Consider the following 55,261-nt stretch of genomic DNA (forward strand, 5'->3'; position numbering starts at 1 on the left):
ATGGCATTTGCCATCGCTTCACCTCCACCGATCAGCTCATGCCAGGCTGTATCGCAGGCGAACCTCGCGATGGCGAGGTGGGGGCCTCATGCCGGTTACGCTGCAAGCACTCGTCGAGGGCGAGCGTCCACGCAGGCTCGCAAGAGCGATCTCTCCTTTTGAACCCGGACGGGCTCGAATGGCGCGCTACTCATCGGTTGATAGGAAGATTGATACAAATCGCGCTCCCAAAGACGGCATGGGTAGTTCGATCACGTCCCAGAATACGCCGGCAGCAACACGGGCAAAGCTCTAACTGACGCGGGCGTCGGCGGCGTCGAGGAGCCAAAAACGGAGATGGGATAGACGATCGGAATATCGGCTGAGTGAGGATGGGTACCCAACTGGCGACGTCGCTCCGGCTCAGCACCTCCATTAACTTCCTGGAAGAGTGCGGCACCTGTGAAGACATGGACGACGTCTTGGCCGAATTGGAGGCAAGCGAAACTTGGTTGTCGCCAGATCAGAGCCCGACATTTGCGCGGTACCGGCATTCATAATGAGGATCCGCGGCATCAGCGACCTCGGGGCAACGTTATTCGACGGAAAGGCGCCGACAATGATCAACTCGCAGCTGCCGTGTTCGCATAGACGCGGTGACCCGTGGGGTTTCGCGGCCCTCAGCGGCCACGCCTGCGGGGTAAAGGAAATGCCACACCCGATCGAAATCTTCAGTCGCCGTCGTTGTGCTGGCTTGATCGTGTAAGCCCCTTCAGCGCGAAATGCTGGATCTTGCCCAGCGCCGTTCGTGGCAACTCTTCCGTGAAAATAATTTCGCGCGGCACCTTAAAGCGGGCGAGCTGCGAGCCTGCATGCGCCGTTAGTGCTTCCGCGTCAAGCCGAACCCCCGGCCGCCTGATCACATAAGCGATCGGCACCTCATCCCAGCGCGGATCGGGTCGACCGACAACGGCGCAGTCTGCGACATCGGGATGCTCCATAAGCGCGCGCTCTACTTCCGCCGGGTAGATATTTTCTCCACCGGAAATGATCAGGTTCCTTTTGCGATCATGAACCCAAAAGTATCCATCGGCATCGCGGCGGCCGATGTCACCGGTGAGATACCAGCCGTTGTGCAAAGGCTCGCGCGTTGCTTGTTGAGCGCCCCAATACCCGCTGAAGACATTGGGGCCCCGTACGGCGATCTCGCCCGGGCTGCCTGCCTGCAACTCGTTGCCGGTATCATCGAGAATAGCCGCTTCGCAGCATAGGCCGGGCAAGCCGCTCGAGCCCTTACGCGCAAGATCGCCGCCGAGCCTCGTATACACAGCAATAGGGCAGGTCTCGGTCGAACCGTAAACCTGCAGTACTGGCACCCCACGCGCGACAAAGCGTTCGATAAGGTGCTGCGGGACCATCGTTGAACCGGTGCAAATTGCCTTCAGTGAGGAGAGGTCCGTCGTCCGCCACTGAGGATGGTCGGCTAGGGATTGCATCGTGGTAGGCACCAACGCTGCCAGCGTAGGTCTGTCGCGTTCGATCGCAGCAAGCGTCGCCTCGGGCGTAAATCGCGTGTGAATGGTGACGGTCGCGCCGTTATGCAACGCCGGCGTGGTCTGGATATTCAGGCCGCCAACGTGAAACAGCGGCAAGACTGTCAGGACATGATCGGTCGAGCCGAGGTTATGCATGTGCTGACTCATAATTCCATTCCACAGCAACGCTTCTTGACGCAGCACAGCGCCTTTCGGCCGCCCTGTGGTACCCGAAGTATAGACAATCAGAAGCGGGCAAGACAGGTCCGTGTGCTGATTGCGATCGTCGCCTCGACCCTGGTCTACCAGGCAGTCCCACTTACTTCCGCCGAGAGGCGAAAAGTTCAACCCGGCAACAAAGGTATCAGGCAACTGCCCCGCCAGAGCTGGTAGCAGTGCATCAAAGGCCTGTTCTAGAACTAGCACTTTGGGACGGGCGTCGGAGAGGATGAACAACTGTTCCGCGACCGTAAGCCGCCAATTTAATGGAACGAGCATTGCGCCGAGTCGCGCGCAGGCATAGAGCAGGGCCAGGTAGTCGGGCCGGTTGAGCCCAAGGATCGCGACGCGGTCGCCTCTCTCGATGCCGAGCTGATGTTTTAGAGCACGAGCGATTTGCTCGATCCTTTGAGTGAAGGCGGCGTAGCTTAGGGTGCCCCCGTCGAAGTGGATCGCGGGTTTGTCGGGAGTAAACGACGCGTTACGCTCAATCAGTGTGCAAAGATCCACCTTTGTCCCCTTTTCGCTCAGGTTCGCTACGTACTTGCAAAACTGCTTAAACCCTTGACCTCCTGAGTCGTTCGGAAGCTCTCGATCGCGATCAGATCGCATCGGATGGCCTTCAGGCACGCGAGCAGTCAAGCGATCTCAGTCGGAAGCATACGGTCTTGACGACGTCATCAGCCCAGGCTCGATGTAAATCTCTTAAAGCGTAAAGGCGGAGGCGCTTCGTCACGGGCTCCGTTTCGTCCGACAGCGCTGGCGTGCATCTGCGCGTAGTGATAAGCGCACCATGACGTTATCTTCTTCAGGTTTCCGACTTACAGGCTCACCACACATATAGGCCGATTGGAACCATCCGAGGTCGGATCGACCGTCCTGCATTTCCGAGATGATGGCGCCGTGCGAGCTCCAAGCGGGCTGAGCGAACAGAACCAAAAACGCCTTGGTTCAACTGATCTCCACGGGTGTCCCGGCCCGCGGAGGAACTCGGTTTCCCATCTTCAATTGGGGGGAGCCGCACAGCGCGGTAGGGGTGACGTTGACGTCCTCTGAATTGACCAGCTCTCCAGCAATGTGGATCAGAGAAGGCGTATGGTGCCGGCCGAAGATTGTCGAGCCCATCAGGACCACCCGCAAGCCGCACTGTCGCGATGATCGAGATAAGGCGGTGCGGTGCGATTCTGACATGCTCGAACATTCGCAATCCTTATCTCGACCGGCCCGAGACTGATGTACCTTGAGATGGTACAATTTAACGTTACGTGCGATTCAAGCCCATTGGTCTTGTCGCTGGATCAAATTTTTCCGAGGCTCACCGGGCAACGCCGATAGGAAAAGTGGAAGAGCTCGCGATGCCAAGCTTAATTAGTCGCCGCAACCGAGAAATACACAGTACCACGTCTTCCGCACTCGACCCTCACGCCATAGCGTGCGTTTGGTCCCGCCAACGCAATTCACGAGATGCACCCCAGCTGCGGCGCCTGCCCTGAAGAACGAGCCGCACGAATGCGCGAGCGCGCCGCCGTACGGCGGCAAATGGCGATGGCAGATATCCGCGGTGCGACGCGGTAAAATCGCGTCGGAAACGCCGCCGGTGAAGACGTCGACTAAATCGAAGCCGAGCCCGGCGGCAAGGGGTTGGCATGATCGAAGAGCGCAGCTCCGGCGTTCGGTTTTCCGCGTTTTCGTTGTGGCGATATCATCCAGATAGTACTTGCGCACTTCAGCCTTCAGAAGCCGGCCGTATTTTAGGGACGTTATCCCTACGATCCTGAGGCACTCCGGGCATCAAGGCCTTCGCGCAGGATTGGGTCAAAAAGCGTAAGCCGTGGCTCACGAACTCGTCGTCGCCATCGGTATAGGTGCGGGTGAACCATCGGCACCCCCGGGCCCGCAAGATGACGCCACCTCCGAGGTTTGGGAGCGTCGGCAGCTCTCCGCGCGTAGCGGCATGAGAGCACCCAGTGGATTCCGGAATCGTCGACAATCTGCTTTTCTTGCAGCGAGAAGATGCTTATCGAGTGTTGTGTGCAGCGTACCCCGCAGATTTCGGGGGATGGAGCTGTCTGTATCGATGACCTCCCGAAATTTCCGAACGATGTGTTCTATCTTTGCCATAAATGCGAGCGCTTCTACCGTTCATGGGGACGTCATTGCTCATCCTTTGACGCATTGCGTGCACACAAAATTGAGAACCTAAGCTTCGGCCGCGGCCTTTGCTGATTGTCTCGGCAGGCTGCTTCGCACTGGTCTTCGCGATCTGAGGCCTTTCGCGCATCCCGCTCCCGTCGATTCGAAAGCGGGGCTGCTGCGTCTGTGACCCGGCAACCGCGGTAAGCGCCTCGACGTGTGGCAGAGGCAACTCGCGCTTTGCGCCTGCAATCTCTTCGCGCTCGTAGGGCTTCGATGTTGGTGTTCAAAATGTCGTACGTCGGCCGTGTCAAGCATTGGAGATCGCGATCAGGTGTTTCAATCGCGCGGCTGCCGCACCGCTATTAAGGGATTCTTGCCCAAGGGCGACGCCGTGCTTCAAGCTGGTTGCGTGGCCGGCCACGATCATTGCCGCGGCGGCGTTGAGAAGAGCAACATCGCGGTACGGACTTGACATGCCGTCGAGCACGCTTTGCAGCGCGATTGCATTGGCATCGGCGTTGCCGCCCCTCAGCGCCTCGTTGTGGCAGCGGGCGAGGCCCGCTTCTTCCGGGGTGACTTCGAAGGTACGGATCGCATCTCTCTCTAGCGCGGCAACAAACGTCGGCCCGGTGAGGGTGATCTCATCGAGTCCATCTGAGCCATGCACCACCCACACCGACTCAGCACCAAGGTTCTTTAACACCTGCGCCAAGGGCTGCACCCATCGACGCGAAAACACTCCGACAATCTGCCGCTTGACTCCGGCCGGATTTGCGAGCGGGCCGATTAGATTGAAGATCGTGCGGGTCCCAAGTGCCGCTCGGATCCGGGCAACGTGGTGCATAGCCGGATGACGGATGGGCGCAAGCATGAAGCCGATGCCAGCTTCGTGCACACAACGAGCAACGCCTACAGGCGGGAGGTCGACCTTCACGCCGAGTCGGGCCAAGACGTCAGCAGCGCCTGATAGTGAGGACACGGCGCGGTTGCCATGCTTGGCCACCGGAACGCCGGCCCCGGCGACGATGAATGAGGCGCATGTGGACACGTTGACTGAGCCCGAAGCGTCACCGCCCGTACCAACGATGTCGACGGGATCGGGGGGCGCACTGACCCGGAGCATTTTGCTCCTCATGGCCGAGGCTGCGCCGGTGACTTCTTCCACGGTTTCACCACGTACCCGCATCCCCATTAACAATCCTCCGATCTGGGAGGAGGTCGCCTGGCCCGACATCATGATTTCAAAGGCTGTTGCGGTCTCCTCGCGGGTCAGCGTGGCACCTGTAGCAACTTTGCTAATGATCGATTTGAGGGCGTTCATTGCTCTCCACGTGCTTAGTCGTTCCAATTGGCCAGTCGCGCGTGCGAGCGCGACCTCAATCCGCTAGATGATCCCATCTTCCATGTTGTCGATACCCACGCTGTTCTTTGCTGATATATGATCGGACAAACGTTGCGGTTTTGTGGATCGAGCCGAACTCGACGGTTGCAGGATGACGTCGATGCCACACACGACTACTCGCCGTTGATGCTCCCAGCTGGCGCTGGCGCATAGCTCGAGATCCTGACCAAATACACTGCATGTTGCTCCTGATATGGCATTATGTCGCGCCGTCTCGATCACAAATGGTGCTCCTCCTCTTTGAGATACTTGACCTTAGAGCGCGTTGCGCAACTTGCGCGCGTCTCGGCCGGCATCATCGGCGCTCGTTACCGGCAGCGTCTGCTTAGTGGATGTTTGCACTGATCCTAAGTCACTGGTTATCGATACTTGCGCGCGCCATGAAATCATTCTCACCCTTTTTCGTTTTCTGCGTTCAACAGCGAGGCGTCATTCGAAACGGGCGTTGGTGGGGTCATGCAGCTCGGCAACCGGTCCGGCTCGGACCGCGTATGCGTCGTCGAGGCATGCGCGGTGTCAGCTTGAACGTCAGTCCGCTCTGCAATCCTACAACCTGACGCTGCGTAAGAATCAAGCTATCCATGGCGTTCACCTGCAAAGGAGCAAGTGTTCTTTGCTCGAGATCAGATCAGACGATCGGACGGCAAGACGGTGGGTGGTTCCATAGTCGAGCATGGCGGGATGACTTCTTCTGCAACCAGCCCGTCGCGGAATCGTTGACCGCGATCGGTATGATGGCTTGTCTCCTCCTAAGGATTGTTATCATTGGCGATGAATGGACCAACAATCCATCAGTAGGGCGCACCTTAGTGTGACTGACGCGTCCGTTGGTGGATCAGAGTCAGCAGGGCAGCCCGCGCTTGCATCGATCGCGAACTCCAGATGTCGATGACTTCGACCCGCAGGAGCCTCGCAATTACACCACGCAATGCTAGAAGTGTAACGAGCAGATCATCTCGAGTGTTACGCACTTTGCGTAGTCCCCACGCGAGGTTCGATGCGCGGCCAATCAGGCCTATGCGACCCAGCTCCACCTGCGTCGACGCGACGCCGTCGTCCTGATCGACAACGTGGTCACCGAATTCAACGCCCCACTCGGGTTGATCTATTTGACCAAGGTCGCGAATTCGAGTTCTGCGCGGAATGTGGGCGACACCAATCTGGCTCATGCCGGGGACAGGACGATCCGTCGATTTGGACTCCGGTTAGAGAGTAGAATCCACTGACACGGACGTTCGACTCCTGCCGGCTACATTCGGAATACGCCATAATGGGGCGCTTCTATGGGAGCATTCAGCGAAGCGCTCAGGGCGATCGCGAGTGCACTTCGGGTATCGACTGGATCAAGAATTCCGTCGTCCCAGATTTCAGAGGTTGCATAGTAGGCGCTCGATCGTTCCCGATACTCGTCGAGAAGGGGACCTCGAATGGCTGCTAGCTCCTGCTCTGCGAGTCGCCCACCATCCCGGGCCAGTTGTCTGGTCTTAACATGGGTCAGCACACCTGCCGCTTGCTCGGCGCCCATCGCAGAGATCTGAGACTGCGGCCAGGTGAAGACGAACCGAGGATCGAAAGCACGTCCCGCCATAGCGTAGGTACCTGCTCCGTGCGAGCTGTTGCAAACGACCGTGAATTTTGGGACCGACGCTCCCGAGACGGCCATGATCAGCTTGGCGCCATCCTTGGTTATGCCACGGCGCTCGTATTCGCGGCCGACCATGAAGCCCGTTGTATTCTGCAGGAAGAGCAGGGGCGTCCGGTTCTTGTCGCATAGTTGGATGAAGTGAGCGCCCTTCAGCGCACTTTCGCTGAGCAGCACGCCATTATTTGCAAGAATCCCTATTTGATATCCATGAAGCCGCGCGAAACCGCACAGCAGGGACGTGCCAAAACGCGGCTGGTATTCGTGAAATCGGCTGCCATCGACCATGCGGGCGATGATCTCCCGCATGTCGAACTGCACTCGAGGGTCCTTGGGAATAATGCCGTATAGTTCCGATGCGTCGTAGGCAGGGGGCTCCGGGGCGGCTTGATCAATCGGAGTCTTCGCGGCCCGATGGAATCGGGCAACGATATCACGTGCGATCGCAATAGCGTGCATCTCGGAGCTCGCGGAATAATCGCTCGTGCCCGACACGCTCGTATGCATGTGGGCGCCCCCAAGCTCCTGTGCCGATACGTCTTCACCGGTAGCAGCTTTCACGACTGGAGGGCCACCGAGAAATATAGCTCCCGTATCCTCGACCATAATGTTGAATTCGCTAAGCGCCGGGACGTAGGCCGCTCCCGCTGTGCAATGACCCATTGCGATCGCGACCTGCGGTACTCCCATCTTGGAGAGAATGGATTGGTTACGGAGGATCCGACCCGCGAAGTAGCGATCGGCAAAGAACTCTGCCTGAAAAGGTAGGAATCCTCCGGCGCCGTCGCACAAATGAATCACTGACAGACGATTCTCGATTGCGATGTCCAAGGCTCGCACTATCTTCTTGACAGACAACGGATACCATGCGCCGCCCTTCACGCTTGCATCGTCTGCATGAACCATCACCTCGCGACCCGCGACGATCCCGATGCCGACGACCTGTGCCGCGCCAGGCACTTCGCCGTTATAGGCCTTGTTAGCGGCCAGCGTTGAAAGCTCGAGGAACGGAGTTTTTGGATCGAGCAAGGCGTCGATCCGATCTCGTACAAACAGCTTATTTTGACGTCGAAGGCGCTCGAGCTCCCGCTCGGGCCGCTGGAAGCGGACAGCACGTTGCCGCTCCTTCAACTCGTCAGCAAGGCGCCTGTTGTGGAGCTCGTTTTGACGAAAGTCTTGCGAATTGACATTCGCCCCAGAAGCGATTCGTAGCATTTCAGCGCCCTTCTTTCGATAGCGTAATCAGCACAGCATCCCGCTCGAAGCTCTCCCCTTCTTTGAAATGGATTCGACCGACTACGCCATCCTGTGAAGAGCGAATAATAGTTTCCAGCTTCATGCTCTCAATCATCATCAGCGCCGCGCCTGCGGATACCGGTTGACCAGGCGAAACCGCGATCGTAACGACTACTCCCGGCATCGGTGCGCGGGTCATTAGCGAACTTTCCTCTTGGTTCACGCAAGCGAGCGTTTGCAACGGGTCGCTGTAGCGCAAAACGCGCGTCATGCCACGGATGTGGACGTGAATCAGGTCGCCTTCGATGACGAAGCGGACCCGTTCGGTCTCGCCGGCAATGGTCAGGACACCTGAATTCTCGCCGTATTGCGCGAACGCGACCGGGGAAATGACTTGGTCGCGCAAGTGAAGATGATAGGAGCCGGATTGGCAGGGTGAAAGCCATAACTGATGGTCGACGCCATCAACCTCGACGGAGTGATACACGTCAATTTCTCCAATGGCCAAGCGAAGCGTGAAGCGCGGGCACGGCATCGGCCGATTCGCGGACTTGTCGGGTCAGGAGAGCAGCTGATGCCAGGAATGCCGGTAGGGCGGTAGCAGAGTTACCAGCGGCAATGTGCGGGTTTTCCTCCAGATATCCCGTATGAAACTGTCCGCGGACAAACGACTCGTGGGAAAGAATGCGGGCGAGGAAGCTAGCGTTTGTCTCGCAGCCGAGAAGAATGACCCCCTGAATCGCGCGGTTGGCCGTCGCGGTGGCCAATGTGCGCGTCGGCGAATGCGCGATGATCTTTGCGAGCATGGGATCAAACGCAGTGGTGATTGGCTGACCCTGCGTGATGCCACTGTCAATCCGTACCCCGCTCGGATACTCGAGAAGAAGTACTTTGCCGGACGTCGGAACATAGCCTCGTTCGGGGGCTTCAGCGTACAGCCTTACTTCGATAGCGTGGCCGTTCGAAACGATATCTGACTGAGCAAAACCAAGTTCTCGGCCCGCGGTGGCATAGACCTGTTCGGCGACAAGATCGATGCCGGTGATCATCTCAGTCACGGGATGTTCGACCTGTAGGCGCGTATTCATCTCGAGAAAGTAGAATTCTCCTGCATCGAAAATGAATTCGACGGTTCCTGCGTTTTGATAATTCGCGGCGCGTGCGATACCGACCGCGGTCTCGCATACGCGTTTCCGTAGTTCTGGCGACAGGGCTGGCGAGGGCGCTTCCTCGATGATCTTCTGGAAGCGGCGTTGCACCGAGCACTCCCGCTCAAACAGATGTACAATGTTCCCAAAAGAGTCGCCGAGTACCTGCACTTCGATATGCCGCGGGTTCTCAATGTAACTTTCGACGTAAAGCCGGTGATCCCCAAAATACCGTTGCCCCTCAGAGCGAGCCTGCTCAATCGCGCCTTCCAGAGCATCGACGTCGCGTACAATCCGCATGCCCTTGCCGCCCGCGCCCCCTGACGGTTTTACGAGCAAAGGGGTTCCAATTGCACGCGCCCTGGAGACGAACGTCGCTGGATCGTCCTCCTCAATTGCAGATGGGGCCACTGGAAAGCCGTTCGACTGGACGAAGTTGCGGGCCCGAATCTTATCGCCCATCAGTTCAATAGTTTCGGGTGCGGGGCCGATGAACGCAATGCCGGCCTTTATCACGGCCGTGGCGAATTGAGCCTGTTCGGAAAGAAATCCATAACCTGGATGAACAGCGCCGGCGCCCGCCTTGTGAGCGGCGGCGATAATTTGTGCGATGTCCAGATAGGCCGCGATCGGCGTGTGACCGCTGATAAGAATCGCTGTGTCGGCCATGCAGACTGCCGGGCTTCGCGCATCGACCTCGTGGTAGACAACTGCAGAACGAAGCCCCAGCTTTCGCAACGTCTTGATGATGCGGGCGGCGATCTCGCCTCTGTTGGCGATAAGGACTGTATCGAAAGGCATTGTGTGCATTCGTATCCAAACAAACAACTCAAACGAGACTTCGAGTCCCGTGTTTTCTTTGGCGGTATCGCCAATGGAGGTCGCGACATTGATGACTCAAGCTCGCCTGCTTGGCTCTGAGACACGCAGTGATGGCGGTGCGATCCGGGATGTGGGTGCTACGCAGGCGAAACACGTCCTCCATGCAAGCGTCTTTCTTCGCGTCGGTCGGCAGCTGATCTCGCGCACCCGCCGACTCGAGCACAGAGATGCCGTTGCACAATAAGAACTACTGCACAGCAGTTGGCTTTGGGACGCAAAAACCAATGCGTTCGTTGTGTGCGCGTCACGATATCCTCTTTAGGTCGGTACGTTGCGGTATTGGTGTTCCTGCGCAAGGCACAGTATGGCCTGTCTACAGGAAAAACAGGCCGGAACCGTTCAAGTCGTTGATGGCTGCGGAAGCGTTGCTTTGTATGCTAGAATCGAAGGCTGCGATTTGTTGACGATTTACAATCAGCATGCCGATGTCGTCGTAACGCGTGTTGTCTTGCCGGACTCGCCTCGCAAGTTTGCCTGGTTTCCGGACGAGCTGATCGAGCAAGTTGCGCGTCGACAAGGCGCTAACGTCTTCCCGACGGCAAAAAAGGCCCGGCCTCATTTTGGAAGCCGGGCGAAGTCAGTCTGGGAGGAGCGACGCTGCTACACATCGCCCCGACCGTCGGCAAGGGAGAGTTGCCGCCGGCTCATTTACGGCGAGCGTTCGCCGCAAATTCGAAATACGACAAGATCGTTATGCCATCGCCCCACACCCTAGGAGTAGCTTACGTTCGTTTGTCAGAGGTCGCGATCTCATTTCAAGATCGTACAATGTGACGTTACGTGCGATTCAAGGCCTTTCAACGAAATGATCGCACAAATTTGTCCAAGCTCCTGGCTTCCCGGAAGTAGCCAGGTCCGTACGTAACGCACTATCCATTCTGTCTACGGGTGGGGCTTGCCCCGTGAAGGCGCTGCGCCGGCGCGCTGCGTAAGATCTGTCCCTCCGATCCAGGATCTGGTCGACTCGGCGGCAGAGACAACAACCTTTCCTTGTCGCTTCAAACGGCATTGCTCAGAAGTTAACGCTCTGATGACGGTCAGCTTACCAATTCGACCCGGCCGGTCTCGAGCCGATAAAGACCCCCGACGACTTTCAGCCTATTCTGCTCGATTGCTAAATTTAAAATCGGAGCCGCCGATTTGAGCTTATTGACGCCGTTCTCAAGTGCTTCGAAGGTAATCTAACGTCACAAACTCGTAGTAAGACTGTGCAAGGTTGGCGGTCCGCCGGATAATTTCAGGTGCCGAACACCCGGCCTTCGGCTGTAGCCGCCGCAAACGAAATCCTTCCGTGCGCCAACGCACCGATGCCGAGATCAAGCGCGTGTCGAAAGGCGAATCGCGCCATGCTCGAGACCTTTGATTATGAACGCTTGTCGACCTTGGCACCCTGTCAGCGTCGGACCACCAGAGAGTCGGGAGATCACGACCGCTGTTGCCCGCCGGTAAGACCAACCTCTCCCTGGCACGCCGCATCGATCGGAGGTCGGTGAGTAGCGAACCACCATGGTGGCCGCTCTTAATGAACAACCAAGAGACGTTGCCCTGAGGTTTTTTGACGAAAGCCGAGAGCCTGTGCTTGATTCTGTGGAGCCAGTTCTTGTTCTGACCCGAGAGAACCTGCGCAGGTGATTGGGTATGTAGGGCCTAAGGGTGCGTTGCGCTTGCAAATAATTATGATCGATCCCGCGGATTGCGAGTCACTTCGTGCAATGCCTGCGAATTGCGAGAACGACTGCCGTCTCGGCGGGCTCGTCACTGGATCCTCCGCATTTATGTCGCCGTGCTGACATGTGCTCGCGCTCGCTGCACCAAGTCGCGGCAAATTCTCCGCGCGAGGGCCTTTCTTGAGCACGTGCCGTTGCAAGCTAGGCGCGCCATAAATGCTTCTAGCGCGATTACGGACCGGTCTGTGAAATGCCAGAGCAGGGCACCTCTGCTCCATCGGTGAGAAGCGTAAAGCTCATCACAATACTTTCGAAGCTAACACCGCATTGTCAGGTTTGAGCCAACGGGCGCGACCGAGCGACTGGAGAACCTCCAATTTTCAGGCGGCACGCTGCTTGCTTCGTTCGGACCGGCGGGCACGGTCCCGCCCATGTCCGCTGTCGAGACCGAATGTACGCCTTCTGTCCGCTTCCGGCCAGCTCGCAAGTCGCGCGAGCCGGGCGGCCCACCCAGTCCAGGATCACTCCCATGAAACACTCGCTCCGCGCCGTGTTGCTCTCGCTGACGTGTTTGTCCTTCACGGCGGTGCCCCAGAAGTCGGCCGCTGCGGCCCGGGTGGACGATCGCTTCCTTTGCCTCGAGGAAATCGAAGAGCCGCGCGCACTGGATTGGGCCCGCGCCGAGAATGACAAGACGCTCGGCATGCTCCAATCAGATCCCCGCAATCGGCGCTTCTATGAGGAGGCACTCAGCATCCTTCAGGCCAAAGACCGGATCTCGTATGTTTCGTTGGAACGGCGGGGTCTCAGCAATTTCTCGCAGGACGAGAACCACGTGCGCGGCATCTGGCGGCGTACTACGCTTGACAGCTATCGCGGCCAGGACCCGCACTGGGAGACCATCATCGATATTGACGCGCTGGCGGTCGCAGATAAGAAAAACTGGGTCTTTAAAGGTGCTAGCTGCCTGCCGCCCGAAGAGCGCCTGTGCCTCGTCCATTTTTCTGATGGCGGTAAGGACGCCGTACGCGTCCGAGAGTTCGACCTGGACACCAACGCCTTCGTCACGACCGGTTTCGCTCTTCCGGAGGGAAAGCAGGCCGTCAGCTGGGTCGACCGCCACACGGTCCTCATCGCACGAGATTGGGGAGAAGGGACCCTGACGCAGGTTGGCTACCCTTTCGTCTTGAAGGAGCTCAAGCGCGCTCAGCCGCTCGTTCGAGCGCGCGAGGTCTTCCGTGGGGAGCCGACCGATGCCGTGGCGGCGCCCTTCGTGCTGCGGGATAATGAAGGCAAAGTTCATGCGGCCGGCGCCATGCGCGCCATAAGCTTCGTCGAGCAGGAGTATGTGCTCTTTGGGCCCAACGGACCGATCAAGCTAAACCTGCCAAAGAAAGCAAACATCAGCGGCATCGTCAGCGGCCGCCTGCTCGTGACGCTCGATGAAGACTGGATACTGTCCGGCAGCACCCGCTTTGCGGCCGGCTCGATGATCTCGTATGGCTTGGGCAAATGGAACCAAGATCCGCTGCGCGGGATGCCATCGCTCGTCTTCCAGCCCGAGCCTCGGCGAACGCTCAGCGGGTTCCCGGTCACCAAGAACTTGTTGATGGCGAGCCCTGACAATGTTCAGAGCAAGGCTTTCATCTACAGGTACGACCAGGGCACTTGGCGGGCCACGCCGATCCCGCTCCCTACGAACGAGAACGTCAGCCTGTCAGCCGCTAGCGAAGAAACGGACGTGGTGCTGTTCACCGTCTCCAACTATCTGGAGCCGACGTCCCTCTGGTACTTCGACGCGGCGAGCGAAGGGCTTGAAATACTGAGGACGACACCTCCGAAGTTCCACCCGTCCAGGCATGTCGCGGAGCAGTTCGAGGCCACTTCGCTCGACGGGACCCGGATTCCCTACTTTCTGGTGCGTCCCAAGAACGCGAGGTTCGGAGCGGAGATCCCAACTCTTCTCAATGGTTATGGCGGATTCCACGCCTCGCTCCTGCCCTCCTATGCGGGAGCGATGGGGCGGCTCTGGCCCGAGCAGGGCAATGCATATGTCGTCGCGAACCTGCGGAGCGGCGGCGAGTTTTTGCCGCAATGGCACGAGGCGGCCCAAGCGGCAACGAAGCAGCGGACATGGGATGATTTCATCGCCTTTGCGGAGGACCTAATCCGCCGGAAGGTCACCTCTCCGCGCCGATTGGGCGTGGTCGGCGGCAGCCAGGGAGGTCTGCTGGTGGGCACCGCGATTACTCAGCGCCGGGACCCCTTCAACGCAGCGATCGTGCAGGTGGCGCTGTTCGACATGTTTCGGTTCACCAAGTTGGGCGCAGCCTCCTCCTACATCGGCGAATATGGCGATCCCGCCATCCCGAGCAGCGCGGGTGGATCGAGGCCTACTCACCCTATCAGAAGCTTGTCCCGGGCAAGACCTACCCAGTCCCCTTCATTCTCACTTCCGCCAAGGGCGACCGCGTGCATCCGGCCCACGGCCGCAAGGCAGCCGCCAGGCTTGCTGCGCTCGGCCAGCCCTATTACTGCTATGAGAATATCGACGGCGGACATAGCGCGGCCGCCAATCTCACGGGATACGCGCGCCGGCTGGCACTCGAATACCCCTATGCATCCAGGCGGCTTGTGGATTGAGTGCGGTTGACGAGTGAGTTCGCTAAGGTCGCCAGTGCAAATGGCGGCCTGTCAACATCAGCGCGTTTGGTCGGAGAGATCAGTGACCAGGCCGCATCCGTGTATGTCATGACCCACCACTGCGGGATGTCGTTGTGCTCTATGGCTTCACTCCAGCCATCCCCACGTCCGGCGGGATGGCTTCGGCTTCGCAAACCTGAATATCTAGAACTCTCACAGCCACAAGAGCTCTCCTTCGTTGCGCTCGAGCATTCGCAATGGTGCGTTAAATCCATCTTGGAGCAGTGGGCGACATGGAGCGGAGAATGCACAAGCCTTCGATCGTCAAGAAGGCGGCGTGCGGCATGAAGTTGTGGACACTTTCCAGCTGCACAGCGCTCAATTAACGCGATCTGTTCTCGGTTACATCAACGTAGCGAGTCGGTTTACGCTGATCACTTGAGCCATGATTGGCATCGTCAGCCGCAGGAAATTTGCGTGCGGGCTTGCGCTCCGACGGAGAGGTGAATTACGAAATGCAATGGAATCCATTCATGAGCGACATGACAACTCAGATTCATTCGCACGCGGTCGTGTGGATCGACCACCTTATTGCTAAGATATTCTCCATAGGTTTAACGGGCGTCAGCGCGACGGCCGTACGCGCGCATTTGGCGCCCCAGCGTCTTGATTGCAAAGCGCATACTGGCTCTGCCGACGTGAATGACGATCCGACGTTTGTCGTCAGGGTAGGTCGGGCCCTGAGTAGCTGCACTGATCTGCTGATCATCGGACCGGGAACCGAGAAGACCGAGCTGATGAACTTCCTGAGAGTGAACAGGCCGGATCTCACTCTGCACGTCGAGACAAGTAATCCTCCGACCGACCGGGAAATTGTAGCGGTTGGGCGAAAGATCTTCCGTCTCGATTGAGTTGGCGATGTTCTTCTTCTGATTGTGGACGGTGCAACAGATCGGCCCAAATTAGGAGAGATGAGGATCGCTCTTCCCGGTGACCACCACCTAGCTCGCGCATCCGTTTACAGCGATGGATACGCGCCGGAATGCTATTTAAGTCAGTAGCGCCAATGGGTGGCTACCGCGACCGGGCATTCCCAGGTGTTCGCCTTGACCGGCCGCCGACGTTGAGGCCGCAGGGAAAGACTGTGCAGAACGGCGATCCCCCGCTCGTCCTGCCGGTGACATGCCTACCAGCAGACTCGCAAAACCCCAAGCGGAACGTCTAGCAACTGCTGATCGTCATTTCCGCAGCGCATAGCGCGAGATCAGAACAACGAACTGAAAAAGTCGCGAGCAAAAAATGACCCCGGCATTTTTCTGCCGGGGATCGCATTTTAGAGAGAGTTGGATCAGAAGTCCATGCCGCCCATGCCGCCCATGCCGCCGCCCGGAGGCATCGCGGGCGCGCCGGTGTTCTTCTTCGGCAGCTCGGCGACCATGGCCTCGGTAGTGATCAGCAGGGCCGCCACGGAGGCAGCGTTCTGAATCGCGGTGCGGACCACCTTGGTCGGGTCGATGATGCCCTTGCTGACCAGGTTGCCATACTCGCCCGTCTGCGAGTCGAAGCCGTAGGCGTATTGCTCCTTGTCCAGGATCTTGCCGACGATCACCGAGCCGTCTTCACCGGCGTTGATCGCGATCTGGCGAGCGGGCGCGGAGAGCGCCTTGCGCACGATCTCGACGCCGGTCTTCTGGTCGTCGTTCTTGGTGCGCAGACCCTTGAGCTGCTCGGAGGCACGGAGCAGGGCGACGCCGCCGCCCGGGACGATGCCTTCCTCGACCGCGGCGCGGGTCGCATGCATCGCGTCATCAACGCGATCCTTGCGCTCCTTCACCTCGACCTCGGTCGCGCCGCCGACGCGGATCACCGCGACGCCGCCAGCGAGCTTGGCGAGACGCTCCTGGAGCTTCTCACGGTCGTAGTCCGAGGTGGTCTCCTCGATCTGCGCCTTGATCTGGGCCACGCGCGCCTCGATGTCGGCCTTCTTGCCGGCGCCGTTGACGATCGTGGTGTTCTCCTTGTCGATCATCACCTTCTTGGCGCGACCGAGCATGTTGAGCGTGACGTTCTCGAGCTTGATGCCGAGATCTTCCGAGATCGCCTGGCCGCCGGTCAGGATCGCGATGTCTTGCAGCATGGCCTTGCGGCGATCGCCAAAGCCCGGAGCCTTGACGGCCGCGACCTTCAGACCACCGCGCAGGCGGTTGACGACGAGGGTCGCGAGGGCTTCGCCCTCGACGTCCTCGGCGACGATGATCAGCGGCTTGCCGGTCTGCACCACGGCCTCGAGCAGCGGCAGCAGCTCGTTCAGCGAGGAGAGTTTCTTCTCGTTGATGAGGATGTAGGTGTCGTCCATCTCAACGCGCATCTTGTCGGCGTTGGTGACGAAGTAGGGCGAGATGTAGCCGCGATCGAACTGCATGCCCTCGACGACGTCGAGCTCGGTCTCGAGCGACTTGGCTTCCTCGACGGTGATGACACCCTCGTTGCCGACCTTCTTCATGGCGTCGGCGAGGAACTTGCCAATTTCGGCGTCGCCGTTGGCCGAGATGGTGCCGACCTGGGCGATCTCGTCGTTCGAAGTGACCTTCTTGGAGTTCTTGACGAGGTCGGCGACTACGGCTTCCACGGCCAGGTCGATACCACGCTTCAGGTCCATCGGGTTCATGCCGGCGGCAACCGATTTGGCGCCTTCACGAACGATCGCAGCCGCCAGCACGGTTGCGGTGGTGGTGCCGTCGCCGGCCGCATCGGCGGACTTGGAGGCGACTTCGCGCACCATCTGCGCACCCATATTCTCGAACTTGTCCTCGAGCTCGATCTCCTTGGCGACGGTGACGCCGTCCTTGGTGATGCGGGGAGCGCCGAACGACTTGTCGAGCACGACGTTGCGGCCCTTGGGGCCGAGCGTCACCTTGACCGCGTTGGCGAGGATATCGACGCCGCGCAGCATCTTGTCGCGTGCATCGACGCCGAATTTGACTTCTTTAGCTGACATGTGGGTTTTCCTGAATGTTTTACTTGGTCTCACCCTTGGCGACGCCCAGCAGGCGCTCCTCAGGATGAGCGGTGCGAGCGATGGTTTAGGCGGCCTTCTTCTTGGCGGACACGTCGGTGAGAACGCCCAGGATGTCGCTCTCTTTCATGATCAACAGCTCCTGGCCGTCGATCTTGACCTCGGTGCCTGACCACTTGCCGAACAGGACGCGGTCGCCGACCAGCACGTCGATCGGGATCAACTTGCCGCTCTCATCGCGGCCGCCGGGGCCGACGGCGATGACTTCACCTTGCGAAGGCTTTTCCTTAGCAGTGTCCGGAATGATGATGCCGCCAGCGGTCTTTTCTTCTGCGTCGATGCGCTTAACCACGACGCGGTCGTGAAGCGGACGGAATTCCATGCAGATCTCCTAAGCATTTACACCAGTTGATGATTTCCCGATTGCTAGCAATCGCGGCCTGCGAGTGCCAACGCAGGCGCAGCTGAAATAGGACCGATTTTTTGGGGAACAAGTGTTTGTAGTAGGAAAAACGGCTGGGCGCGCGGGATCTCTGTGGGGGCTGCCCCAGATCACGTTCTCGAGCTCGTCGCCGAGCACCCGACCTTCTTCTGAGTGAGTCGTACGGCTCTGTCTCTAGACCTAATGTCGCCTAACAGTTCAATTCCTCTGCCCTAAATTCGAGCTGGTAAAGGCCCGCCGATCTGGTGCCGGTTCAAATGCGAATCGTCGGCTGACTTCGTTCTAAGATTGGGATGCGTTTAGAACCTAACGCAGAGGTCGCGAATTGGGGTATCGCTCCGCTTGATCGATGATCCGATACTCAGCAACTCGAGGCGAGGCAACGCTGGCTGCGAGAGCTAGCGCAGGAACTGCTCAGATCGTTCGGCACCTCAGATCACCTTTGCGCGCCGAAGTCGCTGCTGGACGGATCGCCCGTGCTCCAGACAGCGAGCGCGCCGATGTCCCCCGTTTGCGCGAAAGGGCCTCTGCCCGCATCGCGACAGGTCTATATGCGCGAACAGCTCGCCAAACTGTCCCGCGACCATGACCTGGCCAAGGCGTTCAACTAAATCCTGAAGCGAAGGGCGAGCTGTGAAGACGCCGGTGGCGGCGTGCTGATCAATACCGGAGCCAGCGTAGGTGTGATCTCGACAGGAACAAGAGCTGGCACGGAATCTCCGCCCGGTCGCTCCTGGCGCGCTTGTCGACGCCTGGTGAACAGCAGGCTGTGAACACCCCGTACCGGCGCGTGAGGCCGCAGACCGTCTCGTCAGCCTGCAAGGTCTCCCCGACATGACGAACCTTCTCGTCGCAACTCCATCGCCACCGACGTTCGGTGCCCTTTCGCCACGTGACCTCAAAGCTAGACTTAAGATCAAATCCTCGGCCGCCTCTCAAACTACACAAGATGGCCGTCGCCGGGCGCCGCCGGAGGGATACGGACTCCGAAACTACTCAGGTGAATCTAAGTTCGCCCCAGATCCGCCAGGCCTTGTGGCAGAGCCGTCTGGTCTGCGGACTTGGTCGGCGTGAAGTGGACATGATAATGCGGCCCTAACGACGCAATCGGGCGGGCTCTTATACCTGCGGTCACGACAAGCGCTCTCTTTCAAGAACTCATAGCGGTCATTTGCCTGACTTGTGCTTTGGGCGCGTCTTTAGCTTTGGAGCTTGATGGGATTCATCTTGGACATCGTGCACATACTGTGGCGCCTCGGATTACATGCGACACAGCCGCGTTGTCCGAAAAGTTTCACACGATAAGCTATCTGAGGGCTTGAATCGCACCTTACGTCAAGATGTAAGGTATCGAAATAGGCGGTGACAGGCTTCGGCATCCGAAGCCGTCCGAACGAGTGACATAGAGTGCGAATGTCCCAAATCCTAGGCTCACGCAAGGCGAGCCCGGTCATCAACGACTGTCGTGAAGCTCGCTGTGTCTGGGTCATAGCGCGCGTGCGACAGATGCGCTTGGCTCACCGTCGGATCGTAGCACGCCGCTCACACGTAAGCAGAGTGGCTGACTTGCCTGTTAGCGACGCGAGATGGTGGCCCTCAAACCTGCATCTCAATGCCAGAAGGAAGCTGATGCTTCGCGGCAAGTGCGATCGGCAACGTGGTGCGGTACCGGGAGAGCTGCGGGCTTTACGCACATCGTTCTGAATTTGTCGACTAGGGTCAAAGGTGTCGTTCACTGGGGTTTCGGTCGTCGTCACGCGAAACACATCGTGTGACTCTGTCGAACTGCGATGGGCACTACATGAGATCGTGTGACGAGACAACTAAACGGGGGTGGTGTGACAAGACAGCGTGCTTTGCTGACGCCTGGGCCAATGTCGTTATCGTCGGCAGTGAAGGCCCAGATGCAGCTCGACCTCGCATCGCGCGATTGCGAGTTCAAGGAAGTGACCGCTCGCATGAGGCAGCTGATGCTCAATGTGTCGGGCAATGCGGAAGGCTATTCGGTCGTTCCTATCCAGGGTGGCGGCTCCTTTGGAATGGAAGCTGCTCTCTCTTCATTTGTCACCCAAACCGACCGGCCGCTTGTTTGCATAAACGGCATCTATGGCGAGCGCATTCTCAAAATTCTGCGGCTGTGGGGCGTCCAAGCGGTGAATCTTATCAAGCGAGCCACCGAACCGTTGGACCCTGAGGAAGTCATCGAGCGTTTGAACCGAGATCCAGGTATCACGCACGTATGCTTGGTCCACTGCGAGACTACGACCGGGATTGTGAATCCGCTCGAACCGATCATAGAAGGAGCAAGGCAGCGTGGTGTAAAGACTATCGTCGACGCAATGAGTTCTTTCGGCGGCGTCGACATCGACCTAGGCCGAGGCGGGCCAGACGTCTTGGTTACGTCGAGCAACAAGTGCGTCGAAGGTCCGCCAGGGCTGGCTTTCGTTATTGCCTCTCGCGAGCTTCTTGAGAATGCAGTTCAAGAGCCAAGATCGTTTGTGCTCGACGTGAGAGATCAATGGCGCTCGCTTGAGCGCACTGGTGAATGGCGATCGACCCCACCAACGCATATCGTTCAGGCAGTCACAAAGGCATTGGAGGTCCTGAGCATCGAAGGCATTGATGCCAGGCGCCGCAGGTATGAGAAGATAAGAGGCAGCGTCATAAAAGAGCTGGAAGGAGTGGCGTCCCCACTGCTTCCAGCGAACCTCCAGTCGCCGGTTTGCGTGGCGTTCACCGCGCCAGCTGGCATCTCCGACCAGGTAGCGTTTGACTGCCTATATCGGCACCTGACAGCCCATAACCTCTACGTCTACTCTAAACTGCATCTTCCTACGCGCAGTTTTCGGATCGGCTGTATTGGCGAGATTCAATCCAATTGGATTGAGCAGTTGGGCTGTGCCTTTCGCACATACTTCCGCTCCGGTGAGACTCTGACCGTGGGACGAGTGTCAGCCCAGGAAACACGCGAGAGCCCTACAGAGATATCGCGCCCAATGGCGAGCATCGCGCGGCATTCATATTCGATCGAAACTGCTGTTCTGCACGCAGGATACCGTCGTGATCCGGTGACGAAAGCTGTGGCAGTGCCGATCTATCAGAATACGGCCTATGAGCTCGACGGTAATTTGAGCCATATTGCTGACGTCTATAACGTGAAGGCTGATGGTTTCACATACACTCGCATCATCAATCCGACGACCCGGGCGCTGGAAAAAAGGTACGCCGCCGTCGACATGGGAAGCGACTCGCTGGCCGTTGCATCAGGTCAAGCGGCGACGTTTCTTGCGATCGTAAACTTATCAAGCGGTGAGGTGGGAGATAACGTCGTCGCTTCTCCGTATCTATACGGCAATACCTGGAATCTGCTCCACAACACGTTGAAGCGTCTTGGTATCAACGTAAGGACGGCAGACCCTCGAAACCCCGAGACGTTCGAACGCGCCATTGATGATCGCACGATATGTCTGTTCGGGGAGGTCATCTCCAATCCCTGTCTGATTCCGCTTCCTGTCCAGCAGCTGGCGGAGATCGGCAGAAGGCACGGCGTCCCCTTGGTTGTGGACAATACGACAACCCCCCTGGTTTGCCAGCCGTCAGCTCTCGGCGCCGCGATTACGACGTACTCTGCCACGAAATACATTTGCGGTCATGGGACGACGCTCGGAGGACTGATCGTCGACAACTGTGGGTTCGACTACCGGGGAGGATCTCGCTTCCCACTGTTCAATAGTCCGGATGATGCGCACGGCGGGATCATCTGGCGCAAAGCGTTGGCGGAGCTCGACGACCTCGGAAAGAGCGAATTTCTTCTCAAGGCGCGTATGACGTGGTTGCGCGATACTGGCGCGGCCATCGCCCCTTTTGCGAGCTTTCAACTCATTCAGGGACTTGAAACGCTACCTCTTCGCATGAAGCAGCACTGCGAAAATGCCAGGATTGTAGCCGACGTTCTGAAGGAACATCCGAAAGTGTGCCGTGTCTTCTACCCGAGCCTTTTTGAGGGAGCTGACCGAGAAATCATCGATCAGACACTTAATACCGGGTATGGGCACGGGGCGATGATCATGTTTGAGGTGGAGAACGAGCAAGCCGGCCGCAAGTTCATCCAGAACGTCGAGCTGATGTATCACGTGTCGAATGTGGGGGACGCCCGCACGCTGGTAACCCATCCTGTCTCTACGACCCACACCACCGTCCCACGGGAAAAGCGCGAAGCCGCCGGCATATTTGGTGGCTCCATCCGGCTTTGCGTCGGCATCGAAGATGTTAACGACATCATCAAGGACTTGGAAAAAGCGCTTTCCGCAATCTGACAACCGATTATAAAAGGGGTTCTCATGAAACAGGCAGATGCTTGGAAATTGAGGTCGTCACGTTTTGAGGCGGTTCAATTTGGCCGCGAGATCAACCAGCAGCTCTCCGCGCTGAGGCCTGACAACGTGACGGGAGCTGCTTACATCGCGAAAGACTACGCTGTGATCGCAGCTTGCGTGCTGGCGACGGTTCATGTGTCATGGTGGTTATATCCCCTCGCAGTTCTGTTGATTGGCGCCTACCAGCGTGGATTGACGACAATCGCTCACGATGCGGCTCACCGCACCCTCGCGAGCAACACGACCTGGAATTATATCCTGGGCATTTTGTTCGCGTCCTATCCTTTGTTCCAGCGCCACTGGGCATACCGGATTTCACACGTCTACCTGCATCACCCGAATCTCGGCGATCCGGAGAAGGATCCCGACTTGAAGTTCTTCTTGGCCAGCGGCGTTTACGAAGTTGTGCCTCCTAAGCAGTACGCCTTCAACATCATCTGGAAGCCGATACTGGGTGGCGCGACAGTCGCGTATCTAAAGTACCTTTGGACTAATCGGTTTTCGATCACAGATGTCGAGGACCAGAGCCGGTCGGGAATCCTCATCGACAAGTATGGCTTTTATCTCTTTTGGACGCTCATATTCGGTGGGTCATACCTTCTTGGACTGCTCCACGTCCTCGTCCTGTTTTGGATCGTGCCCTATCTCACCACGTTTCAAGCTCTCGGCTGGTTTATCGAGCTCGCCGAGCACTCACCTATGTGCGAGACCGAGACAACGAACGTCTACCTGACTCGGAATAGAAAGGGGAATTTTATCGAGCGAGCCATTGTCGGTCAGAATCTGGATGAATACCACCTTGAGCACCATCTGTCGCCCGGCATTCCTTTCTGGCTCTTGCGCAAAGCTCAGAAAATTCGAATGCAGGATCCTCATTACGCAAGTGTTGCCGCAACCTGGGGAGGGCTCTTCGTCAATGGCCCTCAAGGTCAACCCAGCGTAATTGCCCAGTTGAAGGAGCGAAATCGATGCTTGTATGAGCAGTCTCTGGCCAGTCCCGAGGCGAAGGAGCAGTTGGCTTGATATCGCGGCGAACAGAGTCGGTCCGAGCCGTGGTGGGCGTGACCTCAAACCGCCTTTTGGCCGATGGCGTGCACCGTGACTGGTTGCGGCGCAAATATGTTCAAGCCCTCGTTCGCTATGCGGGCGTGGCTTGCGTGATATTGCCAACGATCGATGCTGACGATGCGAAAGGCGGCAGTGATCTGTCGATCATGGGCAGGCTCGACGGTCTGATTTTGACAGGCGATGAATCGAATATCGATCCTGCCATCTTCAGTTGGTCCGCTTCGCGCAGACTGAAACTGACAGGCCAGCCGGACGTTCAAGCTGGCGTGAGGGATCGCCCTCGTGACAGGCTGTCCGCGGGCGCCATCGAGAAGGCGGTTGCCCTTGGGATGCCGATACTCGGCATCTGCCGTGGGCTTCAGGAGCTTAACGTCTATTTTGGCGGCACGCTTCACCCGTCGTTGTCCGAATGGAGGCTGGAAAGCGGACAGATGCACGCTGAGAAGGCCGGACTGCCGAGGGATCGCCAGTACGATATAGCGCACAGCGTGAAATTATGTCCTGACGGCGTTCTCGTTCCTATCGCGGGCGCGATCGAGGCGCACGTTAACTCCTTGCACAATCAAGGCATAGAACGGCTTGCGGCTGCGCTGAAACCGGAAGCCTGGGCGTCCGACGGTCTGATCGAAGCGGCTTCTGTAATAGGCGCGCCGACGCTGCAGATCGGCGTGCAGTGGCACCCCGAATGGCATGTCGAAACTGATCCTCTGAGCAAGCAGCTTTTCAATGCATTTGGAGAGGCATGTATCACGTATCGCCGGACTGATAGGGGTGTAGCGTGAAGTTTCGATCGAAATGCGGCCCTTTGGGATTGAAAGAAGGAGAGCCTCTCGACAGGCCGAGCAGACAATTCGCCGCAGGAGTGCTCTTTATTGCCCTCTACGTTGTCGTTAGCGCGGCAGGTGAAGTCTTTGCGGCGTCATATTTTCAGCAAGCGAACGTGTGGGTCACTCTCCTGTTCTGCTTTGGTATCGTAAGTATCACGTTCAACATTTTGGCTCGCCGCGAAGGCATTGGAGCGAAGGTCACGAAGTCGTCGATTCTAGCTTTTGCGTCGCTCAATTGCGTTACAGCGATAAGCTGGGTCGGTTTGTTTATCGCACTGAAGTACGCCGAGCCAGCTATCGTCGTCACGTTCATGGTCGCATTGGGACCTACAGCGACAGCATGGTTGAACGCACTAATCAGGAGACAGGGGCGTCCTCCGAAGTCAGATATCGCCGCGAGCGTTCTGATTGCGGCTGTTGGTGTTTACATGGTCTGGATCGCGGCAAGCGGCAACGCTGGGATCGAATGGGGATCTCGCTCGTCCTTTGGTATCTTCCTGGCAATCGCAGCTGGGCTGTCGCTTTCGCTTACCAATATCCTTGTGAAACTGCTGTTCGACCGTGGATTATCTGGTCGACAAGTGCTGGCCCATCGCTTCTATGGAGCAATCCTCTTGCTGCTAGCACTGAGCGATCCTTCCTCCATCTTACGAGAGATCTCACAGCATTGGCTTGCGATCATAATGATTGCACTCTCGACGATCATTGTTCCCTTGCTCCTTGTGCAGGAGGGCATTCGCCGCGTAGAGCCATTTACGGCAAACATGGTCTTGTCCACGGCACCTGTCATTACGTTTCTTTTCCAGTATTTCGATTCTCGTATCGTGCCTTCTTTATATACGTTTGTTGGAAACGTTCTCATTACGGCTGTCGCCGTGGCTAACGTCTACTTGCAGTATCGGAGATCGGCATGAAGGAACGGAATTGTGTAATTGTCGACGCATACTCGACCGGCCGATACCTGCCGGAAGAGTTCAAGCGCTACGGAATTAGGACCGTGCATGCGATGTCGAATGCACGTATCCCACCAATCTTCCAATCGCACTTTAACGTCGACATCTATGATGAAATCATTCGGCCGGACGAGCGCATGGCTAAGGAGGAGATCGTTGAATTTCATTTGGAGGCTCTCCGAGGTAGGGAGTTGGAATTCATCATAGCGGGTTGTGAGTCAGGAGTTGAAGTGGCCGATTCCTTGTCCGAGCGGCTCGGACTACCTTCAAATGGAACCGCGTTGTCCGCTGCAAGACGTGACAAATCGCGCTTGGCTGACGCTTTGAGCTCTGCAGGAGTGCGATCGATCAGACAAGTTGTGTCCGACGATGCGGAGGACGTCATAAGTTGGATGCGTCAACAGCGCTACGACGAAATCGTGATCAAGCCCTTGAACAGCGCAGGTACGGAGGACGTGTTCTTTTGCGCGACCGAGGCTGATGTTCGCAGAGCTGTGCATGTTATTGTCGGCAAGGCGAATTGCCTCGGAGCGATGAATCGTTTTGTTCTTGGCCAGGAGAAGATAAGCGGCAAACAATACACCGTAAACGCTGTCTCGATCGACGGAGAAACCTTCGTCACGGAGGTGTGGACTTATGACACCGTTGCCATCAAGGGCGCGGCATCGGTCTGCGCGCTCGAGCAGTTGCTGGGAGGTGAGGAACCAGTTGTTCAAGAGCTGTCCGATTACTTGGTGCCGGCGCTAAGGGCGCTTGAGATCGTCAACGGACCTGCTCATGCCGAAATTATCATCGATCATAAGGGGCCGGTTCTGGTGGATCTTGGAGCGAGGCTTCAGGGGACAATGTCGGCAAAAGCCCGGACCATGGCTTTGGGTCACAATCATATAACACTGACGGCGTGGCGCTACGCAGATCCCATCGGTTTTACTGATCATATGAGACGACGCGGGCCTTACACGCGGCTGGCGCACGCATTTTGCGTCTCACTCATCTCCAATATGGACGGTGTTGTTGGCGGTTATCCCGGACTGGACGCAATCCGTAAGCTGCCCAGCTTCGCAGATTCGATAGCGTTTGTTCCGATAGGTCAAAACCTGGTCCCGACGACCGACTTAGCTTCGACGCCGGGTATTGTGTATCTCGTGAGCAACAACTTGACTGAGCTTGATGAGGATTATCGCAAGCTGCGAGCAATGCGTATGGACGAGGTATTCGGATTGACGGCGCAGGGTCAGAAGTGATGGCAAGCGAAATACAGGTGGCTGGCGCGGACGAGGCGCGTAAGGCATTGATTGGAGTATGCGACTTTGACGGCATTCTTCGCGGCAAGCACGTATTTGCTGACGATGTCTCGGACGAAGGCTGGACAATCAAGTTCTCCGAAGCCGTGCTCGGCTGGGATTGTTCGGACCGAGTGATACCTGCCAATTTCGGGCAAGAGCCGCCATCGATATTCGGAGACGCCAACCTACGTGTTCTGTCAGGCACAGCGCGTCCGGTGTCTAACCGTCACGATCGGTATCTTTACCTCGCAGAGTTTGCAGGTGGCCATGAGAGCATCTGCCCGCGTGGTGTTTTGCGGAAGGTCTTACGAAGAGCTGCTGACCACGGATACAGTTGCGCTGCTGGATTTGAGTTCGAGTTTATGCTGTTTAATGAGAGCGCCGAGACAATTGAGAAAAAGCCTTATAATCAATGGGTCCCCCTGACGAGGGGCCCTTTTGGCTATTCAGTAGCGCGCACACTTGCCAGTAATGAGCTATTCGAAGAGATTCTGGCGCTTTGTGAGAATGCTAGATTGCCGCTCAGCGGGCTCCACTTTGAAACCGGCCCTGGGGCGATTGAGGCATCGCTTCGTCATTGTGATGCCCTGGAGGCTTCGGATCGAGCAGTCGTATTCAAGTCGATGTTGAAATCCTGGGCTCAGAAGCGGGGTATGATGGCAACGTTTATGGCAAAGGTTTCGGAGAATTGGCCGGGACAGTCGGGACATATTCACATTTCAATGTCGTCAAATGGTCAAAATGCATTTTACGAAGGCGAGGCAAGCCGCAACATCTCAAGAACTATGAGCCAATTCCTCGGCGGACAGCTGAAATATATGAACGACTTTTGTGTACTCGCTGCGCCCAACGTGAACAGCTATAAGAGGCTGCGGCCAGGCTACTGGGCTCCAACCTGTCCTAGCTGGGGAGTTGACAATCGTTCGTGTGCGGTGCGGGTCATTCCGGGAGACAAGTCTGCACACCGCCTCGAGTACAGATTGAGTGGCGCAGATGTGAACCCCTATCTCGCTCTCGCATGTGCTATCGGCTCCGGTATTCTGGGGATTGAAGAGAATGCTGTGTTGGCAGCTCCAATTGTTGGTGATGCAAGCGAGGAAAAACACCCTCCGTTCGAACGGCTTCCCCAAAACTTATCTGAGGCCACATCCCGGTTTGAACAATCTCCAAAGGCGATGGACGTTTTTGGGGAAAGGTTTGTTGAAGCGTTCTCCCGTTCCCGGCGATGGGAGTGGGAAGCCGTTCAACATCGAGTCTCCGACTGTGAACGCCAGCGGTACTTCGAAGCTATTTAGCAGGTACGCCGGTCGTCCGTCCGAACCGCGGTTCATGTTGGGGCTATCATGTGAGACGCGAGTGAGGCTGGCACTGTGGTTGTATCGCGAGCTAGCGAGAAGTTCGTAGCATTCGAGCGTGCCATCACTATGACGGCGCATGACCCACTTTGGCCGGATGCCTGGGTCGAGTGCTTTGAAGGAGACACGCTTCACGCGACGGATCCACAACGGTGAAAAAGCCGCTCTTGTCACAAAACAGAACCGATTTGGCCGAGGGCGGTATTGCCTGCCCAAGTCATTTTATCTATCCAATGGTGCGAGAACAGAAGTATATCGCCTCGCCGTAGAGCGTAAGGATGATTGGAAGAAAGCGACGAGAGAAGATCTCGCGTGAGCACGAGGCCTAGGAGGCCGCTTGTCAATCGGCGTTGGATTGGGGCCCCTTATCGGCATCCCATGCCGAAACACACACACAGCACAAGCGGTTCGCCGCCGTTCTGCGTGGGCATTATGGCAACTATGGCAGGCCGCACAATTATCCAGCTCAACGGCTTCTAACGCGAAGTACGTCGGACTTGGCGCGTTGTCTGAGACGGCGGAGCCAGAAAAGTCGGCGCATGGGCTGGTCCGAGTTCGCGACCCTGACGGCACGCTTCCGTCTGCCCATTCCACGCATCACTCGCACTTGGGCACAGGCGCGACGCGGGTTACCCCCGGGAAGAGGCGGTTGCGGGAAAGCCGCCCGCCCCGGTCTGTGAGGGCAAAGCCGAATGGCCGAGCTACTCGACCACGATCATAAGACTAGGGCACGTTGACTGGCGGCATGGACGCGGTCAGCCGCGGCACAAAGCCATCTTGGTGCCGGCCGCGTGCTGCCAACACTATTGTAAGCGCCACAAAAACGATCAGAAGTCCACGCATTCCGAAGAATTCCCCGCCAACTCCATCGCAATTATGAAACGGCTGACACCTGATGCGCTTGCTCTAAGCCCGCGCCATCGCGAATGTACTTAGAGCTATGGCCGCGATCGTATCGTGCGTTTTTTCAATGCCTGTGTAGCCTTAATGCGCCGAGTGCCTGTTGGCGCCGGAAAACATCGATTCGTTCAACGAGTAGAGTCGTGTTGGACGCTGAAGCGGCATGATCTTTTCCGATATCTTTGTGCGCATGACCAATTAGTTTTGCATGGACGCTCTTGACCGTCATCTACTATCGCGGCAACGAGAGCCATAATAGATCGAGAGAAAGAATGATGGATGTGATTGATCAAGCGAACGGTTCGGAGTTGCCGCCCGTCTTGCAGAAGTCATCAAGATGCCTTCCGTGGGTTTTTGGATTTGTCGCCATCTTCATCGGGCTATGCGTTGGGGGTGCATTTTACTGGCCCCATATCGACCGAATGATCGAGGCGTCAGCGGCACGTGAAGTCGTCCCAATGCCGGCGTTGTCACCTGAAGACAAGGCGGCCCTTTCGGAGATTCGGTCGAGGCAACAGGAGGTGAGCGAGGAGATTTCAGCGCTCAACCGCAACATCGATGCGCAGCAAGCCGATTTGAAACGGATGTTAGATCAAATCGCAGCCCTGACCTCAAGAATTGAGTCTCTGCAGAACATTGCTGCGCCTCTTCCTGCAGATATTCGTCCGCCGGCAGCCCAGGCCGCTTCAAAGCCGACTACAAGAGCCACTCGCCCGCCTAAAGCAGAAGGGCCGGTTTCCGTCGGGGGCGCGCCGCTGGTTCCCGAGCCGGAGACGGACCGCCGATGATCGCAATCATGAAGCGTCGAGCCTGCCAGACATGGCGTCACTGAGAGGATGCAAGTCGAACTAGGAGCGAAGATCGCGGTGCTCACGTTCGGTCCTCCCAGGCGCGTTCGGTGAGGAGGACGAGAATGCGGCTCGACCGGTCGAGTCCGAGATCGAGTATGGCTCGGGTCTGCGAGGGCAGCCATGGCACCCGCCAGGCCCGCTGCACCAGACGGCGTGGTGGCGAGGCCATCATGGGCGGAGAGTACGCGAACAGCATCCACCAATTCCGCCTCGGGCACGGTGATGGCCCGAGCGCCGTGACGCCTGAGCACCGCAACGGCGAGCGCACTCGCTTGGCCGCAGGAGAGCATCTCCGCGGATGTTCGGAGATCGCCCATCACCCGAATCGGGCGACCGGCCGCGAGCGCGGGCGCAAGACACGCGGCGGTTTCCGGCTCGACCGTCACGATGCATCCCGGAGGTGCCAGCCAGCCCGAGAGGCCCTCGGCGATGGCAGCGGCGAGTCCGCCGACACCAGCTTGTATAAAGACGTGTGTCGGACGCCCATGGCCGGCGAAATTTACCTGATCGCGGATTTCCGCCGCCGTGACGCCGTATCCCGCCATGACGTCGCAAACGATGGGGTCGTTCGGATCGTCGGTCGTGTCGGCGACAAGAATGCCGGCGCCTTGGCAGGCCGCGGCTGCGGCCGCATCAACTGCATTGTCGTAGGTGCCCGGCACCCACACGATCTCGGCACCCTGATTCTCGATGCGGCGCGCGCGCGCGTTCGGCACGCCCTCGTGCAGGAACACGCGGGCGGGCGCCCCGGCAAAGCGCGCGGCGGCAGCTACCGCGAGGCCGTGATTACCGTCACTGGCGCAGACCAGGGTCGGCTGCCCCTTAGGTCGGGCCGCGAGAAGGTCGGCCACCTGCATGCGCGAGGCCCGGGCGAGGGCGCGCAACCCGGCATAGGTGCCACCAAGCGACTTGAAGCTGCCGAGCATGCGGCGGCCCTCGTCTTTCGCTAGCACCTGCGCCACTCCGAGCCGCTCCGCAAGCGCCGGAAGGTTCAGGAGTGGCGTCGGCGCGTATGCGGGATCGAGGCCGCCAAGCTCGGCTGCGATCGCATTGACTGGTGAAGAAGAGGTGCTGTTCATGCGTTGATCTTGCCCGCTACAGGTGACGGCTGCTGCCGGAGCGTTGCACAGCAACTGTTTCCGCCGATCATAACCAGCTGTACCTGCGAGCACCACCCTCGACGACTTCGATCGCGCGCTTTTCGCGGAGGGCTTATTCGCGCTCGCGTCCGCCTACGCAAGTTTAAATTGCGGTTGGAGCGATCCCAGCGAACTCGACTGAAGGATTGCGGCGATGGCCCTCGCGGGTCCATCTCTGCGACGCAGCCCATTTACACCGACGCGAGCGCGATTGTGCGGGATGCTGCGGATCTTCGCGGATATCACGTCGCAGAACCAGCCGACGTTGCGAGCGAAGAGTACTTAGGCTCTTGGGTAGTATTCGCCTGCGTGATCAAGGCGATTGTTTCCGTCATCAAAGTCTGGTCCTCCCTGCGTGTGCACTCCGGTATTCGGCAAATGTGTGTTGTGTTCGATTCCGCGCGGTCGTGTTTCAATGCACGCTCGTGTGTCGCGAAAACGACATTCCCGAAGCGAGGCAGTGGCGGCGACGGTTTACAGATCGAAGGAAGTTCTGTCTTATTTTATATGCGATAAGTTTGGCCTCGGCGTGGGTGGCCGCTATTGGGTCACGCGGACGCCATGACATAGTGAAGGAATCTCCATCACGTTAGCGAAAAGCGTATCGCCAACCGTGCTACTGTGACGCCAGAAAGCCCGACCTTCCAGTTCAAGTTAATCAATTCGCGCTTCGCGGGCTCCCCCCGTGCGACTACCACCTTTCACATCCGTAACAGCCATGACAGGATTTCTGCACTGTCAGCACGGCGAGACGAGTTAGGATCGTTGGATTGCTCTCACCCCGCGCGGCCAGAGTTAGAACCTTCTCGGCGAGGCAAGCCTTCAATGAAGACGTCCGCCTTGCTTCAGGCACCATCCGGACAGCATCCTCCAGAGCACCTTTCAGCACAGCATGCAGCTTGGTTTGAGGGGGTGGATATGACATGGCGCAAAATCCTGAAAACTTAGAATCTAACGATGAGGGCCCAGTATGTCCCAGCCTCCTGATGGTCCATCAAGACGTTTGATAACGATGTTTCGTTTTGAGGTCGCAGTCAGTGGCTCAGCTGTGCCCAAAACGAATACAATGACTAGGACCCGTTCAATGTGACAGTGGAGCTTCACAGACAGCTAAATTTTTGTTGTGATCATTGCTGGGCGATCTCGACAGGAACGCGACCGGAAAGTCGTGCGGCTTAGGCATTGCCGAAGGCATTCTGCCGTGGTGACGTCCAGATCAAGCTGAAGTGACGCCTGTGCTACGCGGCTTCGTCTTCGAGCCGGACGTGCAGTTGGTGTGTCCCGCGATTGAAGAGGAGTTCGGATCAGCCGAGGCCCGAACGGTCTCTACAGGCAAGCATTGATAGGGCAAGCCACGTCTCTGCATAGTATACTCTGGGCTAAGCCGCGGCGATATGTGCCGGCCAGAGGCGCGTTGAGGGTACGGTAGATACTGCCCGGTGGCGACATAGATGCGTCGGTTCGCGGGGACCTTGCCGATAAAGCGGCTGCCGCAGATCACAAGATCTAGGGGCCGCGTTCCAATGTTCTATTGAGCCTAAGGTGCCGCCCCTTTTGCCTGTTTATTCGTTAGCGCCCGCTCGAAAAGCGGCTCGCCGCCTTTCGTGTGTAGAGTATAGCCGCCGCGCTCTATTCGCTCAGTGAGGCGTCGGGGCAGGGCTTGCGGACGGCAGCACGGGCGTGGCGTGCGAACCGGAAACGAGTCGCGCCGGCGGCCGTCGCTGCTTGGAATTCATCCAGGTGGTCAATGAGCCATTCCAACGTCTTGTCCAGTGTCTATTCGGAGTCGCCATCGCTTTGCGCTGTTGGAATTCAGCGGCGAAAACTGCACATGTCGGGTCGATAAGCCAGCCCGGTCACGTGGCTCCGTTGAAGAAGATCGGTCGCGTCAAAAAGCAAGTCGAAGATTGGTTCTTTCCAACATCGCGCGTACGCGCCAGATGTACCGAGGGAGGTCGCGCCGGAGCAAGTCGCTTCGCGTTTCACTGTGAAGAGAGACATCCGCAAAGCTTGCCGGCATTCCCGTCGGACTTCCGACCGACATGCCCAAGACCTGGTTCGTGGCGCTCGCGGCCCTGTCGAAGTCGGCGACGCCGCGGCGGGTGCGGCTGAATGCGACCTCGGACCACGTGGTCGTGCCGCCCGGCCGCCCGACGGCCAAGCGCACGTCATGGCGCGCTTCACGATCGGTCCGCTCAACGCGTCGAGGGCGATCTCGAACTTGGCCTCGATGTCGAGAGTGGGGGTCATGCGCGCGGAGGTAACGGCGCCGCTGTATCGCGGCTTCGAGCAGATCCTGGAGGGGCGTCCGCCCCTCGAGGCGCTGGCGCTGGCGCCGCGGATCTGCGGCATCTGCTCGGTCTCGCAGTCGCTCGCCGCGGCTGCCGCTCTTCGCGATGCGATGGCGGCCGAGGTCGCGCCGAACGGGATTCTCGCCACCAATCTCGCGCATGCGGCGGAGAATGTCGCCGATCATCTCACGCACTTCTACATCTTCTTCATGCAGGACTTCGCTCGCGAGGCCTGTGCCGCGCACGCCTGGCATGAGGAGATACGGCACCGTTTCGCAGCGACGCGCGGCACTGCGGCACGCGATGTCTTGCCGGCGCGGGCGCTGCTGCTCGAACCCATGGGTATCTTCGCCGGGAAATGGCCGCATAGTCTGGCCTTCCAGCCAGCCGATGTCGGCGGCCCGCTGGAGCAGGCGCTGATCGGCACCGATGTCGGCGACGCCGGCGCACGCCCGGTCGCCATCCAGCACGTCGTGCGCTAGTTCGATCCCTGGTTGGTGTGCACCGCGCGTTGAGTGGTTTCTCGCGCGGGGGCGGAAACTTCGTTGTGGCCTGAAATCGAATTGTTTCCGGTTTTCGGTCGGGGCATGCGCGCGCACCGCAATTCGAGCAATTCAAATCTGCAGCAATTTGGTATCACTCTACTTTCCTTACGCTCCCAGTGCTTGGCCTGCTTCTTGCTGTCCTTGGCGTCATAGACAAGTCAAAGACGAGGCGGGAGAATTCATGGGCGCGGCGACGGAAACGTTTTACAGCGTGATCAGGCGACAAGGTATCACGCGTCGGAGCTTTCACAAATTTTGCAGTCTGACTGCGACGAGTCTCGGCCTCGGGCCGCTGGCGGCGAGCCGCATCGCGAACGCGCTCGAGACCAAGCCGCGCATGCCGGTGATCTGGATGCACGGCCTCGAATGCACCTGCTGTTCCGAGAGCTTCATTCGTTCCGCGCACCCGCTGGTGAAGGATGCCGTGCTCTCGATGATCTCGCTCGACTATGACGACACCATCATGGCGGCCGCAGGCCACCAGGCGGAGGCGATCCTCGAAGAGACCCGCGCCAAGCACAAAGGGCAATACATTCTCGCGGTGGAAGGCAATCCGCCGCTGAACGAAGGCGGCATGTTCTGCATCGACGGCGGCAAGCCGTTCGTCGAGAAGCTGAAGATGATGGCGGAGGATGCGATGGCGATCATCGCCTGGGGCGCTTGCGCCTCGTGGGGCTGCGTGCAGGCGGCCAAGCCCAATCCGACGCAGGCGACGCCCATCGACAAGGTCATCGCCAACAAGCCGATCATCAAGGTGCCGGGATGCCCCCCGATCGCCGAAGTGATGACCGGCGTCGTCACCTTCATCACCACTTTCGGCAAATTGCCCGAGCTCGACCGTCAGGGCCGGCCGAAGATGTTTTACTCGCAGCGCATCCACGACAAGTGCTATCGGCGGCCGCATTTCGACGCCGGCCAGTTCATCGAGGAGTGGGACGACGAGGCGGCGTGCAAGGGCTATTGTCTCTACAAGATGGGCTGCAAAGGCCCGACCACCTACAACGCCTGCTCGACCGTGCGCTGGAATGGCGGCGTTTCCTTCCCGATCCAGTCGGGCCATGGCTGCATCGGCTGCTCGGAAGACGGATTCTGGGACAAGGGTTCGTTCTACGACCGTCTCACCAACATCAAGCAGTTCGGCATCGAGAAGAACGCCGACCAGATCGGCATGGTGGCGGCCGGAGCCGTCGGTGCGGCAGTCGCCGCGCATGCAGCGGTGAGCGCGGTGAGGCGGCTCGCCGGCAAGCGCGAAGACGCGCACCACACCAGCTAAGCGCCAAAGGGATCCAAGGGTAAGAAAATCATGGGTATCCAGACTCCCAACGGCTTCAATCTCGACAATTCCGGCAAACGCATCGTCGTCGATCCGGTGACCCGTATCGAAGGTCATATGCGGGTCGAGGTCAATGTCGACGCCGACAACGTCATCCGAAACGCAGTCTCCACCGGCACGATGTGGCGCGGGATCGAGGTGATCCTGAAGAACCGCGATCCCCGCGACGCCTGGGCGTTCACGGAACGGATCTGCGGCGTCTGCACCGGCACGCACGCGCTGACGTCGGTGCGCGCGGTCGAGAACGCGCTCGGGATCACCATTCCGGAGAACGCCAATTCGATCCGCAATCTGATGCAGCTTGCCTTGCAGGTGCACGACCACGTCGTTCACTTCTATCACCTGCACGCGCTGGATTGGGTCGATTTGGTCTCCGCGCTGTCGGCCGACCCGCGCGCAACCTCGACGCTCGCGCAGTCGATCTCGAGCTGGCCGCTGTCGTCGCCAGGTTACTTCAAGGACCTGCAAACCCGTCTCAAGAAGTTCTTCGAGTCGGGGCAGTTGGGGCCCTTCAAGAACGGCTATTGGGGCAGCAAGGCCTACAAGCTGCCACCTGAGGCCAATCTGATGGCGGTCGCGCACTATCTGGAGGCGCTCGATTTCCAGAAGGAGATCGTCAAGATCCACACCATCTTCGGCGGCAAGAATCCGCATCCGAACTGGCTCGTAGGCGGCGTGCCCTGTCCGATCAACGTCGACGGCACGGGCGCGGTCGGTGCCATCAACATCGAGCGCCTGAACCTGATCTCGTCGATCATCGATCGCCTGATCGAGTTCAACGAGCAGGTCTACCTGCCCGACGTGGCGGCGATCGGTTCGTTCTACAAGGACTGGCTCTACGGCGGCGGTCTTTCCGGCAAGAGCGTACTCTCTTATGGCGACGTGCCGGAACACGCCGACGACTACTCCTCCAAGAGCCTGAAGCTGCCGCGGGGCGCCATCATAAACGGCAATCTCTCGGAGGTGCTTCCCGTCGATCATGCCAACCCCGATGAGATCCAGGAGTTCGTGGTTCACTCCTGGTACAAATATCCCGACGAAACCAGGGGACTGCATCCCTGGGACGGCGTGACCGAGCCGAACTACGTGCTGGGGCCTAATGCGAAAGGCACCAAGACCGCGATCGAGCAGCTCGATGAGGGCGGAAAATATTCATGGATCAAGGCGCCGCGCTGGCGGGGTCACGCCATGGAGGTCGGCCCGCTGGCGCGTTGGGTGGTGGGCTATGCGCAGAACAAGGCCGAGTTCAAGGATCCTGTCGACAAGTTCCTGAAGGATATGGACCTTCCGCTGTCGGCGCTATTCTCGACGCTCGGTCGCACGGCGGCGCGCGCGCTGGAGTCGGTCTGGGCCGGACGACAAATGCGCTACTTCCAGGACAAGCTCGTCGCCAACATCAAGGCCGGCGACAGCTCGACCGCGAACGTCGACAAGTGGAAGCCGGAGAGCTGGCCGAAGGAGGCCAAGGGTTTTGGCTTCACCGAGGCGCCGCGCGGCGCGCTCGCGCACTGGATCAAGATCAAGGAAACCAAGATCGACAACTACCAGTGCGTGGTGCCGACCACCTGGAACGGCTCACCGCGCGATCCGCAAGGGAACATCGGTGCATTCGAGGCCTCGCTGATGAACACCCCGATGGTCAATCCCGAGCAGCCTTTGGAGATCCTGCGCACGATCCATTCCTTCGATCCGTGCCTGGCCTGCTCCACGCATGTCATGAGTCCGGACGGCCAGGAAATGGCCAGCGTCAAGGTCAGATGAAGCAGGGGGAAACGCCATGATGGATGTAGCTGCACGTCCGGCGGAAGCCGAGCCGGACCTCTCCGCGATAGCGGCCGATGCGGCCGGCGAACATGGGGTCGGCCGTCCCGCCGTCTATGTCTACGAAGCGCCGGTGCGGATCTGCCATTGGGTGAACGCGTTCACGATCATCGTGCTGATGGTGACCGGTTATCTGATCGGAACGCCATTGCCGTCGGTCGAGGGCGAGGCCTCGGCGAACTTCGTGATGGGCTATATCCGCTTTGCCCATTTCGCGGCGGGGCAGGTGCTGGCGGTGTTCTTCCTTGCCCGCATTCTGTGGGCCTTCGTCGGAAATCACCATTCCCGGCAGATTTTCTATCTGCCGGTGCATCGCAAGCACTTCTGGAAGGAAGTGCTGCATGAAATCCGCTGGTATGCGTTCCTGGAGCGCGAGCCGAAGATGTATGTCGGCCACAACCCGCTGGCTCGGACCGCGATGTTCACGGGCTTCACGCTGTTCGTGGCGTTCATGATCGTTACCGGCTTTGCGCTCTATTCGGAAGGTGCGGGCATCGCTAGTTGGCAGCACAAGCTGTTCGGCTGGGTGTTCGCGATCTGGCCGAACAGCCAGGACGTTCACACCTGGCATCATCTCGGCATGTGGGCGCTGGTCGTGTTCGTGATGGTGCACATCTACGCCGCGGTCCGTGAGGACATCATGTCGCGCCAGAGCATCATCTCCTCGATGATCTCCGGCGAGCGGCAATTCCGCTACTGAGAAACTGGAATGATACCGATGCCGACATCTTCGCAAGCAAACCGCATCCTGGTGCTCGGCATCGGCAACATCCTGTGGGCCGACGAAGGCTTTGGCGTGCGCGCGGTGGAGAAATTCCACCGCCGCTACGCCGTGCCCGACAACGTCACCATTCTCGACGGCGGCACGCAGGGGCTCTACCTCGTGAACTACCTGGAGGATGCGGATCGTTTGATCGTGTTCGACGCGATCGACTATGGGCTCGAGCCCGGGCAGTTGAAGCTCGTTCGCGACGACGAGGTGCCGCGTTTCACCGGCGCCAAGAAGATGAGCTTGCACCAGACCGGCTTCCAGGAGGTCATCAGCGCGGCCGACCTGCTTGGCCGTTGTCCGCGACATCTCGTATTGATCGGCTGCCAGCCGCTCGACCTCGAGGATTGGGGTGGGCCGCTGACGAAGGCGGTGCGCGATCAGATCGCGCCGGCGCTCGAGCTTGGTTGCGAGATCCTGGCCGAATGGGGCGTCGAGGTGATGCCGCGCACCGCGCCGTTGGCAGAATCGGAGCGGCTGCTCGCCAACGACATCGATCATCAGCATTACGAGATGAGGGGGCGGCCTGCCTGACCGGCTGCACCGTCGGAAATCCGCCATGTGCCTCGGCTTGCCGATGACGATCGTTGAGACTGACGGGATATCGGCGCTGTGCGAGTTCCGAGGCGAGCAGCGGCGCGTTTCGATGCTGCTGCTCTCGAACCCGCCGGCCGGTGCCAGGGTGCTGGTCTTTATCGACACCGCGGTTCGGCTTCTGCATGAGGCCGAGGCGCGCCTGATCGGCGCCGCGATCGACGGTCTGGGCGCAGCGATCAATGGCGAGGATTGCGATCGCTTCTTCGCCGACCTCATTGACCGCGAGCCGCAACTGCCCGAGCATCTCCGGTTTGATTAGGGCGGCAGCCTGCTCCGCGAGAGCCCGCGTCCTCGCTGGAAGATAATTTCTATCTGCTAAGTTCATTTTCATCCGATATGGAAATTAGCTTTCCGTCTTGGGATTGATGCATCTTCTGTCGTGGAAATATATGATTCAAATCAACTAGATAAATCAGGAAAGGTGATAGCCGTCCTTGGCACGTACCTTGCTGATCCCTATTCCCAGCAGAACCATAAGCTTGTCAGGGGAGGTCTGATGAAATTCGAGCAGGGAAGGCAGGATCTGGCGCGGCGTGGCTTGCCGGAGGTGGATGCTGCGACGGTCGATCGTTTTCTGAATACGACCGACGAGGCCCGCGCCATCGCCGTGTTGCTGTCGGCGGGAGACCCCGCGCGTTTTCCGGAGGCGATCGACGTCGCGGTCGTGCTGCCGGAGCTGATCGAGGCATTCAAGGGTCGGTTGCGTGCCGCGGTGATCGCCCGCGGTGCCGAGAGCGAACTCGGCCAGCGTTTTGGCGTGCGCGTGCAGCCGACGCTGATCTTCGTCGCCAAGGGCGAGACACTCGGGCTGATCGCGAAGATCCAGGACTGGTCGATCTATGTCGACCGCATCACCAAGCTGATCGACCGTCCGCGCGGCACGAGCGCCGTTGTCATGACAACCATCGTTCCCCAGCACCGCCAAGGTGTCGAACTATGAAAGCGGGTTTCTGGACTGCGCCCGAGGGCGCGGAGCAGCCGATCAACGTGTTTCCGATCGGCGATGAGAGCCTGAACGCGACGAGCGGCAGCCTGACCGTGGCCGGTGCCTTGGCCAAGCTTGCCACGCTCGACAGCGCGGAACTCGCCAGGATCTGCCCGAACGCCATCGAGCTGTTGTCGAAGGTGGCCGCAGCGATCGCGAGCCAGAAGGCCGACATGCCGACGCAACTGTTCCGGCTTGGCAATCTCAACGATCTCGAGCGCAAGCTGATTGCCGACGTGATGGGCGAGGGCGAAGTGGCCGCCGTCGTTGCGCTGCCCGATGGATCGTTGGCGCAGATCCAGGAATCTGTGCTGGCCGGGATCTGGCGCGTGCGGTTCGAGAGCGACGCCAATCACGAATATCTCGAGGTCGGGCCGATCCCGGAGATCGTGAAGCGCGCCGCTGCCGATCTCACGGCTGCGGATTTCGAGATCGGGCAGGCCCCCGAAGGTGCCATGAACGTGCTGCCGGTGCTTGCGGAAATCCGCGAGCGGGCGCTCGCATGGCGGCCGGGCATCCGCTCGCAGATCATCAATTTCACGCTGCTGCCGATGAGCCCGGTCGACATGAGTTTTCTTCAGGACACGATCAAGAACGGGCCGATCCAACTGGTTTCTCGCGGCTATGGTACCTGCCGGGTGCTCTCCACGGGCATCCGCAATGTCTGGTCGGTGCAGTTCTTCAACGCCATGGACACGATCATCCTCGATACGCTGGAGGTCGGCGGCGTGCCGACGGTGACGATTGCGGCTGACGAGGACTTCGAGGACTCGGCTGAGCGGCTTCAGGAGATCATCGAGGCCTATTTCAAATGAGCGGGTTCGAGAATTTTGGCGTGTGCCAGGACGTCGCCGATGTCACGCGGCTGGAATGCGGCATCTGCTGGACGGTCTATGATCCCACCGATGGCGACGGGGTGGCACAGATCGCGCCCGGCACTCCGTTCGCGGCGTTGCCGGAAGACTGGCGCTGCCCGAACTGCGACTCTCCAAAATCCAAGTTCATGGCGATCGAGTCATGACGGCTGATGCGCAAATTCCTGCCAGCGACGCCGACGCCGAAGCGTGGGGCGAGCTCTTGGCAGGAAGCTATCGGAAGATCGGCGAGCGCGCGATGCGCGATCTGCCGATCTACAACGACGCGCTCGGCGTCGAAGCGGTCGGTTTCCGCTGGTCCAACGGCACGACTGTCGGCATCATGGTCACGCCCTGGTTCATGAACGTGGTGATGCCGGCGAGCGCGATCGCGCGGGATACGTCGGGCCCGAGCCCGCGAATCCGCTTCCCTGCGGGCGATATCGAATTCACTCTCAGCGAGGTCGGACAAACGGGCCTGATCGCGAGCTGCTCGCTGTTCTCGCCGATGTTCCAGTTCGCGGACATGGTCGCCGCGCGGGCGACGGCCGAAGCGACCCTCGCCGAGCTGATGCTGCCGGCCGACAGCGAGGAGGCGGTCCGTCGTCGCGAGCCCGCAACAAGCCCGGTCGATCGGCGTAACCTCCTGCGCAGTGTTCTGACGGAGCGGTGCGGATGAGCCTGGCCTTCCGCAACGAGATCGACATCACGGTGTGGCTCGCCGGCGGCACGATCGCCGACGTCGCGATCCGGCCGCGCAGCCGGCCGCCGTTGACGCGCTTGTTCGCGGGAAAGCCGGCCTCGTCACTGCCGTCGGTGCTGCCGCGTCTGTTCTCCCTGTGCTCGATGGCGCATCAGGTAGCTTTCCTGTCCGCGGTCGAGGCGGCGCGGGGCGAGGATGCCAGTCTCGAGATCGAGCACGGTCGCGTCGTCGCTGTCGTCGCCGAACGCCTGACCGAATTGTCACGCAGCCTGTTCGTTGGCCGTCTCACGCTTGACGGCGCCGGCGCCGCAGCCGTTCGTGCCATGATGGAGGCCACGGCCGTTCTGGGTGGCAGCATCGCCGAGCGCGGGGAGGCGGTCTCGCGCCGCGAGGCGGTGGCGAAGATCACGGCATCGCTTGCCGCGCTCGGGATCGCGAGCGAGGAGCAAACCCCCAGGGCCGGCAGCGCGCTGGCGGTACATCTTGCGAATTTCGATGGCGATGCCTTGCTGCCGCCGGTGGTCGAACAGTCATTCCTGTCGGCAGCCGACGATCTCGAAATCGTCATGCGGCTGCTTGCCGATGGCGCGATATTCTCCGATGCGCCTGATCTCCATGGCCGGATTCCGGAGACCGGCGCCTGGGCGCGGCGGGTTGGGCGTGAGCCGATCCCGCCGCCGGGCGCGGGGCCCGCCGAGCGTCTGAAGGCGCGGATCGCGGAAGTGGCGCGGCTCTGCGCCTTCCTCGAGGCGGACGATGGGACAGTCGAGGACGGTGTCCTCCAGAGCTACCGGCTGGGGACCGGCAGAGGCGCGGGTGCCGTCGAATGCGCGCGGGGCCGGCTCTATCATGCCGTCGAGCTCGACGATGAAGACCGCATCGTCCGCTTCGAATTCTTGGCGCCGACGGAGTGGAATTTCCATGCCCGCGGGCCGTTGGTTCGCAGCCTCCAGGGCTCCGTTCTCGCCGGGGGCCGGCAGGGGCTGGATGCGGTCCGCACGCTCGTCGGCTCGTTCGATCCGTGCGTCGGCTTCAGCCTCAGCTTCCGCGAGATCGGCCATGCATGAGATGGCGCTGTGCGAGGGAATCATCGAGATTATCCAGGAGGAGTCGCGCAAGCGCGCCTTCGCTAGGGTGAACGTCGTGTGCCTGGCTATCGGTGCGCTCAGCCATGTTGCGCCTGACGCGATGAAGTTCTGCTTCGAGGCCGTCGCCGCGCGCACCATTGCGCAAGGAGCAAGGCTCGAGATCGTCGAGACGCCGGGAGCGGCCTGGTGCATGGCCTGCTCCAAAGGCGTCGAGATCAAGCAGCGCTATGAGCCGTGTCCGTCCTGCGGCAGCTATCAATTGCAGGTGACCGGCGGCGAAGAGATGCGCGTGAGGGAACTGGAGGTCGACTGATGTGCACGGTATGCGGTTGCAGCGATGCCAAAGCGTCCATCGAACACACCCATGATCATTCCCATGGGCACGATCATTCGCATCATCATGGGCACAGCCACGATCATCACCATCATCATGATCACGCGCCCGGCGATGGCGGGCTGGTCGATTGCGGCGCCAACCCGGCAGGCCAGCAGATCGCCGGCATGAGCAGCGACCGCATCATCCAGGTCGAGCGCGACATTCTCGGCAAGAACAATCGGCTTGCCGCCGACAATCGCGCGCGCTTCCGCACCGACGACGTGCTCGTCTTCAACCTGGTCTCGAGCCCCGGCGCCGGAAAAACCTCGCTTCTGGTTCGCGCCGTGTCCGAGCTGAAGGACAGCTTTCCGATTGGCGTGATCGAAGGCGATCAACAGACCTCCAACGATGCCGAACGGATCCGCTCGACCGGCGTGCCGGCGATCCAGGTCAATACCGGCAAGGGCTGCCATCTCGATGCCGCCATGGTCGGCGAAGCCTATGACCGCTTGCCCTGGCTTAACGGCGGCATCCTCTTCATCGAGAACGTCGGTAATCTCATCTGTCCCGCGGCGTTCTATCTCGGCGAGGCCTGCAAGATCGTGGTGTTCTCGACCACGGAAGGCGAGGACAAGCCGCTGAAATATCCGGACATGTTCGCAGCCTCCTCTCTGATGCTGATCAACAAGATCGATCTTGCGCCCGTACTCGACTTCGATCTTGCAAGGACGATCGAATATGCGCGCCGGGTCAGTCCGAAGATCGAGGTTTTGACGGTGTCGGCGTGCACCGGTGAGGGTTTTGCGGCATTCTATGCCTGGATTCGCAAGCGGGTTGCACAGATGAAGCCGACCGAGATGGCCGTGTCGGGATGAGCATGAGCGGCGAGGCCATGGCGCGAGACCGAAGACGGCTGCGCCTGCATGTGCGCGGCGCCGTGCAGGGCGTGGGCTTTCGTCCCTACGTCTACGGCCTCGCCGCGCGCTATCGGCTCGGCGGCTTCGTTGCCAATGATCCCGATGGCGTGGTGATCGAGGTCGAGGGCGAGCGCGCCGCCGATTTTGTCGATGCGCTGCCGCTGGAAAAACCGCCACTGGCTCGGATAGACGAGATTTCCGTGCAACCGGTCGGCATCACCGAAAGCGACGAGTTCCACATCCGCGCCAGTGAGCAGGGCAAGGTCTCGACCCGGATCGCCGCCGATGCCGCGACCTGTCCGCAGTGTCTGAGCGAGCTGTTTGATCCGGCGAGCCGCTTCCATCTCTATCCTTTCGTCAACTGCACCCATTGCGGCCCGCGCTACACCATCGCCGAGCGGCTGCCCTATGACCGCCGTACCACCGCGATGAGGCGCTTCGCGATGTGCACGGCCTGCGCAGCAGACTATGCCGATCCGGCGAGCCGTCGCTTCCACGCCGAAGCAATTGCCTGCCCGCGATGTGGGCCAAGGATCAGTCATGGTACCAAGCAGATCGCCACTGCGATCGCCGACGGAAGGATCGTCGCGATCAAGGGGCTCGGCGGATATCAATTGCTGTGCAATGCCCGTGAAGATGCGGCCGTGTGGCGTCTGCGGCACCGGAAGCATCGCAATCAGAAGCCGTTCGCCGTGATGGTCGGCTCGACGGATGTGGTCGGCGAGATCGCTGAAATCGATGCGATCGGGCTCGCCCTGCTGGAATCCTCGCCGCGGCCCATCGTGCTGATGAGATCCCGCGATATGCTCGCGCCCGCGATTGCGCCGGAGCTGTCGCGGATCGGCGTCATGCTGCCCGTCGCGCCGCTGCATCATCTGGTGCTGAAGGCGCTCAATTCGGCGCATCCGCGAGCGGACGGCGCAAGTTGGGCGATCGTGGCAACCAGCGCCAATCCTGGCGGCGAGCCGCTGGTGATCGTCAATGACGAGGCCAAACGGCGGCTTGCCGGCATCGCCGACCTGATCGTCACGCATGACCGCGACATCGTCACCCGCACGGACGACTCTGTCGTGTCGGTGGTCGCGGGCCGGGCGCAGTTCATCCGCCGCGCCCGCGGCTATATTCCCGAGCCGATTAGGCTCGCGAAGTCCGTCCCGTCGGTGCTTGCGGTCGGCGGCGCGTTGAAGTCGACGGTCACCGTCATCCGCGGCAACGAAGCCTTCGTCTCCCAGCACATCGGCGATCTCGACACCGCGGAAGGCATTCGCTTTTTCGAGGAGACGGTGGATCACCTGCTCTCGACGCTGGACATCGAGCCGGTCGTCATCGCCCACGACCTGCATCCGAACATGGCCTCGACCCGTTTCGCCGAAGCCAGCGGCAGGCGGCTGATCGCGGTCCAGCATCACCATGCCCATGCGGCATCCGTGATGGCGGAACATGGCGTCGCAGGGCCAGCGTTGGCGCTGGTGCTCGACGGCTTCGGCTATGGCAGCGACGGTGGCAATTGGGGCGGCGAGTTGCTCTCGTGCGATGGTGCACGCTTCCGGCGGCTCGGACATCTGGCGCCGATGAAGATGCCGGGTGGCGATCGCGCGACGCGCGAGCCGTGGCGCATGGCCGCGAGCGTGCTGCACGCCTTGCGGCGCGGCGACGCGATTGCGAAGCGGTTTGCGATGCAGCCGCAGGCTGCGCGTCTCTGCGCTATGCTCGACCAGCCCGGCGTGGCGACGACGACCAGCGCCGGCCGGCTGTTTGACGCGGCGGCGGGGCTGCTTGGTCTCTGTCCGGTGCAGAGTTACGAGGGCGAAGCCGCAATGAAGCTGGAAGCGCGTGTCCGCACACCGCGCCTCGCGGAGGACGGCTGGACGATCGAGAATGGCGTGCTGTCTCTTTTCCCCTTGCTCGAGCGCCTTGCGGTCGATCCGGTCGATGGGGCCGAGCTCTTCCATGGCACCTTCGCCGCCGCCTGCATCGACTGGATCGCGCGCGCGGCACTGGAGACCAGCGTCACGACCGTCATCCTGAGCGGTGGCTGCTTCCTCAACGCGATCCTCGCAGACGAGATCGGGCGCGGCTGCGTCGCCGCCGGGCTCTCGCCGTTGCTGCCTCGCCAGGTGCCGTCCAATGACGGCGGCCTCAGCCTCGGGCAGGCCTGGGTCGCCGCGCTCCAACTCCTCGAACAGCAAGGCCCGGAAGGAAACGCCTGATGTGTCTCGCGATACCTGCTGAGGTCACAAAGCTCCTGCCCGACGACATGGCCGTCGTCTCGATCGATGGCGTCAGCAAGGAGATCTCGCTGGCGCTGATCGAAAACCTCGCCGTCGGCGACTATGTGATCATCCATGTGGGCTACGCCCTGACCAAGATCGATCCGGAGGAGGCGCAGCGGACGCTGGAGCTGTTGCGTGAAATCGGCGCCGAAAGTCGGGAGGCCGCGCAATGAAATATGCCGACGAGTTTCGCGACAAGGAGATCGCGCTGCGATTGGCGAAGGCGATTCGCTCGGAAGCCGATCCGGAAAAATCCTATCGTTTCATGGAATTTTGCGGCGGCCACACGCATGCAATCTCCCGCTACGGGCTGGAGGACATGCTGCCGAAGAACGTGCGGATGATCCACGGCCCCGGCTGCCCTGTCTGCGTCTTGCCAGCGGGACGCATCGACATGGCGATCCGGCTCGCCGAGCGGCCGGACGTGATCCTTTGCGTCTACGGCGACCTGATGCGGGTGCCGGGCTCGCAGGGTGCCTCGCTGCTGAAGGCGAAGGCGCGCGGCGCCGACGTCCGTATGGTTTATTCCACGATTGATGCAATCCGTGTTGCGGAAGAAATTCCCGGCCGCGCGGTCGTGTTCTTCGCCATCGGCTTCGAGACCACGACGCCGCCGACCGCCGTGATGATCCGGCTCGCCGAGAAGAAGCAGCTCAAGAACTTCAGCGTGTTCTGCAATCATGTGCTGACGCCGCCGGCGATGCAGAACATCCTGGAAAGCACCGATATCCGCAATATCGGCCGCGTCGAGATCGACGGCTTCGTCGGGCCGGGTCATGTCTCGACCATCATCGGCACCGAGCCTTACGAGTTCTTTGCCGAAGAATTCGGCAAGCCGGTGGTGATCGCGGGCTTCGAGCCGCTCGACATGATGCAGGCGATCCTGATGCTGGTGCGGCAGGTCAACGAGCACCGACATGAGGTGGAGAACCAGTATAGCCGCGCAGTGACCCGTGACGGCAATCTGCGCGCCAAGGAGGAGGTCTCCGACATCTTCGAGCTGCGCGACCAGTTCGAGTGGCGCGGTCTCGGCCTAGTGCCTTATAGCGGGCTCAAGCTGAAGCCGGCCTGCGCCAAATACGACGCCGAGGTCCGCTTCGACATGAACGAGCTTCGCGTCGCCGACAATCCGGCCTGTGATTGCGGCGCCATCCTGCGCGGCGTGAAGAAGCCGGTTGACTGCAAGCTGTTCGGCACGGTGTGCACGCCGGAGACGCCGATGGGATCCTGCATGGTCTCGTCCGAGGGTGCATGTGCGGCACACTGGACTTACGGCCGCTTCCGCGATCATCAGCAACGGCGGGCGTCATGAAAGCCCATCAGCGCAAGCTCGACATAAGGAACGGCTGCGTCGACCTGTCCCACGGATCCGGTGGCCGCGCGATGTCGCAACTGATCTCGGGCCTGTTCCACGAGGCATTCGGCAATGAATGGCTGGCGTGCGGCAACGACCAGTCTGCGTTCGATGTCGGCGCCGGGCGCATGGTGATGACGACCGACGGCTATGTGGTCTCGCCGCTGTTCTTTCCGGGCGGCAATATCGGCTCGCTCGCCGTGCATGGCACGGTCAACGACATCGCCATGGCCGGCGCGCGCCCCCTCTATCTCTCGGCGAGCTTCATCATCGAGGAAGGTTTTCGTTTCTCCGACCTGAAGATGATTGCGGATTCCATGGGCGAGGCCGCGCGAGCCGCGGGCGTCTACATCATCACCGGTGACACGAAGGTCGTCGAGCGCGGCAAGGCCGACGGCCTGTTCATCTCGACAGCCGGGGTCGGTGTCGTGCCTGCCGGGCTCGACCTCTCTGCCGGGAATGCCCGCGTCGGCGATCGTGTCCTGATCTCTGGAACGCTCGGGGACCATGGCGTCGCCATCATGTCCAAACGCCAGAACCTCGCTTTTGAGACCGAGATCGTCTCGGATTCCGCGTCGTTGCATGATTTCGTGGCGAGCATGCTGGCGGCCGGCGGCAAGGGCATCCGTTTGATGCGCGATCCCACCCGCGGTGGGCTCGCCGCGACGCTGAACGAGATCGCCCAGCAGTCCGGCCTCGGCTTCCGACTTCAGGAGGCGGCGATCCCGGTGAAGCCCGGTGTTGCTGCTGCCTGCGAACTGCTCGGGCTCGATCCGCTCTACGTCGCCAACGAAGGCAAGCTGGCAGCGATCGTGGCGCCTGACGTTGCAGCAGCCGTGCTTGCGGCGATGCGGCTGCATCCGCTCGGCCGTGATGCCGCCGAGATCGGCGAGGCCGTGGCAGACGACCACTATTTCGTGCAGATGGCGACGAGCTTTGGCGGCGGAAGAATCGTCGACTGGCTGTCGGGCGAACAATTACCCCGGATCTGTTGAGGCTCAGGATGCGCATTCTGCTTTTGTCGCATTCCTTCAACAACCTGACGCAGCGGCTGCATGTCGAACTCTGCGAGCGTAGCCATGAGGTCTCGGTCGAGCTCGATATCCATCCCGACGTGACCCGCGAAAGTGTTGCGCTGTATCGGCCCGACCTCGTTATCGCGCCGTTCTTGAAACGGGCGATCCCTGACGATGTCTGGCGTGGCGTGCGTTGCCTCGTCGTGCATCCCGGCCCGCCCGGTGACCGCGGTCCTGCGGCTCTCGACGGGGCCATTCTCGAGGGCGTCCCGGAGTGGGGTGTCACGGTGCTGCAGGCGGATGGCGAGTTCGACGCCGGTCCGATCTGGGTCCTGTTCCCGATGCGGCGTGCCGCGTCCAGCATCTACCGCAACGAGGTCACCTCCTACGCGGTGGAGGCGGTGCTCGAGGCCATTGCGGCGATCGAGGCCGGGCACGAGCGCCCGCGCCAATGGCGAGCGACGATCCGCGCATTCGCGTGCGGGGGCCCTGCCGGCAAGCGGATCGCGCGATCGACTGGCAGCACGACACAACCGTCGAGGTGCTTCGCAAGATCGACAGCGCCGACGGCATGCCCGGCCTGACCGACAGTCTGTTCTGGCAGGACGTCCGGCTGTTCGATGCGCATGAGGCCCATGGCATCTCCGGCGTACCCGGCACCGTGGTGGCGCAGTGCGACGGGTGCGCTGGCCCGGGCGACCGTCGACGGCGCGGTCTGGATCGGCCACGTCCGGCGTGTCGCGCCGAAGAGCTTGAAGCTTCCGGCGACGAAGATCTTCGCGTCGGAAGCCGCGCATCTGCCGCACAGGCCAGGATGCGGCTACGGTCCGATCGAATATCGCGAGCATTGCGAGGTTGGCGAGCTGCAATTCAACTTCTACAACGGCGCCATGAGCTCCGACGACAAGGCACTGCTCAGCGCCTATCGAACCGCGCTTGCGCGCGCAACCAAGGTGCTGCTGCTGACCGGCGGCCTTGATTATTGGTCGAACGGCATTCATCTTGCCGAGATCGAGGCCGCCGACAGCGCGGCGGATGAATCCTGGCGCAACATCAACGCGATCGACGATCTCGCGCGGGCCATCATCGAGACCACCGATCGGCTGGTGGTTTCCGTCGTTCGCGGCAATGCCGGCGCAGGCGGCGTGTTCCTCAGCCTCGCCGCCGACGAGGTCTGGGCCAGCGATCGGATCGTGCTCAATCCGCATTACAAGGACATGGGCAATCTCTACGGTTCGGAATACTGGACCTATCTTCTGCCGCGGCGCGCGGGTGCCGCGAATGCGGCCATGATCACTCAATGCCGGCTGCCGATGGGCGTGGCTGAGGCCGGACGCCTCGGCATCGTCGATCGCGTGCTGACGGCCAGGGGCGCGGCAACGGACGATCTCGTGAAGCTCGCCGCCGCGCTTGCATCGGATCCCGACTATGCCGCGCGCCTTGTTGACAAGCAAAGGCGCCGCGCCGCCGACGAAGCCGAGAAGCCGCTCGACGCGTACCGCAACGAGGAGCTGCGCCGCATGCGGCTCAAGTTCTACGGCTTCGATCCAAGCTACCACGTGGCGCGTTACAATTTCATTCACAAGGTCCCGAAGTCGCGTACGCCGCTGACCATCGCTAATCACCGGTCGCGGCGTGAGCGCGCACGACCTACCTGCATGGCGGTGCGATCATGAGCATGCCAGGAAACGAGCAGGAAAAGTGCCGGGAAACGTCCAAGGAACCATTCTCGTCGTCGACGACGAGATTCGCTCGCATGAGGCTCTGCGGCGCGTCCTCGACCAGGATTCGAGGTATTGTGCGCCGGCAATGCGGCCGATGCGGAGAAGCTCCTGGAAGGCGATATCGTCCACGCCATTCTCTGCGACCAGCGGATGCCGCACGAATCGGGCGTCAGCTTCCTGAAGCGCGTCCGCGACATATGGCCGGATCCGGTGCGGATGATCATCTCCGGCTATTCTGACTGCGAAGACATCATCGCCGGCCTCAACGAGGCCGGCATCTATCAATTCATCACGAAGCCATGGCAGCCGGACCGGTTGGTCGACATCGTCAAGAAAGCAGTTCAGCTCTACCGGCTTCAGAAGGAAACGGAAACGGCGGGGGTCGATGTCAAGGCGACGCCCGGGCACGTCAAGAAGGTCGTGTCGGTCAAGCGCGGCGCCGCAAAGCAGCTTTACGACTTCAACCGTGTCGTGCATTCGCCCCATAGTCCGATGCATGACATGATCGAGCTCGGCAGACGCGCCGCCGACTACGATATCTCCGTGCTGATCACCGGGGGAGCCGGCACCGGCAAGGAGCTGCTCGCCCGCGCCATTCATTATGGCTCGGCCCGCGCCAACAAGGCGTTCGTGGTCGAGAATTGCGGCGCGCTGCCGGATGAACTGCTCGAAAGCGAATTGTTCGGATGCAAGAAGGGCGCCGCCTATCAGGACCGCATCGGCCTGTTCGAGGTGGCGGACGGCGGCACCATCTTCCTCGATGAGATCGGCGAGACCTCGCCGGCGTTCCAGGTCAAGCTGTTGCGCGTGCTGCAGGAGAGCGAGATCCGTCCGCTCGGCGCGCAGCGGGTGCGCAAGGTCGACGTGCGCGTGGTGGCCGCGACCGATCGCGATCTCGAAGCCGAGTCACAACGTCGATACCTGCCGGAGTTCTACGGCAGGATGCTCACCACCCGCACCTTGCAGGGTCGCATCGACACGCTCGCGCAGGTGCGCGATGCGGGCATCAAGGTCTGCTGCGGCGGCATGCTCGGCATGGGCGAGCGCGTCGAAGACCGCCTCCTGATGCTCGTTCTGCTCGCTAATCTCCCAAAGCATCCGGAGAGCTGCCGATCAACGTGTGGAACGAAGTTCAGGGCGTTCCGGTGAATGACACCGCGGAACCGCCCAATCCGATTGCGACGGTGCGGCTGGCGACGGCCCGGATCATGATGCCGAAGAGCGTGGTGCGGTTATCCGCGGGACGGCAGTACAGGACGCATGAGCTGCAGGCGCTTTGCTTTTTGGCCGGTGCGAATTCGATATTCATCGGAGATGTGCTGTTGACCACCAAGAATCCACAACGTGAGCGGGAGGCGAGTTTGTTGAACCGGCTTGGCGTCACATCTGCCCTTGCCTGAGTGAAAAAGAAAAAGCCGGCGCGTAAATGAAGGGAAAATCCATCGCGCCTCGGTCACCGAAAGCCGATCTGCACTATGAAGGCTCGGTCTCGATTGATCGTGCCCTGCTGGACGCTGCAGGATTTTTGATCAAGGAACGCATCGAGATCTACAACGTCAAACCGGAGCGCGCTTCGCAACCTTTGTCATCGAGGCGCCCCGAGGCTCCGGTATAATAAGCTTGAACGGCGCGGCAGCGCGACTCGCGATGCCCTGTGACAAAGTTGTCATGGTTACATACGCCTCATTTGACGGGGCGGAAGCAAAAACGTTCAGGCTGGTTGACTGAGGCAATCGCATCTTGCCGGGCTGAAAGCTGCATGCCTAATCCTCCAGTTGCGATCATCAAAATTGGTTCGTGGCTGTTGGGCTTGCCCCGCAGTGAGCGATGAATCCAATCCACCTCATGAAGCTTGATGCCTACGTCACGGCCTTGCATGCCCTGAAAGAAGACGACCGGCTGCGCGGCCTCAAGCCGCGCACGGGCGTCGATTTCGCCTCGAACGATTATCTCGCGCTCGCGAGCGCGTATGAATCTGGCCGCGGTCGAGGCTGGCACGCCGATCGGAGCCGGCGGGTCGGCCTTCTGCGCGGCAATCGCGAGGAGCACGAAAGTCTCCAAGCAGAAGCTGTCAGTTTTTTTGGAGCAAGAACGGCAATCTTCTTTGGCGTCGGTTATATCCCAAATTTTGCTCACCTGACAACGCTGCCCCAGCGGGGCGATTTGCTTGTCCTGGATTCTCTGGTGCACGCAAGTGTTCATGAAGGCGCGTGTGCCGGTCGCGCCGAGTTTCAAATAAGCGTCCATAACGATTCTTGCTCGGTCGAAAACATAATTCGCGACTGGCGGCCCAAGGGCGGAATAGGCCGCGCCTGGATCGTGGTCGAAAGTCTCTATAGCATGGATGGCGATTTCGCACCGCTCGAAGACCTTGTCGCGATCGCGGACCGATACGATGCATTCCTGATCGTGGATGAGGCGCATGCCACAGGAGTCTACGGCGAGCAAGGGCGGGAGCTAACCGGGCCTTATGAGGGGCGCGAAAATCTTCTGGTCGTTCACACCTGTGGCAAGGCGCTCAGTGCCGCCGGCGCGCTTCACTGCATGCGGTGTGCTGCGCGATTTCATGGTCAATCGCTGTCGTCCATTCATCTTCGCCGCCGCACCCTCGTCCTTGATGGCCATCGCCGTGCGGGCAGCGCTGTCGATCCTGCAGGAGGAGTCCGAGCGTCAGCAGCATCTGGCCAAGCTCGTCGCGTTTACGCATCGGCAGATGCGTAAACGTGGCTGGCAAAGTCCTTCGGGCTCGCAGATTGTGCCCTGTATCCGTTGGCGACAATGCGCGCGCAATGCGGCTTGCCTCTGCACTGCAGGCTCGTGGCTTCGATATCCGCTCAATCCGGCCGCCAACGGTGCCAGTTGGCACAGCTTGTCTACGAAATTTCACTGACGCTCAACGTCGCCGAGGAGGATGTGCTTGCAATGCTCGATGCTCTTATCGAGGAGACGACAAATGAGGCTCAATGAGCCAGCAGATCTGTTGACCGTTACGGATACCAAAGTCCGAAGATCGGTTTTTTCCGCAGTGTCGGTCCATCTCATGCGCGCGAAATTGGAAACCTATTCAGCCTGGCCGCGAAGGAGAGACCAGCGAGCTCGTCGCACGGCTGGGCGATCTCTAGCTTTGATCGTTCCAAACTTCAGATCGCCTCGCGTGCTTTGCTTCAGGAAGCTCGAGATCCGCCTCGCATGAAAAGCTTTGTATTCGACTGATCGGGTGCCTAAATTCGGCAACAAGCGGCCAACAATTAGGCAAATTAGGCTCATGGCTCAGGCAATAAAGAGCGCGAATATGGATACTATCCGTCGATTAGGGTCGAGCAAAATGACAGCATTCAATGCTCGATGTGCTCACTGAGAAGACGAGAGGAGGCGCTCGATGAGCCAGCAGATCGTGGTGACCGGTACGGGTACCGGAATTGGAAAAACGGTGTTTTCCGCGGGGCTCGCCGATCTCCTCGGCGCCAACTACTGGAAGCCAATTCAGGCCGGCCTCGAAGGAGAGACCGATACTCAGATCGTCGCACGACTGGGCGGTCTGTCAGCCGATCGCATCGTGCCGGAGCGTTATCGCCTGACAACGCCTGCTTCGCCCCATCATTCCGCGGAACTTGACATAGTTCGCATCGACGCGGGCTCGCTCAATGTGCCGGACACTGCGGAGCGGCCGCTCGTGATCGAGGGCGCCGGCGGGCTAATGGTGCCGCTGAGTGGCGATACACTCTACATTGATGTCTTTGAGCGATGGCGGTTACCAGTCGTTCTCTGTGCGAGCACAGCGCTTGGCACCATCAATCACACACTGCTCTCGATAGAGGCACTGCGAAAGCGCGAGATCTGCATTCTTGGGATTGCCTTCATTGGCGAAAAAAAAGCTGAGGCGCAGATTGCTATTCGCGAGATTGGCCGGGTGCGTTGGCTCGGGCGATTGCCCTGGCTTTCTTCCCTAACCACGGACACGCTGCAGACCGCGTTCAAAGCGTCATTCCGCTGCGATGATTTCAAACAATAATCGCCGTTGGCAATCTCGCCCATCTTGCCTCTGTCTCATTGAACGCAGATGGGGCTCCCAAGGCGGGATTCGATCTGCTCCGCATGCTTCTCTGACGAAGGCAGCCGCTTCGGCTTCGCCAAAATAGCCTTCAAATCTACATCTCACCGACCTCATAGCCAGGGATGTCGGATCTCGCCAGTTAAAAAAGACTGGCGCACCCTGCGCCAGGCGATGCAGCTATACGCGCCCTATTGGCTCGATCTGTTGATTTGCGTCGAGAATGCGGGTCAGAGCGCAGGATTTCACAGTCGAGTCCCTGTTTGTTGCATCAATTAAGATTCAGGTATCGTTAGGTTCAGCAGTCACGGCGAAGCACCTCAAATTGAATGTTCCGGTCGCCAAGGAGGGCGCATCGGATTCAGACTCTTGCGCCAATCGTGCGCCGAGAGGCTTGGCATCGTCGTCCCGTAGGTCAGTGCTGCGCTGATGAAAATGCAGGAGGCACCCACGTAACGCCGACAGGAGGCGAGAATGCACGATAGCTCTTATCGTTCCCAGCACGGTTCAGTAAAGTTCTGCGCAATGTGCGGTCGAAGGTTTGGGCTCGTACGCTACTACAGCTGGCGAACGGCACTTTGCTCCAAGAAATGCGTCGACCGGTTCAGGGAGCGGCGGGAAGCCGACCATAAATGGCTTCGTCGGTTGCGGACGGCTTGAGACTGGCGAGATCAGTCCACAAATCGCTGATATGCAGTCGGCCCGTAGGTTCCGTCGCAATCCAGAAGATCGGCGGCATCATAAGCCGGGTCCCGGAAATCTCATCGGCGATCGCGTCTGCAGTTGAGCAGGGGGGTAGCCAGCCACGCAAGCCATTTCCCGAAACGTGCAGCAGGGAGCGTAAGGAAGGCGGCAGTGGCAAGCATTGCCGACGTCAAACGCGGCGCAACGGACACCTATCCGGGTTTAAGCCAGCTGCTTGCCTCGGCACAGAGGCTGTCCAACGACAGCGGCGACTGAAGACCCAAATCGAGAAGTTCCTGATGATGGTTCGCGTACCCTAAAGCTGCCTAGTAGGCGCTTCCACCGTCCTGAAGGAAGATCAACGGGCAGCACAATCCGAAATGAAGGGATCAAATGGATACAGCTGAGACTTCGTCCGAAGCTGCGGGCGCAAACATCATCACTGTTCCTTTCGAGGAGAGAAAACCAGATCTCAGAGACCAGGAGACACTGTCAAACATTGCGACGGAGCGTCGAGAGTTTGCGCGAATGTCTCAGGACTATTGAGAGCATCACTGGGAGTGTTGATGACCAGCGACTTCGTCGCGGCGATCGGTGCGGCCCCGAGGCCTTGAACGAGTCCCTGCTTCTGTCCGAAACCACACGTGTCATCTGCGCGCGTCCTCGGGTTGCGAAATCAACCCACGTGCGGCCGAGAAATTGCGACCAGATTCCTCTGGTTTGCGCTGGCCCAAATCATGCTGTGGCTACGGGCGAGAACGCAGAATGGGAGGCGCCTTAGTTGCAACCAGCCATCGAGATGACGTCGTGCCGCTGAGAATGCGGGCAAAATATAAGTCGTGATCCGAAATCCGACCTCGACGGGACGGGGCAACCTGATGGTCTTGGAAGTTCCGTCTTAGCATTACAGTTGCCGTTTTGCTTTGAGATGCGCGCGCTGAGCGGCAGCCTGGTGAGCTCTGCGCCAGAATGACCATGCGATGACATGCGCGGGTTGGATCCGCTTTCGAGCAAGCCTGATGGCGATGCGGCGGATTTCCTGGATTGACCAACGGATCAGTGGCGGCGTGGGTGTGCTTTGGCTTTTGCCGGGGGGCGGCGTTTGGTTTTTTTGGGCGGTGGCGGATTGGCGCGATGTCGGATCGCGGCCATCATGGCGAAGGCGAGCATCACCAGGGACACGTGGCGGTGCCAGCCATGCCAGGATCTGCTCTCGTTGTGATCCAGCCCGAACTCGT

The 55,261-nt window shown here is 59.8% G+C and carries 36 protein-coding genes and 7 pseudogenes; 33 read left to right on the top strand and 10 right to left on the bottom strand.

Going from position 1 to position 55,261, the window contains the following annotated elements; all coding sequences use genetic code 11:
• Positions 1 to 710 precede the first annotated feature (710 nt).
• The 6 genes and pseudogenes from IVA82_RS33340 to IVA82_RS33365 form a co-directional block, all read right to left on the bottom strand.
• On the bottom strand, positions 711 to 2,243 hold the full coding sequence (locus IVA82_RS33340) for a long-chain fatty acid--CoA ligase (RefSeq protein WP_247387672.1): 1,533 nt from the start codon (positions 2,241 to 2,243) through the stop codon (positions 711 to 713).
• Between the two features lie 1,933 nt (positions 2,244 to 4,176).
• A complete protein-coding gene (gene trpD, locus IVA82_RS33345) occupies positions 4,177 to 5,190 on the bottom strand; it encodes an anthranilate phosphoribosyltransferase (protein ID WP_247387665.1) in 1,014 nt (337 codons plus the stop codon).
• 1,330 nt (positions 5,191 to 6,520) lie between these two features.
• The gene (locus IVA82_RS33350; RefSeq protein WP_247387666.1) at positions 6,521 to 8,128 is read right to left on the bottom strand and encodes a carboxyl transferase domain-containing protein; all 1,608 of its coding nucleotides are present in this window, start codon (positions 8,126 to 8,128) and stop codon (positions 6,521 to 6,523) included.
• A 1-nt stretch (position 8,129) separates the two neighbouring features.
• Positions 8,130 to 8,636 carry a biotin/lipoyl-containing protein gene (locus IVA82_RS49165; RefSeq protein WP_247387668.1) on the bottom strand — a complete coding sequence of 169 codons (507 nt, stop codon included), beginning with the start codon at positions 8,634 to 8,636 and terminating at the stop codon, positions 8,130 to 8,132.
• Between the two features lies 1 nt (position 8,637).
• Positions 8,638 to 10,098 (bottom strand): biotin carboxylase N-terminal domain-containing protein, encoded by a 1,461-nt coding sequence (locus IVA82_RS33360; protein WP_247493706.1) that lies wholly within the window; start codon positions 10,096 to 10,098, stop codon positions 8,638 to 8,640.
• Between the two features lie 1,118 nt (positions 10,099 to 11,216).
• Positions 11,217 to 11,345 (bottom strand): annotated as a pseudogene (locus IVA82_RS33365) (carbonic anhydrase); the annotation flags it as partial.
• Between the two features lie 1,030 nt (positions 11,346 to 12,375).
• Between IVA82_RS33365 and IVA82_RS33370 the strand changes: the two are divergent.
• A complete protein-coding gene (locus tag IVA82_RS33370; protein ID WP_247387670.1) occupies positions 12,376 to 14,499 on the top strand; it encodes a prolyl oligopeptidase family serine peptidase in 2,124 nt (707 codons plus the stop codon).
• 523 nt (positions 14,500 to 15,022) lie between these two features.
• The gene (locus tag IVA82_RS33375; protein WP_247387671.1) at positions 15,023 to 15,400 is read left to right on the top strand and encodes a hypothetical protein; all 378 of its coding nucleotides are present in this window, start codon (positions 15,023 to 15,025) and stop codon (positions 15,398 to 15,400) included.
• A gap of 437 nt (positions 15,401 to 15,837) precedes the next feature.
• Here the strand turns inward: IVA82_RS33375 and groL are convergent, their stop codons facing one another.
• Entirely contained in the window at positions 15,838 to 17,487 is a 1,650-nt protein-coding gene (gene groL, locus IVA82_RS33380; RefSeq protein ID WP_247493707.1) for a chaperonin GroEL, read from the bottom strand.
• Positions 17,488 to 17,572: 85 nt separating this feature from the next.
• Positions 17,573 to 17,887 (bottom strand): co-chaperone GroES, encoded by a 315-nt coding sequence (groES, locus tag IVA82_RS33385; RefSeq protein ID WP_247350375.1) that lies wholly within the window; start codon positions 17,885 to 17,887, stop codon positions 17,573 to 17,575.
• Positions 17,888 to 19,785: 1,898 nt separating this feature from the next.
• On the opposite strand from groES, the gene IVA82_RS33390 reads away from it, so the two are divergent.
• The 6 genes from IVA82_RS33390 to IVA82_RS33415 are packed head-to-tail and all read left to right on the top strand — an operon-like array spanning position 19,786 to position 27,752.
• Positions 19,786 to 22,263 (top strand): 2-aminoethylphosphonate--pyruvate transaminase, encoded by a 2,478-nt coding sequence (locus IVA82_RS33390; protein ID WP_346659685.1) that lies wholly within the window; start codon positions 19,786 to 19,788, stop codon positions 22,261 to 22,263.
• 24 nt (positions 22,264 to 22,287) lie between these two features.
• A complete protein-coding gene (gene rtxC / locus IVA82_RS33395; protein WP_247385312.1) occupies positions 22,288 to 23,346 on the top strand; it encodes a dhydrorhizobitoxine desaturase in 1,059 nt (352 codons plus the stop codon).
• Positions 23,347 to 23,384: 38 nt separating this feature from the next.
• Positions 23,385 to 24,173: a gamma-glutamyl-gamma-aminobutyrate hydrolase family protein gene (locus IVA82_RS33400; protein ID WP_247385314.1), complete on the top strand. Its 789-nt coding sequence runs from the start codon at positions 23,385 to 23,387 to the stop codon at positions 24,171 to 24,173.
• Positions 24,170 to 25,132, top strand: a complete 963-nt coding sequence (locus IVA82_RS33405) for a DMT family transporter (protein ID WP_247385315.1) — start codon at positions 24,170 to 24,172, stop codon at positions 25,130 to 25,132. The genes IVA82_RS33400 and IVA82_RS33405 overlap by 4 nt, the downstream gene beginning before the upstream one ends.
• On the top strand, positions 25,129 to 26,415 hold the full coding sequence (locus tag IVA82_RS33410) for an ATP-grasp domain-containing protein (protein WP_247385317.1): 1,287 nt from the start codon (positions 25,129 to 25,131) through the stop codon (positions 26,413 to 26,415). Before IVA82_RS33405 ends, IVA82_RS33410 begins: the two co-directional genes overlap by 4 nt.
• Positions 26,415 to 27,752: a glutamine synthetase gene (locus IVA82_RS33415; RefSeq protein WP_247385318.1), complete on the top strand. Its 1,338-nt coding sequence runs from the start codon at positions 26,415 to 26,417 to the stop codon at positions 27,750 to 27,752. Before IVA82_RS33410 ends, IVA82_RS33415 begins: the two co-directional genes overlap by 1 nt.
• Positions 27,753 to 29,304: 1,552 nt before the next feature.
• Here the strand turns inward: IVA82_RS33415 and IVA82_RS33420 are convergent.
• Positions 29,305 to 30,642, bottom strand: a complete 1,338-nt coding sequence (locus tag IVA82_RS33420) for a pyridoxal-phosphate dependent enzyme (protein ID WP_247493709.1) — start codon at positions 30,640 to 30,642, stop codon at positions 29,305 to 29,307.
• 2,060 nt (positions 30,643 to 32,702) lie between these two features.
• Between IVA82_RS33420 and IVA82_RS33425 the strand changes: the two are divergent.
• The 25 genes and pseudogenes from IVA82_RS33425 to bioD all read left to right on the top strand — a co-directional run.
• Positions 32,703 to 32,867: pseudogene (locus tag IVA82_RS33425) on the top strand (HupU protein); the annotation flags it as partial.
• Between the two features lie 5 nt (positions 32,868 to 32,872).
• Positions 32,873 to 33,379 (top strand): annotated as a pseudogene (locus IVA82_RS33430) (nickel-dependent hydrogenase large subunit); the annotation flags it as partial.
• Between the two features lie 340 nt (positions 33,380 to 33,719).
• Complete coding sequence (locus IVA82_RS33435) at positions 33,720 to 34,811, top strand: hydrogenase small subunit (RefSeq protein ID WP_247493710.1); 1,092 nt, start codon at positions 33,720 to 33,722, stop codon at positions 34,809 to 34,811.
• A 30-nt stretch (positions 34,812 to 34,841) separates the two neighbouring features.
• Positions 34,842 to 36,632, top strand: a complete 1,791-nt coding sequence (locus tag IVA82_RS33440; protein ID WP_247385327.1) for a nickel-dependent hydrogenase large subunit — start codon at positions 34,842 to 34,844, stop codon at positions 36,630 to 36,632.
• 16 nt (positions 36,633 to 36,648) lie between these two features.
• Entirely contained in the window at positions 36,649 to 37,392 is a 744-nt protein-coding gene (cybH, locus tag IVA82_RS33445) for a Ni/Fe-hydrogenase, b-type cytochrome subunit (RefSeq protein ID WP_247493711.1), read from the top strand.
• Positions 37,393 to 37,410: 18 nt separating this feature from the next.
• Positions 37,411 to 37,995 carry a HyaD/HybD family hydrogenase maturation endopeptidase gene (locus IVA82_RS33450; RefSeq protein WP_247385330.1) on the top strand — a complete coding sequence of 195 codons (585 nt, stop codon included), beginning with the start codon at positions 37,411 to 37,413 and terminating at the stop codon, positions 37,993 to 37,995.
• 25 nt (positions 37,996 to 38,020) lie between these two features.
• Positions 38,021 to 38,317: a HypC/HybG/HupF family hydrogenase formation chaperone gene (locus IVA82_RS33455; RefSeq protein ID WP_247385332.1), complete on the top strand. Its 297-nt coding sequence runs from the start codon at positions 38,021 to 38,023 to the stop codon at positions 38,315 to 38,317.
• 237 nt (positions 38,318 to 38,554) lie between these two features.
• A complete protein-coding gene (locus IVA82_RS33460) occupies positions 38,555 to 38,998 on the top strand; it encodes a hydrogenase accessory protein (protein WP_247385334.1) in 444 nt (147 codons plus the stop codon).
• On the top strand, positions 38,995 to 39,858 hold the full coding sequence (locus IVA82_RS33465) for a hydrogenase expression/formation protein (RefSeq protein WP_247493712.1): 864 nt from the start codon (positions 38,995 to 38,997) through the stop codon (positions 39,856 to 39,858). The genes IVA82_RS33460 and IVA82_RS33465 overlap by 4 nt, the downstream gene beginning before the upstream one ends.
• Positions 39,855 to 40,064, top strand: coding sequence for a rubredoxin (locus IVA82_RS33470; protein ID WP_247385338.1), 210 nt, complete (start codon positions 39,855 to 39,857; stop codon positions 40,062 to 40,064). Before IVA82_RS33465 ends, IVA82_RS33470 begins: the two co-directional genes overlap by 4 nt.
• Entirely contained in the window at positions 40,061 to 40,576 is a 516-nt protein-coding gene (gene hybE / locus IVA82_RS33475) for a [NiFe]-hydrogenase assembly chaperone HybE (protein ID WP_247385340.1), read from the top strand. The genes IVA82_RS33470 and hybE overlap by 4 nt, the downstream gene beginning before the upstream one ends.
• The gene (locus IVA82_RS33480) at positions 40,573 to 41,667 is read left to right on the top strand and encodes a nickel-dependent hydrogenase large subunit (RefSeq protein ID WP_247493713.1); all 1,095 of its coding nucleotides are present in this window, start codon (positions 40,573 to 40,575) and stop codon (positions 41,665 to 41,667) included. The genes hybE and IVA82_RS33480 overlap by 4 nt, the downstream gene beginning before the upstream one ends.
• Positions 41,660 to 42,001, top strand: coding sequence for a hydrogenase maturation nickel metallochaperone HypA (gene hypA, locus IVA82_RS33485; RefSeq protein ID WP_247493714.1), 342 nt, complete (start codon positions 41,660 to 41,662; stop codon positions 41,999 to 42,001). Before IVA82_RS33480 ends, hypA begins: the two co-directional genes overlap by 8 nt.
• Positions 42,001 to 42,879, top strand: coding sequence for a hydrogenase nickel incorporation protein HypB (gene hypB, locus IVA82_RS33490; protein ID WP_247493715.1), 879 nt, complete (start codon positions 42,001 to 42,003; stop codon positions 42,877 to 42,879). The genes hypA and hypB overlap by 1 nt, the downstream gene beginning before the upstream one ends.
• A complete protein-coding gene (hypF, locus tag IVA82_RS33495; RefSeq protein WP_247493716.1) occupies positions 42,876 to 45,131 on the top strand; it encodes a carbamoyltransferase HypF in 2,256 nt (751 codons plus the stop codon). The genes hypB and hypF overlap by 4 nt, the downstream gene beginning before the upstream one ends.
• Positions 45,131 to 45,367, top strand: a complete 237-nt coding sequence (locus IVA82_RS33500) for a HypC/HybG/HupF family hydrogenase formation chaperone (RefSeq protein ID WP_247493717.1) — start codon at positions 45,131 to 45,133, stop codon at positions 45,365 to 45,367. Before hypF ends, IVA82_RS33500 begins: the two co-directional genes overlap by 1 nt.
• Entirely contained in the window at positions 45,364 to 46,506 is a 1,143-nt protein-coding gene (gene hypD, locus IVA82_RS33505; protein ID WP_247493718.1) for a hydrogenase formation protein HypD, read from the top strand. Before IVA82_RS33500 ends, hypD begins: the two co-directional genes overlap by 4 nt.
• Positions 46,503 to 47,543, top strand: coding sequence for a hydrogenase expression/formation protein HypE (gene hypE / locus IVA82_RS33510; protein ID WP_247493719.1), 1,041 nt, complete (start codon positions 46,503 to 46,505; stop codon positions 47,541 to 47,543). Before hypD ends, hypE begins: the two co-directional genes overlap by 4 nt.
• 8 nt (positions 47,544 to 47,551) lie before the next feature.
• Positions 47,552 to 48,148 (top strand): formyltransferase family protein, encoded by a 597-nt coding sequence (locus IVA82_RS33515; protein ID WP_247493720.1) that lies wholly within the window; start codon positions 47,552 to 47,554, stop codon positions 48,146 to 48,148.
• A 51-nt stretch (positions 48,149 to 48,199) separates the two neighbouring features.
• Positions 48,200 to 49,240 carry an enoyl-CoA hydratase-related protein gene (locus IVA82_RS33520; protein ID WP_247493721.1) on the top strand — a complete coding sequence of 347 codons (1,041 nt, stop codon included), beginning with the start codon at positions 48,200 to 48,202 and terminating at the stop codon, positions 49,238 to 49,240.
• Positions 49,241 to 49,265: 25 nt separating this feature from the next.
• Positions 49,266 to 50,194 (top strand): annotated as a pseudogene (locus tag IVA82_RS33525) (sigma 54-interacting transcriptional regulator); the annotation flags it as partial.
• Between the two features lie 18 nt (positions 50,195 to 50,212).
• Positions 50,213 to 50,688: pseudogene (locus IVA82_RS33530) on the top strand (biotin synthase); the annotation flags it as partial.
• A gap of 37 nt (positions 50,689 to 50,725) precedes the next feature.
• Positions 50,726 to 51,016 (top strand): annotated as a pseudogene (gene panD, locus IVA82_RS33535) (aspartate 1-decarboxylase).
• Positions 51,017 to 51,133: 117 nt separating this feature from the next.
• Positions 51,134 to 52,009 (top strand): aminotransferase class I/II-fold pyridoxal phosphate-dependent enzyme, encoded by an 876-nt coding sequence (locus tag IVA82_RS33540; protein ID WP_247493723.1) that lies wholly within the window; start codon positions 51,134 to 51,136, stop codon positions 52,007 to 52,009.
• Between the two features lie 658 nt (positions 52,010 to 52,667).
• The gene (gene bioD / locus IVA82_RS33545; RefSeq protein WP_247493722.1) at positions 52,668 to 53,300 is read left to right on the top strand and encodes a dethiobiotin synthase; all 633 of its coding nucleotides are present in this window, start codon (positions 52,668 to 52,670) and stop codon (positions 53,298 to 53,300) included.
• A 1,779-nt stretch (positions 53,301 to 55,079) separates the two neighbouring features.
• Here the strand turns inward: bioD and IVA82_RS33550 are convergent.
• Positions 55,080 to 55,261: pseudogene (locus tag IVA82_RS33550) on the bottom strand (IS701 family transposase); the annotation flags it as partial.

The organism is Bradyrhizobium sp. 142 (assembly GCF_023074015.1).
Classification (GTDB): domain Bacteria; phylum Pseudomonadota; class Alphaproteobacteria; order Rhizobiales; family Xanthobacteraceae; genus Bradyrhizobium.

What these genes read in the sequence shown, in the direction of transcription:
- cybH (WP_247493711.1), top strand. Translation starts at nt 36,649, where the DNA reads ATGATGGATGTAGCTGCACGTCCGGCGGAAGCCGAGCCGGACCTCTCC.
- IVA82_RS33520 (WP_247493721.1), top strand. Translation starts at nt 48,200, where the DNA reads ATGGCATCTCCGGCGTACCCGGCACCGTGGTGGCGCAGTGCGACGGGT.
- IVA82_RS33415 (WP_247385318.1), top strand. Translation starts at nt 26,415, where the DNA reads ATGGCAAGCGAAATACAGGTGGCTGGCGCGGACGAGGCGCGTAAGGCA.
- IVA82_RS33540 (WP_247493723.1), top strand. Translation starts at nt 51,134, where the DNA reads ATGAAGCTTGATGCCTACGTCACGGCCTTGCATGCCCTGAAAGAAGAC.
- hypB (WP_247493715.1), top strand. Translation starts at nt 42,001, where the DNA reads ATGTGCACGGTATGCGGTTGCAGCGATGCCAAAGCGTCCATCGAACAC.
- IVA82_RS33515 (WP_247493720.1), top strand. Translation starts at nt 47,552, where the DNA reads ATGCGCATTCTGCTTTTGTCGCATTCCTTCAACAACCTGACGCAGCGG.
- IVA82_RS33435 (WP_247493710.1), top strand. Translation starts at nt 33,720, where the DNA reads ATGGGCGCGGCGACGGAAACGTTTTACAGCGTGATCAGGCGACAAGGT.
- hypF (WP_247493716.1), top strand. Translation starts at nt 42,876, where the DNA reads ATGAGCATGAGCGGCGAGGCCATGGCGCGAGACCGAAGACGGCTGCGC.
- IVA82_RS33480 (WP_247493713.1), top strand. Translation starts at nt 40,573, where the DNA reads ATGAGCCTGGCCTTCCGCAACGAGATCGACATCACGGTGTGGCTCGCC.
- IVA82_RS33450 (WP_247385330.1), top strand. Translation starts at nt 37,411, where the DNA reads ATGCCGACATCTTCGCAAGCAAACCGCATCCTGGTGCTCGGCATCGGC.
- hypA (WP_247493714.1), top strand. Translation starts at nt 41,660, where the DNA reads ATGCATGAGATGGCGCTGTGCGAGGGAATCATCGAGATTATCCAGGAG.
- rtxC (WP_247385312.1), top strand. Translation starts at nt 22,288, where the DNA reads ATGAAACAGGCAGATGCTTGGAAATTGAGGTCGTCACGTTTTGAGGCG.
- groL (WP_247493707.1), bottom strand. Translation starts at nt 17,487, where the DNA reads ATGTCAGCTAAAGAAGTCAAATTCGGCGTCGATGCACGCGACAAGATG.
- IVA82_RS33410 (WP_247385317.1), top strand. Translation starts at nt 25,129, where the DNA reads ATGAAGGAACGGAATTGTGTAATTGTCGACGCATACTCGACCGGCCGA.
- IVA82_RS33360 (WP_247493706.1), bottom strand. Translation starts at nt 10,098, where the DNA reads ATGCCTTTCGATACAGTCCTTATCGCCAACAGAGGCGAGATCGCCGCC.
- IVA82_RS33350 (WP_247387666.1), bottom strand. Translation starts at nt 8,128, where the DNA reads ATGCTACGAATCGCTTCTGGGGCGAATGTCAATTCGCAAGACTTTCGT.
- IVA82_RS33460 (WP_247385334.1), top strand. Translation starts at nt 38,555, where the DNA reads ATGAAATTCGAGCAGGGAAGGCAGGATCTGGCGCGGCGTGGCTTGCCG.
- IVA82_RS33440 (WP_247385327.1), top strand. Translation starts at nt 34,842, where the DNA reads ATGGGTATCCAGACTCCCAACGGCTTCAATCTCGACAATTCCGGCAAA.
- hypD (WP_247493718.1), top strand. Translation starts at nt 45,364, where the DNA reads ATGAAATATGCCGACGAGTTTCGCGACAAGGAGATCGCGCTGCGATTG.
- hypE (WP_247493719.1), top strand. Translation starts at nt 46,503, where the DNA reads ATGAAAGCCCATCAGCGCAAGCTCGACATAAGGAACGGCTGCGTCGAC.
- bioD (WP_247493722.1), top strand. Translation starts at nt 52,668, where the DNA reads ATGAGCCAGCAGATCGTGGTGACCGGTACGGGTACCGGAATTGGAAAA.
- hybE (WP_247385340.1), top strand. Translation starts at nt 40,061, where the DNA reads ATGACGGCTGATGCGCAAATTCCTGCCAGCGACGCCGACGCCGAAGCG.
- IVA82_RS33375 (WP_247387671.1), top strand. Translation starts at nt 15,023, where the DNA reads ATGAGCGACATGACAACTCAGATTCATTCGCACGCGGTCGTGTGGATC.
- trpD (WP_247387665.1), bottom strand. Translation starts at nt 5,190, where the DNA reads ATGAACGCCCTCAAATCGATCATTAGCAAAGTTGCTACAGGTGCCACG.
- IVA82_RS33370 (WP_247387670.1), top strand. Translation starts at nt 12,376, where the DNA reads ATGAAACACTCGCTCCGCGCCGTGTTGCTCTCGCTGACGTGTTTGTCC.
- IVA82_RS33455 (WP_247385332.1), top strand. Translation starts at nt 38,021, where the DNA reads ATGTGCCTCGGCTTGCCGATGACGATCGTTGAGACTGACGGGATATCG.
- IVA82_RS33420 (WP_247493709.1), bottom strand. Translation starts at nt 30,642, where the DNA reads ATGAACAGCACCTCTTCTTCACCAGTCAATGCGATCGCAGCCGAGCTT.
- groES (WP_247350375.1), bottom strand. Translation starts at nt 17,887, where the DNA reads ATGGAATTCCGTCCGCTTCACGACCGCGTCGTGGTTAAGCGCATCGAC.
- IVA82_RS33500 (WP_247493717.1), top strand. Translation starts at nt 45,131, where the DNA reads ATGTGTCTCGCGATACCTGCTGAGGTCACAAAGCTCCTGCCCGACGAC.
- IVA82_RS33470 (WP_247385338.1), top strand. Translation starts at nt 39,855, where the DNA reads ATGAGCGGGTTCGAGAATTTTGGCGTGTGCCAGGACGTCGCCGATGTC.
- IVA82_RS33465 (WP_247493712.1), top strand. Translation starts at nt 38,995, where the DNA reads ATGAAAGCGGGTTTCTGGACTGCGCCCGAGGGCGCGGAGCAGCCGATC.